Source organism: Saezia sanguinis, from assembly GCF_003991585.1.
Taxonomy (GTDB): Bacteria; Pseudomonadota; Gammaproteobacteria; order Burkholderiales; family Burkholderiaceae_C; genus Saezia; species Saezia sanguinis.
In genome coordinates this window covers 1-57,671 of record NZ_PQSP01000009.1, presented here as the reverse complement: position 1 = coordinate 57,671, position 57,671 = coordinate 1, and the positions used below count along the sequence as shown (strand labels likewise).

General features: G+C 54.3%; 53 protein-coding genes (1 of these 53 running past the window's edge). 19 read left to right on the top strand and 34 right to left on the bottom strand.

The window, feature by feature from the left end; translation table 11 throughout:
- A protein-coding gene (locus CUZ56_RS12740) for an autotransporter outer membrane beta-barrel domain-containing protein (RefSeq protein ID WP_126980787.1) crosses the window boundary here: on the bottom strand, positions 1-1,179 show its 5' portion. 1,383 nt of this gene lie to the left of the window's left edge; 1,179 of the gene's 2,562 nt are visible here — the first part of the coding sequence; it begins with the start codon at positions 1,177-1,179; its stop codon lies beyond the left edge, outside the window.
- 811 nt (positions 1,180-1,990) lie between these two features.
- On the opposite strand from CUZ56_RS12740, the gene CUZ56_RS12735 reads away from it, so the two are divergent.
- Positions 1,991-2,629, top strand: a complete 639-nt coding sequence (locus CUZ56_RS12735; protein WP_126980786.1) for a hypothetical protein — start codon at positions 1,991-1,993, stop codon at positions 2,627-2,629.
- 99 nt (positions 2,630-2,728) lie between these two features.
- On the opposite strand, the gene CUZ56_RS12730 is transcribed toward CUZ56_RS12735, so the two are convergent.
- From CUZ56_RS12730 to cysG, 11 genes are all read right to left on the bottom strand, one after another.
- A complete protein-coding gene (locus tag CUZ56_RS12730; RefSeq protein WP_126980785.1) occupies positions 2,729-3,502 on the bottom strand; it encodes a ferredoxin--NADP reductase in 774 nt (257 codons plus the stop codon).
- Between the two features lie 103 nt (positions 3,503-3,605).
- Entirely contained in the window at positions 3,606-5,045 is a 1,440-nt protein-coding gene (locus tag CUZ56_RS12725) for a sulfate adenylyltransferase subunit 1 (RefSeq protein ID WP_126980784.1), read from the bottom strand.
- Positions 5,045-6,064, bottom strand: a complete 1,020-nt coding sequence (cysD, locus tag CUZ56_RS12720) for a sulfate adenylyltransferase subunit CysD (protein WP_126980848.1) — start codon at positions 6,062-6,064, stop codon at positions 5,045-5,047. Before cysD ends, CUZ56_RS12725 begins: the two co-directional genes overlap by 1 nt.
- Before the next feature lie 28 nt (positions 6,065-6,092).
- A complete protein-coding gene (locus CUZ56_RS12715) occupies positions 6,093-6,881 on the bottom strand; it encodes a phosphoadenylyl-sulfate reductase (RefSeq protein WP_338056672.1) in 789 nt (262 codons plus the stop codon).
- Positions 6,881-7,366 (bottom strand): DUF934 domain-containing protein, encoded by a 486-nt coding sequence (locus tag CUZ56_RS12710; protein ID WP_126980783.1) that lies wholly within the window; start codon positions 7,364-7,366, stop codon positions 6,881-6,883. Before CUZ56_RS12710 ends, CUZ56_RS12715 begins: the two co-directional genes overlap by 1 nt.
- The gene (locus CUZ56_RS12705) at positions 7,363-9,102 is read right to left on the bottom strand and encodes a nitrite/sulfite reductase (protein ID WP_126980782.1); all 1,740 of its coding nucleotides are present in this window, start codon (positions 9,100-9,102) and stop codon (positions 7,363-7,365) included. The genes CUZ56_RS12710 and CUZ56_RS12705 overlap by 4 nt, the downstream gene beginning before the upstream one ends.
- 67 nt (positions 9,103-9,169) lie before the next feature.
- Complete coding sequence (locus tag CUZ56_RS12700; protein ID WP_126980781.1) at positions 9,170-10,153, bottom strand: sulfate/molybdate ABC transporter ATP-binding protein; 984 nt, start codon at positions 10,151-10,153, stop codon at positions 9,170-9,172.
- The gene (gene cysW / locus CUZ56_RS12695; RefSeq protein WP_126980780.1) at positions 10,150-11,145 is read right to left on the bottom strand and encodes a sulfate ABC transporter permease subunit CysW; all 996 of its coding nucleotides are present in this window, start codon (positions 11,143-11,145) and stop codon (positions 10,150-10,152) included. Before cysW ends, CUZ56_RS12700 begins: the two co-directional genes overlap by 4 nt.
- Positions 11,142-12,041 (bottom strand): sulfate ABC transporter permease subunit CysT, encoded by a 900-nt coding sequence (gene cysT / locus CUZ56_RS12690; RefSeq protein WP_126980779.1) that lies wholly within the window; start codon positions 12,039-12,041, stop codon positions 11,142-11,144. Before cysT ends, cysW begins: the two co-directional genes overlap by 4 nt.
- A 49-nt stretch (positions 12,042-12,090) precedes the next feature.
- Positions 12,091-13,158 carry a sulfate ABC transporter substrate-binding protein gene (locus CUZ56_RS12685; protein WP_126980778.1) on the bottom strand — a complete coding sequence of 356 codons (1,068 nt, stop codon included), beginning with the start codon at positions 13,156-13,158 and terminating at the stop codon, positions 12,091-12,093.
- Positions 13,159-13,604: 446 nt separating this feature from the next.
- Positions 13,605-15,050: a siroheme synthase CysG gene (gene cysG / locus CUZ56_RS12680; RefSeq protein ID WP_126980777.1), complete on the bottom strand. Its 1,446-nt coding sequence runs from the start codon at positions 15,048-15,050 to the stop codon at positions 13,605-13,607.
- A gap of 321 nt (positions 15,051-15,371) precedes the next feature.
- Here cysG and CUZ56_RS12675 point away from each other — a divergent pair, with 321 nt between their 5' ends.
- The gene (locus CUZ56_RS12675) at positions 15,372-16,157 is read left to right on the top strand and encodes an SDR family oxidoreductase (RefSeq protein WP_126980776.1); all 786 of its coding nucleotides are present in this window, start codon (positions 15,372-15,374) and stop codon (positions 16,155-16,157) included.
- 87 nt (positions 16,158-16,244) lie between these two features.
- On the opposite strand, the gene CUZ56_RS12670 is transcribed toward CUZ56_RS12675, so the two are convergent.
- Together CUZ56_RS12670 and CUZ56_RS12665 are read right to left on the bottom strand one after the other, a co-directional pair.
- On the bottom strand, positions 16,245-16,646 hold the full coding sequence (locus CUZ56_RS12670; RefSeq protein WP_126980775.1) for a hypothetical protein: 402 nt from the start codon (positions 16,644-16,646) through the stop codon (positions 16,245-16,247).
- A gap of 75 nt (positions 16,647-16,721) precedes the next feature.
- The gene (locus CUZ56_RS12665; RefSeq protein ID WP_126980774.1) at positions 16,722-17,078 is read right to left on the bottom strand and encodes a hypothetical protein; all 357 of its coding nucleotides are present in this window, start codon (positions 17,076-17,078) and stop codon (positions 16,722-16,724) included.
- A 255-nt stretch (positions 17,079-17,333) separates the two neighbouring features.
- On the opposite strand from CUZ56_RS12665, the gene CUZ56_RS12660 reads away from it, so the two are divergent.
- Both CUZ56_RS12660 and CUZ56_RS12655 read left to right on the top strand, forming a co-directional pair.
- Complete coding sequence (locus tag CUZ56_RS12660; protein WP_126980773.1) at positions 17,334-17,750, top strand: OsmC family protein; 417 nt, start codon at positions 17,334-17,336, stop codon at positions 17,748-17,750.
- Between the two features lie 593 nt (positions 17,751-18,343).
- Positions 18,344-22,156 carry an autotransporter outer membrane beta-barrel domain-containing protein gene (locus CUZ56_RS12655; RefSeq protein WP_126980772.1) on the top strand — a complete coding sequence of 1,271 codons (3,813 nt, stop codon included), beginning with the start codon at positions 18,344-18,346 and terminating at the stop codon, positions 22,154-22,156.
- Positions 22,157-22,275: 119 nt separating this feature from the next.
- Here CUZ56_RS12655 and CUZ56_RS12650 read toward each other — a convergent pair whose 3' ends face one another.
- A complete protein-coding gene (locus CUZ56_RS12650; RefSeq protein ID WP_126980771.1) occupies positions 22,276-22,737 on the bottom strand; it encodes a hypothetical protein in 462 nt (153 codons plus the stop codon).
- Positions 22,738-22,787: 50 nt separating this feature from the next.
- Here CUZ56_RS12650 and CUZ56_RS15820 point away from each other — a divergent pair, with 50 nt between their 5' ends.
- From CUZ56_RS15820 to CUZ56_RS12615, 7 genes are all read left to right on the top strand, one after another.
- Positions 22,788-23,327: a hypothetical protein gene (locus CUZ56_RS15820; RefSeq protein ID WP_162615352.1), complete on the top strand. Its 540-nt coding sequence runs from the start codon at positions 22,788-22,790 to the stop codon at positions 23,325-23,327.
- On the top strand, positions 23,269-24,069 hold the full coding sequence (locus tag CUZ56_RS12640) for an amino acid ABC transporter substrate-binding protein (RefSeq protein ID WP_126980846.1): 801 nt from the start codon (positions 23,269-23,271) through the stop codon (positions 24,067-24,069). The genes CUZ56_RS15820 and CUZ56_RS12640 overlap by 59 nt, the downstream gene beginning before the upstream one ends.
- Positions 24,070-24,209: 140 nt before the next feature.
- Positions 24,210-24,863, top strand: a complete 654-nt coding sequence (locus tag CUZ56_RS12635) for an amino acid ABC transporter permease (protein WP_126980769.1) — start codon at positions 24,210-24,212, stop codon at positions 24,861-24,863.
- The gene (locus tag CUZ56_RS12630; RefSeq protein ID WP_126980768.1) at positions 24,844-25,629 is read left to right on the top strand and encodes an amino acid ABC transporter ATP-binding protein; all 786 of its coding nucleotides are present in this window, start codon (positions 24,844-24,846) and stop codon (positions 25,627-25,629) included. Before CUZ56_RS12635 ends, CUZ56_RS12630 begins: the two co-directional genes overlap by 20 nt.
- A 182-nt stretch (positions 25,630-25,811) precedes the next feature.
- Positions 25,812-26,780 carry a HEAT repeat domain-containing protein gene (locus tag CUZ56_RS12625; RefSeq protein WP_126980767.1) on the top strand — a complete coding sequence of 323 codons (969 nt, stop codon included), beginning with the start codon at positions 25,812-25,814 and terminating at the stop codon, positions 26,778-26,780.
- Between the two features lie 686 nt (positions 26,781-27,466).
- Entirely contained in the window at positions 27,467-28,498 is a 1,032-nt protein-coding gene (locus CUZ56_RS12620; protein ID WP_126980766.1) for a hypothetical protein, read from the top strand.
- Positions 28,499-28,525: 27 nt separating this feature from the next.
- Positions 28,526-28,996 (top strand): hypothetical protein, encoded by a 471-nt coding sequence (locus tag CUZ56_RS12615; RefSeq protein WP_126980765.1) that lies wholly within the window; start codon positions 28,526-28,528, stop codon positions 28,994-28,996.
- Positions 28,997-29,184: 188 nt separating this feature from the next.
- Here CUZ56_RS12615 and CUZ56_RS12610 read toward each other — a convergent pair whose 3' ends face one another.
- A complete protein-coding gene (locus CUZ56_RS12610) occupies positions 29,185-30,081 on the bottom strand; it encodes a DUF4299 family protein (RefSeq protein WP_126980764.1) in 897 nt (298 codons plus the stop codon).
- A 194-nt stretch (positions 30,082-30,275) separates the two neighbouring features.
- Here CUZ56_RS12610 and CUZ56_RS12605 point away from each other — a divergent pair, with 194 nt between their 5' ends.
- A complete protein-coding gene (locus tag CUZ56_RS12605) occupies positions 30,276-30,842 on the top strand; it encodes a hypothetical protein (protein WP_126980763.1) in 567 nt (188 codons plus the stop codon).
- A gap of 186 nt (positions 30,843-31,028) precedes the next feature.
- On the opposite strand, the gene CUZ56_RS12600 is transcribed toward CUZ56_RS12605, so the two are convergent.
- Genes CUZ56_RS12600 through CUZ56_RS12585 form a run of 4 tightly spaced genes read right to left on the bottom strand, consistent with a single transcriptional unit; the run spans position 31,029 to position 32,634 of the window.
- On the bottom strand, positions 31,029-31,265 hold the full coding sequence (locus tag CUZ56_RS12600; RefSeq protein WP_162615351.1) for an RING finger domain-containing protein: 237 nt from the start codon (positions 31,263-31,265) through the stop codon (positions 31,029-31,031).
- Positions 31,256-31,432, bottom strand: a complete 177-nt coding sequence (locus CUZ56_RS16380) for a response regulator transcription factor (RefSeq protein ID WP_369126763.1) — start codon at positions 31,430-31,432, stop codon at positions 31,256-31,258. The genes CUZ56_RS12600 and CUZ56_RS16380 overlap by 10 nt, the downstream gene beginning before the upstream one ends.
- A gap of 17 nt (positions 31,433-31,449) precedes the next feature.
- Positions 31,450-31,692, bottom strand: coding sequence for a response regulator transcription factor (locus CUZ56_RS12590; protein WP_126980761.1), 243 nt, complete (start codon positions 31,690-31,692; stop codon positions 31,450-31,452).
- 33 nt (positions 31,693-31,725) lie between these two features.
- A complete protein-coding gene (locus CUZ56_RS12585) occupies positions 31,726-32,634 on the bottom strand; it encodes a hypothetical protein (RefSeq protein ID WP_126980760.1) in 909 nt (302 codons plus the stop codon).
- A 455-nt stretch (positions 32,635-33,089) separates the two neighbouring features.
- Between CUZ56_RS12585 and brnQ the strand changes: the two genes are divergently transcribed.
- Positions 33,090-34,412 (top strand): branched-chain amino acid transport system II carrier protein, encoded by a 1,323-nt coding sequence (gene brnQ / locus CUZ56_RS12580; RefSeq protein WP_126980759.1) that lies wholly within the window; start codon positions 33,090-33,092, stop codon positions 34,410-34,412.
- A 237-nt stretch (positions 34,413-34,649) separates the two neighbouring features.
- The gene (locus tag CUZ56_RS12575) at positions 34,650-35,708 is read left to right on the top strand and encodes a DUF1176 domain-containing protein (protein ID WP_126980758.1); all 1,059 of its coding nucleotides are present in this window, start codon (positions 34,650-34,652) and stop codon (positions 35,706-35,708) included.
- 146 nt (positions 35,709-35,854) lie between these two features.
- Here CUZ56_RS12575 and CUZ56_RS12570 read toward each other — a convergent pair whose 3' ends face one another.
- Both CUZ56_RS12570 and CUZ56_RS12565 read right to left on the bottom strand, forming a co-directional pair.
- On the bottom strand, positions 35,855-37,075 hold the full coding sequence (locus CUZ56_RS12570; RefSeq protein WP_126980757.1) for a DUF3142 domain-containing protein: 1,221 nt from the start codon (positions 37,073-37,075) through the stop codon (positions 35,855-35,857).
- Between the two features lie 47 nt (positions 37,076-37,122).
- Positions 37,123-39,477, bottom strand: coding sequence for a hypothetical protein (locus CUZ56_RS12565; RefSeq protein WP_148113758.1), 2,355 nt, complete (start codon positions 39,475-39,477; stop codon positions 37,123-37,125).
- 630 nt (positions 39,478-40,107) lie between these two features.
- On the opposite strand from CUZ56_RS12565, the gene CUZ56_RS12560 reads away from it, so the two are divergent.
- Entirely contained in the window at positions 40,108-41,112 is a 1,005-nt protein-coding gene (locus CUZ56_RS12560; RefSeq protein WP_126980755.1) for a reverse transcriptase family protein, read from the top strand.
- 57 nt (positions 41,113-41,169) lie between these two features.
- Here CUZ56_RS12560 and CUZ56_RS12555 read toward each other — a convergent pair whose 3' ends face one another.
- A complete protein-coding gene (locus CUZ56_RS12555) occupies positions 41,170-42,315 on the bottom strand; it encodes an alanine racemase (RefSeq protein ID WP_126980754.1) in 1,146 nt (381 codons plus the stop codon).
- A 105-nt stretch (positions 42,316-42,420) separates the two neighbouring features.
- On the opposite strand from CUZ56_RS12555, the gene CUZ56_RS12550 reads away from it, so the two are divergent.
- The 3 genes from CUZ56_RS12550 to CUZ56_RS12540 all read left to right on the top strand — a co-directional run bounded on the left by CUZ56_RS12550 (position 42,421) and on the right by CUZ56_RS12540 (position 44,613).
- A complete protein-coding gene (locus CUZ56_RS12550) occupies positions 42,421-43,347 on the top strand; it encodes a LysR family transcriptional regulator (protein ID WP_338056671.1) in 927 nt (308 codons plus the stop codon).
- A gap of 168 nt (positions 43,348-43,515) precedes the next feature.
- Entirely contained in the window at positions 43,516-43,896 is a 381-nt protein-coding gene (locus CUZ56_RS12545; RefSeq protein ID WP_126980753.1) for a RidA family protein, read from the top strand.
- Positions 43,897-43,929: 33 nt separating this feature from the next.
- Positions 43,930-44,613, top strand: coding sequence for an HAD-IA family hydrolase (locus CUZ56_RS12540; RefSeq protein WP_204250899.1), 684 nt, complete (start codon positions 43,930-43,932; stop codon positions 44,611-44,613).
- Positions 44,614-44,692: 79 nt separating this feature from the next.
- Here the strand turns inward: CUZ56_RS12540 and qseC are convergent, their stop codons facing one another.
- From qseC to CUZ56_RS12525, 3 genes are all read right to left on the bottom strand, one after another.
- Positions 44,693-46,066 (bottom strand): quorum sensing histidine kinase QseC, encoded by a 1,374-nt coding sequence (gene qseC, locus CUZ56_RS12535; protein ID WP_126980752.1) that lies wholly within the window; start codon positions 46,064-46,066, stop codon positions 44,693-44,695.
- Positions 46,066-46,728 carry a response regulator gene (locus CUZ56_RS12530; RefSeq protein WP_126980751.1) on the bottom strand — a complete coding sequence of 221 codons (663 nt, stop codon included), beginning with the start codon at positions 46,726-46,728 and terminating at the stop codon, positions 46,066-46,068. The genes qseC and CUZ56_RS12530 overlap by 1 nt, the downstream gene beginning before the upstream one ends.
- 72 nt (positions 46,729-46,800) lie before the next feature.
- Complete coding sequence (locus tag CUZ56_RS12525) at positions 46,801-47,235, bottom strand: YgiW/YdeI family stress tolerance OB fold protein (protein ID WP_126980750.1); 435 nt, start codon at positions 47,233-47,235, stop codon at positions 46,801-46,803.
- A 285-nt stretch (positions 47,236-47,520) separates the two neighbouring features.
- On the opposite strand from CUZ56_RS12525, the gene CUZ56_RS12520 reads away from it, so the two are divergent.
- A complete protein-coding gene (locus tag CUZ56_RS12520; RefSeq protein WP_126980749.1) occupies positions 47,521-48,306 on the top strand; it encodes a hypothetical protein in 786 nt (261 codons plus the stop codon).
- 128 nt (positions 48,307-48,434) lie between these two features.
- Here CUZ56_RS12520 and CUZ56_RS12515 read toward each other — a convergent pair whose 3' ends face one another.
- From CUZ56_RS12515 to CUZ56_RS16375, 8 genes are all read right to left on the bottom strand, one after another.
- Entirely contained in the window at positions 48,435-49,508 is a 1,074-nt protein-coding gene (locus CUZ56_RS12515; RefSeq protein WP_126980748.1) for a hypothetical protein, read from the bottom strand.
- A gap of 273 nt (positions 49,509-49,781) precedes the next feature.
- Positions 49,782-50,357 carry a DNA-3-methyladenine glycosylase I gene (locus CUZ56_RS12510; protein ID WP_126980747.1) on the bottom strand — a complete coding sequence of 192 codons (576 nt, stop codon included), beginning with the start codon at positions 50,355-50,357 and terminating at the stop codon, positions 49,782-49,784.
- A 205-nt stretch (positions 50,358-50,562) separates the two neighbouring features.
- The gene (locus tag CUZ56_RS12505; protein WP_162615350.1) at positions 50,563-52,257 is read right to left on the bottom strand and encodes a DKNYY domain-containing protein; all 1,695 of its coding nucleotides are present in this window, start codon (positions 52,255-52,257) and stop codon (positions 50,563-50,565) included.
- Positions 52,258-52,683: 426 nt separating this feature from the next.
- On the bottom strand, positions 52,684-55,557 hold the full coding sequence (locus tag CUZ56_RS12500; RefSeq protein ID WP_162615349.1) for an autotransporter family protein: 2,874 nt from the start codon (positions 55,555-55,557) through the stop codon (positions 52,684-52,686).
- Positions 55,558-55,754: 197 nt separating this feature from the next.
- Entirely contained in the window at positions 55,755-56,582 is an 828-nt protein-coding gene (locus CUZ56_RS12495; RefSeq protein ID WP_126980744.1) for a DUF1281 domain-containing protein, read from the bottom strand.
- 16 nt (positions 56,583-56,598) lie between these two features.
- Entirely contained in the window at positions 56,599-57,072 is a 474-nt protein-coding gene (locus tag CUZ56_RS12490; RefSeq protein ID WP_126980743.1) for a hypothetical protein, read from the bottom strand.
- Between the two features lie 62 nt (positions 57,073-57,134).
- The gene (locus tag CUZ56_RS12485; RefSeq protein ID WP_126980742.1) at positions 57,135-57,368 is read right to left on the bottom strand and encodes a hypothetical protein; all 234 of its coding nucleotides are present in this window, start codon (positions 57,366-57,368) and stop codon (positions 57,135-57,137) included.
- A 141-nt stretch (positions 57,369-57,509) separates the two neighbouring features.
- The gene (locus CUZ56_RS16375; RefSeq protein ID WP_369126762.1) at positions 57,510-57,656 is read right to left on the bottom strand and encodes an autotransporter outer membrane beta-barrel domain-containing protein; all 147 of its coding nucleotides are present in this window, start codon (positions 57,654-57,656) and stop codon (positions 57,510-57,512) included.
- Positions 57,657-57,671 lie beyond the last annotated feature (15 nt).

Here is a 57,671-nt window from a genome sequence, read left to right as displayed (position 1 = left end):
GTTGCCGGAAAGCTGCCCAATGCGTGCGCTGTCGGTATCATCGGTATTGGCAATCACCAGCAGTGCTGTATCTGTACCATTCAGATTAACCTGTTGCGCATAAGCACCGGTATCGCCCTGTGCGGCTGTCAGTTGCAACTGCCCCTGCCCGTTAACCTGTGTGGTTCCCAAAATCTGGGCACCTGTACCCAGCCACGATTTGGCGCTGTCGTTGACCGTTACATTGGTTGCCGAAGAACCGGCGCTGATCATCTGGATTGCGCGGTCATGCAGTTGCACCCCGATAGCGCTGGCACCGCCTGACTGGATAATCTGCTGCCCGTCTTCATACACCGACGTGTTGTTGGCAACACCTGCGCCATAGCTGGCACTGTTGTTCACAAATACCCACTGCTTGCCATACACCGTAGAGTTATTGGCAACCCCCTCGTCATACACGTATTGCTGTGCGCCGGCTTCCACCATGGTCGATTCAGCCACCCCGTTGCGCCCCACCTGTTGCAGGCCGTCAGACTTGATCGTTGTCGCCGTCGCCACGCCGCCGCTGTAAACCCCCTGGAAACCACCGGTGTTGACAATGGAACGATTTGAAAAACCGTTCTGCTGCACATATTCATAACCACCATTGTTGATGATGGTATCCTCGGACTTGCCGCCCAGATAGGCAAAAAGCTGGCCGCCGGAGTTGACCGTGTTGTTGATCGAAACACCCGGGTCATCCGCACGCCCGGTATTGCTGACGTACACCATGCCGCCGTTAAGGAAAGAATCCTTCAGCGTACCACCGTCCAGCACACGGATCAGCCCGCCGGACTTCACATCAATGTTGACCCCCAGCGCCGGCTCGTTTGCAATATAGCCATCCCAGGCAATGCGTGTGGTTTTCCCGATCCAGACCTCGGCCCCACCGTTCACGGTGGAATCCATCAGGTGCCCCAGCACATTCATTTTGCTGCCGTCAAGCAGGTTCACATTGATGCCCAGGCCAATGTATTCCCCTGCGGTACCAATGCCGCCGGCCCCGATCTCGTAGCACTGATGGCTAGCCAGGTCTCCGCTCAGGACAGAAGCGCCGCCATAGGTAACCTCTGTGCGGTCACCACAGAAAGTTTCAGCCCAGGCCTGCTGGCCCAGCCCTAAAACCAATGCACCGGTAAATAACGATAAGGTTGTTTTCATCTGAAAGTACACTTGCCCTTCGTCAGAAATCAGTTCATCAAGAGATTTCAATGAATGGCAGAAATGTGCTTGTGGGGGGAACCCCGTCACTTTCAGAAACAGTTGAAAACCAATTGATGGAAGCTGTGCGCTTCAAATGCATGTCAAGATTAAACCATGGCGTACACTAATTGATTCCAACTAAAAAAATTAAAGATTAAATGAATGTGGGGCTAGTTTAAAAAGTTCTGCGATGCGAAACAAGCCCGGCTTGTGACATATTTCACGCCCCTGAAAAATATAAACACCAAAATCAGAAAAGCGTCGCATGAATTGCACAGATGCCCCAAGAACATATTGTTTTATGTCTCTTGCAGTGGGAACAGAGGGAATGACACCCCGCCGCTTTGTGCTCAACGGGCGTGAGTGATTCCGCGGCATCCGGTGAGAGAAAAACAGGAGCCGAGAGCGCCTGGTCGATTAAAATGCATTTGACCTTTGTATAAACAGCCTCCAGAGAAAATAACGGGCAAAACCGCACAAGGCCCGGCCACAGGAAAAACGCATGCAAAACAAACAACAGCCCCAGCCTTGCTAAACCATCCGCGAGAACTGCCGCAGCATCTTTGGCAACCCGAAACCGCCTGCTGTCATCTGGCAGCAACAGTTTGACGGCTTAGACCTGACCCCGCTGATCTCCAAAGACTGCAATAAGCTGACCAATGCCGACCTGTACGACTACTGGGATGACCTGGCCTACGTCAAAGAACTACAGCCTGACCTGTTTCAATACCTGTTCCCCATCTGTCTGGCTGTATGGCATGAAGAACTCATGCAACACCGCCTGATCACACCGCCTTATTTTTATCAGACATTGCAGCGCTGCAAGGTAACAAAAGGCCTGATGAGCGAGCAGCAGCGGCAAGGCGTTTACCACTACATGTGCGATGCGCTGATCGGGCTGATAGAACAGGAGCATGATTTTGCATACGCCTATATGCATACCCCGGTATACACATGGACAGACACCTTCAACAACCTGGGGGCCCTGGCACCTGTGATAGAAAGCCTGTGGCTGCGCTGGTGGGCGCTGGATAACCACGGTAAAGCCATATCTGCGCTGAAATACGCCAGCGGTCTGGTATACGGCCTCAGAGAAAACCCGCTTTTTCCGCCATGGACACGCGAAGAAGGCGGCGGCCCGCCCAATCTGGCAGATATGGATACCACCTGCTTTAAACAAGGGTGGCTGCCCGAAAACCTGCAGTTCATGCGCGAAACACTGTCTGCCGGCTACATCTGCGACAAACTGGCGCAGGCTGCTGCCGTGCTGCGCGATACACCGGAAAGCGAAACTGCCACACGCATTGCCAGCGATGCGCAGCAGCGGCAGGACATCATCACCATCCGTATTGAAGAAGTCAGCTACGGGTTACAGTACCCTAGCATGTCGCTTGAATGGAATAACTGAGCACACCAGTTCGACCTCATGTCTTTATGGGGCCATATTGCGTTCTGACTGGAAACGAATAGCGCTGCAACCGCATACGCTCCAGAAAATCAGAAAACATCACTGCTCCACAAACGCCCGCTCAATCACAAAGTCGCCCGGCTGGGTTGTGCTGCCTTCATGGAAGCTGCGTGCGTGCAGCAGTGTTTTCAGGTCGCGCAGCAGCTCAGGGCTGCCGCATACCATCACGCGGTCATGCGCCGGATCAAGTGCGGGCAAACCCAGCTTTTGCGCCAGCACGCCGCTTTCAATGCCGGTGGTGATGCGCCCCTGGTTTTCAAAAGGCTCACGTGTCACTGTCGGGTAATACAACAGTTGTTTGCTGACCAGCTCGCCCAGAAATTCATGCTGTGGCAATTGCTGTTCAATATAGTCTTTGTAGGCCAGTTCCTTCACCTGCCGCACGCCATGCACCAGTATCACCTGTTCAAAGCGTTCATACGTCTGCGGGTCGCGGATCACCGGCATGAAGGCCGCGAGCCCGGTTCCGGTAGCCAGCAGATACAGCCGCTTGCCCGGCAGCAGGTAGTCCACCAGCAGTGTGCCGGTAGGCTTTTTGCCGACAATGATCGTATCGCCCGGCTGTATATGCTGCAAGCGTGAGGTAAAGCGGCCATCGGGCACTTTGATGCTCAGAAACTCCAGCGTGTCTTCATGATTCGGGCTGACAATGCTGTACGCACGCAGCAGCGGCTTGCCCTCCACCATCAGGCCGATCATGGTGAAATGCCCGTTGGAAAAACGCAGCCCCTGGTCGCGCGTGGTGGTGAATGAAAACAGGCGCTCTGTCCAGTGGTGTACGGACAAAACTGTTTCATGGTGAAAACTGCTCATATCATCTGGCCTTTATAAATCAATCGGGAACGCCCGCACACCCCGTACGCAGGCAGGCGGCATGCATCGCACATGCCATCACAAAAATCCGTCAGCGTTGACATCAGGCTGCCTTGGCAACCGTCTTGACCATGGCCGCCCCGGCGGTGCGGTTGCTGGCCGGGTCCACCACAATCAGCGCGCCCAGTTGGCGTGATTGCGCATAAGGCAGCAGCGGCAACAGCTGTTGCAATTGCAGCGTGACTTCACCAATGCTGTTGGCCTGCAACTGCTGCGCAGGCTCGGGCTGCAGGGTCTGAATATTCAGGCTGTGTTCAATGGCAGCCACTTTGGCCTTGACCCAGCGGTGCCCGTGTTTCACCCAGTACAGCCGCCCGACCACCAGCGGCTCGTCATCCAGCCAGGCCAGCGTCACCCGGGGCTGCTGCACCAGCGGCGCGGCGGCCTGCGCAACCAGCCAGTCACCGCGTGAAATATCCACCTCACGGTCCAGCACCACCCCCACCGAAGCGCCTGCGGCAGCCTCATCCAGCTCAGGCCCTGACTCTAATGCACTGGCCAGCAGGCGCACCACCTGTACCGGCTGCCCCGAAGGCTGTACCCGCAGCGTATCGCCCACGCGTACCTGCCCGGTGGCAATGCGGCCCCAAAAAACGCGCCGCCCGGCCTGGGCCGGCGGTTGCGCACCGGCACCGGCTGATTCAGCGGCGGCCTGCCTGCCCGGTTTTTCGACCCACTGTACCGGAAAGGAAAACGGCAACTGTGTTTCGGCAGATGCGCACGGCAGCCCGGTGAGCAATTGCAGCAGGGTCGGGCCGTCGTAAATACCGTAAAACTCTCTGGCACCTTCACCCTTGCCTTTGCCGTCATGGGTCACATTAAAACCCTTGAGCGCAGAGATCGGCACGATACCGGCTACCGCAATACCGGCCTGTTCAGCAAACGCGAGCAATGCAGCCTTGACGTTACGGAACGCCTGCGCCGGGTTGTTGACCGCGTCCAGCTTGTTAATGGCAAACACCAGCGAAGGTACCCGCAGCAGGTGTGCCAGCAGGGCATGGCGGCGCGTCTGCGCGAGCAATTGCACCGGTTGCTGCTGCCAGGTCAGTTTGGTGACATCCACCAGCACCACGGCAGCGTCGCTGCTGCTGGCCGCAGTCACCATGTTGCGTGTGTACTGCTCGTGCCCCGGCGCATCGGCAATGATGAATTTGCGCTGCGGCGTGGCAAAGTAACGGTACGCCACATCAATGGTAATGCCCTGCTCGCGCTCGGCCTGCAGGCCGTCGGTAAGCCGCGCCAGGTCCATTTCTGCCGCGCCGTGGCTGCTGTTTTTCAGGCCCGCAAGCTGGTCGGCCAGAATGGATTTGCTGTCCAGCAGCAGGCGGCCGATCAGTGTGCTTTTGCCGTCGTCCACACTGCCTGCGGTCAGAAAACGCAGCGCCGGCACAGCAACCGGTATGCTCTGCCCCAGGGTTTGCGGGCTTAGGGCCGCTACTATCCCCGTAGCGGTATGGGTGACTGTACTGGTGGCTGTACTCATCAGAAATATCCTTCTTTTTTACGTTTTTCCATTGACGCTTCCGAGGTCTGGTCGTCCATACGCGTGGCGCCGCGCTCGCTGACGGTCACCGCCGCTGTTTCCACCACAATCTGCTGCGCGGTGGCGGCCCGGCTCTCCACCGGGCAGGTGCAGGTCATGTCGCCCACGGTGCGAAAACGCACGGTTCTCACCTCTACCTGCTCGCCCTGCACCACCGGTGTAACTGGTGTCACCGGCACCAGCAGCCCCTTGCGCGGCACCACTTCGCGCTGGTGCGCGTAATACAGGCCAGGCAGCGGTATTTCCTCTTGCGCGATATAGCGCCACACATCCAGCTCGGTCCAGTTGGAAATGGGAAACACCCGGAAGTGCTCGCCCGGCAGCAGCCGGGTATTGAACAGCGACCACAGTTCGGGCCGCTGCGACTTGGGCTGCCACTGGCCGAAGCCGTCGCGGTGCGAGAAAATGCGTTCCTTGGCGCGTGCTTTTTCCTCGTCACGGCGTGCGCCGCCCATCAGCGCGTCAAAGCCGAATTCCTCAATCGCCTCCAGCAGCGTGACCGACTGGTGCGCGTTACGGCTTTCCAGCGGGTGCGCCAGCCGCACGGTGCCACGGCGCATTGAATCCTCCACGCTGCGCACGATCAGATCGGCCTGCAACTGTGCCGCGCGCTGGTCGCGGAATTCGACCACCTCAGGAAAGTTGTGGCCGGTGTCAATCATCAGCAGCGGAAACGGGAACCGCCCGGCACCAAATGCTTTTTCAGCCAGCCGCAGCATCACGCATGAATCTTTCCCACCGGAAAACAGCAGCGCAGGCCGTTCGAAAGCACCGGCAACTTCGCGCATGATGAAAATGGCCTCCTCTTCCAGATCGCTCAGGTGCAGACCCTGCTGCGAAGCCTGGTGCGGGCTCTGCTGCAAGTCCCCGCGCAGATGCTGCGGCACGGGTGCTGTCACAGAAGCAGGGGCAGGAACAGCGGTTTCGGAATTTAAACGGGGTTGTATGGCAATGGGCATATCCATAATGTGCTCTTTACTCTATGATTCAGACAGGTTGTTTTTTTAAAACTGATACAGGAACGGCCACCACATCGGGCAAGGCCTGCGCTGCATGTGCATGCAGGCCGCACTCTTTGCTGCCCTCAAGTTCCCACCACCAGCGCCCGGCGCGGAAATCTTCACCCGGCGTGATGGCCCGGGTGCATGGCTCGCAGCCGATACTGGGGTAAAACGCGTCATGCAGCGGGTTGTAAGGCACGCCGTGCAGTTGCACATAGTGCCAAACGTCGCCCAGGTTCCAGTCTTTGAGAGGGCTGATTTTGACGCGCGGCTGAACATGTGGCTGCGTATCGTCCTGCACCGCATCGACATGCGCGCGCGCATCCGACTGTTCCTGCCGCAGCCCGGTAATCCAGCCGGCCTGCCCGGCCAGCATCTGCTGCAGCGGCTCCAGCTTGCGCACCTGGCAGCAGGCCTTGCGCAGCGCTACACTCTGGTACATGGCTTTGGTACCGTTGTGTTCCACAAACTGCGCCAGGTGCGCGGCATCAGGGCGGTACACCTTCACTTCGCGCTGGTAGTGCTGTTCCAGCGTGTCTTTCAGTGCCAGCGTCTGCACATGCAGCGCGCCGGTATCCAGCATGGCAAGCTGCACCGGCAGGTTCAGCCGGCAGACCAGGTCGGTAATCACCATGTCTTCCACGCCCAGGCTGGTGGCCTGCACCAGCGGCGTGTAGCGGGCGCAGACGTCCTGCAGAAACTGCTCGGTCGTTTGCACCAGTTGCTCAAAACCGGCGTGGTGGCGGTGCGCGTAAAGGTCAATCGCTTTCATCATCAGCCGCCTTTTTTCGCTGAGAAAGTGCCGTGCGCAGTGCCCCGTGCAAAACCACGGGAAAAAGCCGGGCGGGTTTCGTGCACATCGCCCTGGTAAAAATCGGTGAACAGGCCAAACAGGCGCTGCACATCGGCCCGGCTCTGGCCCGCCGGTAAAATTGCCTGGTCAATGCCGCAGCGCCACATCAGCGGCAGCTCGTCAATCATGTAACTGCCCGCAGCCAGCAGGTGCCCGGCAAAACCCAGCCGCTGGCGCAGCAGCCTGGCCTGGCTGAAAGCGCGCCCATCGGTGGCTTTCGGGAACTGCAGCACCACCGTCTGCACGCCAGCAAGGTGCCCCTGCAGTTGCAGCACGTCATCTTCGGGTACCAGCAGTACCGTACCGCCGCCCTGCTCCCCGGCGAGCCACGCGCTGAGCGTGGCGCCTTCGTCTGGCGCTTTATCCAGCAAATCAATCGGAAGCGGTTCCTGCGCAATTGAACTCATGCGTAGGCCTCCTCTTTGCCGGCACTGGCAGCCCCGGTCGTTTGGCGCACTGCGTTGGCAGCATCTTTAAACGGCTGGGCACCCACGCGCCGGAGCGTATCAATAAAGTATTCGCGCCCTTCGCGCAGGCCAAGGTAGGTCATGATCATTGCACCGATGGCGGGTGTGACTTCATCTCCGGCAAACGAGGGGCCAATCACCTTGCCCGGTGTGGGCGCGCCGCTGAGTTCACTGCCATCAGAGCCGCCCACGCTGATCTGGTACCACTCCTGCCCGTCCTTGTCCACCCCCAGAATACCGATATGCCCGCTGTGGTGGTGTCCGCATGAATTGATGCAGCCCGATATGTGCAGCCCCAGCGGGCCAATGTCGTAGAGTTCGTCCAGGTCTTCAAAGCGTTCCATCAGCGCCTGCGCAATGGGGATGGAGCGCGCATTGGCCAGCGCGCAAAAGTCGCCGCCCGGGCAGGTGATCATGTCGGTCAGCAGGCCGATGGTGGGCGCGGCAAAGCCGTGCTTTTTCGCCAGCCGCCACACTGCGGGCAAGTCTTGCTCATGCACCCATGGCAGCACCAGGTTCTGCTCGTGCGTGGTGCGCAGTTCACCGGCAGAAAACGCATCAGCCAGCTCAGCCGCAGCCAGCATCTGTGCGCTGGTGATATCGCCCGGCGCCTGCCCCACACGTTTGAGCGAAAGGTTTACCGCACGCAGCCCCGGTACCCGGTGGCCTTTCACGTTGCGCTCCAGCCAGCGTTGGTAAGCCACGGCTTCAGCTTCGGTAACAGGCCCTGTACTGACTCCCACGCTGCCCGCTTCTTCACCCGCAGCTTTCAGCCCCGGCGGCGTGGCCGGAAAACCGGCCTGCACGCGCTCCAGCTCTGCCTGTGCAATGGTGTGCGGCCCGCCTTCGTGCGTGATGATGGCGTCATACTCACGCTCCACATCGTCAATGAACTGCTGCCCCAGCGTTTTCACCAGCATCTTGATGCGCGCCTTGTGCATGTTGTCGCGCCGGCCATGCAGGTTGTACACGCGCACAATCGCCTGCAAATAGTTCAGCACCTGGTGCCATGGCAAAAAGTCGCGTATCTGCGTGGCAATGATGGGCGTGCGCCCCATGCCGCCGCCCGCATACACGGTAAAGCCGACTTCGCCCTGTGCGTTGCGCAGCAGTTGCAGCCCCACGTCGTACCAGCGCAGCGCCACACGGTCTTCAGCCGCACCGGTTACGGCAATTTTGAACTTGCGCGGCAAAAAGGTGAATTCCGGCTCCATCGTGCTCCACTGGCGCAGCAGTTCGCAGTAGGGGCGCGGGTCTACCGCTTCGTCTACCGAGATGCCGGCATAGGCATCGGTCGATATATTGCGGATGCAGTTGCCGCTGGTCTGTATGCCGTGCATATTCACGTCAGCCAGCAGGTCCATCACATCGGCCGCCTGGTCCAGCGGTATCCAGTTGAACTGGAAGTTCAGCCGTGTCGTCACATGGGCGTAACCCCGGTCATAGCTTAGGCCAATGTGCGCCAGCTGGCGCAACTGCTTTGAAGATAATTCGCCGTAAGGCACCGCCACACGCAGCATGGGGGCATGGCGTTGCACGTACCAGCCGTTTTGCAGCCGCAGCGGGCGGAATTCGTCTTCGCTGAGCAGGCCGCTTTGCCAGCGCCCGAGCTGGTCGCGGAACTGGGCCGCACGCTGGCGGATCATCTGTTTGTCAAAGTCGGTATAGGTGTACATCGTTTCACTCTTCTTGTCGTGATTTTTCTTGTGGGAACAGTTACAGGTTGGACATCAGGAAAAGCCATCAGGAAAAATTAACCGCCTGCGGAAATGGCTTGAAATACACCCGCTGCCCCTGTTGCAGCAGGCTCAGGCTGGGGTCGTCCCGGGCAAGCTGCGCCTGCACCGTATCGGCCTGGCTCGCAGGTTGCAGCGTAACGCGCGTGACCGCGCCCAGCGGGCGAATGTCCAGCGCCACCGCCTCATAAAACCCGGCCTGGTTGGCTGCGGAAAGCAGCACCTCGTGCGGGCGGAAGAACACCGCCTCACCGGCCAGCACGCAGCGGTTCGCATCGCCCAGAAAGTGGTAGACAAAGTCGCTTGCGGGCTGGTTGTAGATTTGCGCCGGGGAGCCGATCTGCTCGATTTTTCCCTGGTTCATCACCACAATGCGGTCAGCCACTTCCATTGCTTCTTCCTGGTCGTGTGTCACAAACACGCTGGTCAGGTGAATTTCGTCATGCAGCCGGGCCAGCCAGCGCCGCAGTTCCTTGCGCACCTTGGCGTCCAGCGCGCCAAACGGCTCATCAAGCAGCAGCACTTTGGGCTCCACCGCCAGCGCGCGGGCCAGTGCAATGCGCTGGCGTTGCCCGCCGGAGAGTTCATCGGGGTAATGCTTGCCAAGCCACTCCAGTTGCACCATTTGCAGCAGGTGCTGCACGCGTTCGCGAATCTGCGCTTCGGGCAGGCGCACGCGCCGCGGCTTCATGCGCAGGCCAAAGGCCACATTGTCAAACACCGTCATGTGGCGAAACAGCGCATAGTGCTGAAAGACAAAGCCCACATGGCGCTCGCGTGCATCGTGTCCGCTGACGTCTTCGCCATGAAAATCAATCTGCCCTTCGTCGGGCTGCTCCAACCCGGCAATGATGCGCAGCAGGCTGGTTTTGCCGCAGCCCGAAGGCCCGAGCAGCGCCACCAGTTCGCCGCTGTTGATCTGCAGGTCAATGCCCTTGAGTACCTGAAAGTCGCCAAACCACTTGCTGACCTGATGAATGCCTATGCTCATAATTGCACCTCTTTGTATTGACTCTTCTTTCTGCGCCGGGCACGCTGAATGCGCGCTTCGCTGTACTGGCGCACCAGCAGCACCACCATGGCCATGCCCAGCAGCAGCACGGCCACGCTGAAAGCGGCCACCATGTTGTATTCGTTGTATAAAATTTCAATGTGCAGCGGCAGCGTATTGGTCTGCCCGCGAATGTGGCCCGATACCACCGACACCGCGCCAAACTCACCCATGGCTCTGGCGGTGCACAGCACCACGCCGTAAAACAGCGCCCAGCGGATGTTGGGCAGTGTGACATGCCAGAAAATGCGCCAGCCGCTTGCGCCCAGCACGCGGGCGGCCTCTTCCTCCTGCGAGCCCTGCTCCTGCATCAGCGGAATCAGCGCACGCGCCACAAACGGAAACGTGACAAAAATGGTGGCCAGCACAATGCCGGGCACGGCGTACACAATTTGCAGGTTATGCGTGGTGAGAAAACCGGCAAACAGGCTTTGCGAACCGAACAGCAGCACATAGATAAGGCCTGCCACCACCGGCGAGACGGAAAACGGCAAGTCGATCAGCGTGACCAGAACGCTTTTGCCGCGAAATTCGTACTTGCTCACGCACCAGGCTGCCGCCACACCAAACACCATGTTCAGCGGCACCGAAATCAGTACCACCAGCAGCGTGAGTTTGAATGCGGCAATGGCGTCAGGCTCGCTGATGGCCGCCACAAAAGCACCCAGCCCTTTTGAAAAGCCCTGCAACAACACCACCAGCAGCGGGCTGATGAACACCAGTGCAAACACCAGCCACGCGAGCGTAATCAGCACACCAGCGCTCAGGCGCTGTTTGGTGAATACTGCGGAAAATTTTTCGGAAGACCTTCCGGATAATTTATCGGAGAACCTGCCGGGAACTTTGCCAGAGACTTTGCCAGAGACTTTGCCGGGAATATGCCCGGCAGATTGTCCGGCGGTATTTTGAGACAGTGCGGCCTGCTGTTTCATGCAGCCTCCTTATTCGCCAAACCTTTATCCGCCAAGCCTTTACCTGCCAGCGCAGGCAGACGCAGGCGGCGCAGCATCCACAGCAGGCTGGCCGGTTTGATGTAACGCTGTATCAGGTTGGTGGCAAACAGCAGCACAAACGAAATCAGCAGTATCAGCACCCCAACCACGGTGCCGCCCACGTAGTCAAACTGGTCAAGCTTGGAAACAATCAGCAGTGGCAGTATCTCGGTTTTATACGGAATGTTGGCGGCAATGAACACCACCGAGCCGTATTCGCCAATGCCGCGCGCCAGCGCCAGTGAAAAGCCGGTGAGCCAGGCCGGGAACAGCGCCGGGAACAGCACATAGACAAACGTCTGCCACGGTTTGGTGCCCAGGCAGCGCGCAGCCTCTTCGGTTTCGCGCGGAATATCACGTATCACCGGCTGCAACGTGCGCACCGAAAACGGAATGGTGACAAACACCAGCGCCACAATAATGCCCAGCGGTGTATACGCCACCTTGAACGGCAGTACCGAACCAATCGGCCCCTGCGGTGCATACAGCGCGGTCAGCGCAATACCTGCCACCGCGGTAGGCAGTGCAAAAGGCAGATCAATCATTGAATCCATCAGCTTTTTGCCGGGGAACTGGTAGCGCACCAGCACCCACGCCAGCAACCCGCCCAGCATGGAAGCGGCAAACGCTGCCACCAGCGCGGTGTAAAGCGAGAGCTTGAGTGCTGCGAGCAGTTGCCTGTGCGTGAGCAGCTTCCATAACTGCGCCATGTCAATCTGGCTGGCATAGATAAACATGCCCGCCAGCGGAATCAGCACGATCAGCGACAGCCAGGTCAGCGTGCAGCCCAGCGTCAGGCCGTAGCCGGGCAAAATGGAAGTGCGACGCGAAGACATGGGGGCTGATTCCTTTCTCTGTTATGCGCTGTTATGCTGTGTGCGCGTGTCAGTGGTTGATCTTTTCAAAGATCTGGTCGAACACGCCGCCATCGTTGAAGAAGTACGGCTGTGCCTTGTCCCAGCCGCCGAATTCCTGGTCAATCGTCACCAGTTTCAGCTCGGCAAAACGGCTCTTGAATTCGGCAGCAATTTTTTCATCACGTGGGCGATAGAAGTTCTGTGCGGCAATGCGCTGCCCTTCGTCGCTGTACAGATAGTTCAGATAAGCGGTTGCCACTTCACGCGTGCCTTTGCGATCCACCACGCTGTCCACCACCGCGACCGGTGGCTCGGCCAGAATGGAGAGCGACGGTGTGACAATTTCAAACTGGTCGCCACCCTGTTCGGCCAGTGCCAGGTAGGCCTCGTTTTCCCATGCAATCAGCACATCGCCCAGGTTGCGCTGTACAAAGCTGATGGTAGAGCCCCTGGCGCCGGTATCGAGCACCGGTGCATGGCGATACAGCTCGGTCACAAATTCCAGTGCACGTTCATCGCTGCCGTAGCGGTGTTTGGCATAGGCCCAGGCCGCCAGAAAGTTCCAGCGTGCTCCGCCCGATGTTTTGGGGTTGGGCGTAATCACTTCCACGCCGTCTTTCACCAGGTCATCCCAGTCATGAATCCCTTGCGGGTTGCCCTTGCGCACCAGAAAAACAATGGTTGATGTATATGGCGTGCTGTTGTGCGGCAGCCGGGCCTGCCAGTCTTTGGCAATCAGCGGCTGTTGCAGGTTCAGCGCGTCAATGTCGCCGGCCAGCGCCAGCGTCACCACATCGGCTTGCAGCCCGTCAATCACCGCACGTGCCTGTTTGCCAGAGCCGCCGTGCGATGCCTGTACCGTGATTGTCTGCCCGGTGGTCTCTTTCCAGTGTGCGGCAAATGCCTTGTTATACGCCTGATACAGCTCACGCGTGGGGTCGTACGACACATTGAGCAGCGTCACCGCCCCGCCCTGTGTTCCCTGCGTACCTTGCGTTCCCTGTGCGTGGGCGCTTGTCAATGCGCCAGCAGACAAGGCAGTGACACCAGCGGCCAGTAAAGTGGTAATGGTTTTGGCAATACGTTTGAAATTCATGATCAGTCCTGTTTTTTGTTGGGCGCAGCATGGCACGTCCACATAGCACGTCCATGCACCATGCGTGGAAAAGTTTTTAATGAAACAAATGTGAATCTTGCGATTCAGTAATACATATGCTGATATCAGCAACAACACATGCCGGCAGGACATGCATGCATTCGCCGCCGGAAAATCGCAACCCGGTCATGCACATGCTCATCCATATTGCCATTTATAGGACGGCGGCCCGCATCGCATGCACGCGGAAAATCGGCTGTGGATGCGGCTGCAAGTAAAAAGGCTGTGGCATTCATGGGATGATGTTCATGCAAAATTTCTATGAGTACGATTGTTCATTCTTTTGCTCCAAATTCAAACTATCTTTTTTAAATGCCGTTATAACAAATTGATCTATAGCATCAGTTATCCAACCCGGTGCATCCGCCTCTTCAGCATGGACACGCTCAGTAACTGAACGACACATCCACACCACTGTTATGGCCTTCAAACCAGTTCAGCCGCTGATGCAGTGTGACGACCGAGCCGACAATGATCAGCGTGGGCGCATGCACATCATGCTGTGAAATGGTGTCGGGCAGGTCATGGAGCGTGCCGGTAAACACACGCTGGTTTGCGGTAGTGCCCTGCTCAATCAGCGCCACCGGCGTGGTGGCCTGCATGCCGTGCAGCACCAGTTGCCGGCAGATTTCACCCAGGCCCACCAGCCCCATGTAAAACACCAGCGTCTGCCCCGGCGCAATCAACTCAGCCCAGGGCAGGTCAACCGTACCGTCTTTCAAATGCCCGGTGACAAAACGCACCGATTGCGCATGGTCGCGGTGCGTCAGCGGAATGCCGGCATACGCGGCACAACCACTGGCCGCGGTAATACCCGGCACCACCTGAAACGGGATATGGTGTTCGGAAAGCCGTTCAATCTCCTCTCCGCCGCGGCCAAAAATGAACGGGTCGCCTCCTTTCAAGCGCAACACGCGTTTGCCCTGCAGGGCCAGGTCAATCAGCAACTGGTTAATCTCCTGCTGTGCTAGCGCATGGTAAGCGCGGCGTTTGCCCACATAAATGCGCTCGGCGTCGCGCCGGCACATATCGACAATGGCAGGCGCCACCAGCCGGTCATACAGCACCACATCGGCCTGCTGCATCAGGCGCAGCGCGCGAAAGGTCAGCAGCTCCGGGTCGCCAGGGCCGGCCCCCACCAGATACACCTCGCCCTGCGGCGGTTGCAGCGGTGTGTGCAAAGCCTGCTCAAACAAACGGAAAGCGCGGCGCTCACGCCCGGCCAGCACCTCCTGTGCAATAGGGCCTTGCAGCGCCTGCTCCCAGAAGCGGCGGCGGCTTGTGATATCGGGCAGCCACTGCCTGACCTTTTCACGCAGGCGGCCGGCCAGCAGTGCCAGGCGGCCATAGCCAGCCGGAATCCAGCTTTCCAGCCGGGCACGCAGCAAACGCGTCAGCACCGGGGAATGCCCCCCGCTGGATACCGCCACCATCAGCGGCGAGCGGTCCACAATGGCCGGAAAAATCACGCTGCACAGATCAGGCTGATCCACCACATTGACCGGAATGCCGCGCGCATTGGCATCGTGCGCAACCTGTTCATTGAGCTGCCGGTCATCGGTGGCGGCAACCACCAGAAAACACCCCTGCATATCATCCGGCTGGTAAGTACGCTCCACCACCTCATGCAGGCTGTCATGCGGATTTCCATGCAGATGGTTATGCGGGGTGGCAAGCATTTCCTGCAACGCGGCATTTACCTGCGGGCTGACCACACGCACCTGCGCCCCAGCATCCAGCAGCAGGCGCACCTTGCGCGAAGCCACCTCGCCGCCACCCACCACCAGCACGCGGCGTTGTTTAAGGTTATGAAAAAGCGGCAGGTAGTCCATGACTTACACCTGAACTGCCTGAAAGTGACCCATGGCCCGAGAAAACATGATTGCCCCACAATACGAAGAAGGAGAACAATTGTTCACCTTCTTTGTGCAATCTCAAACCATCATTTTTTTATTTTTTTATAACCAATATGTCTATAGACAGCAGCGGCACTGGCAAGTCCTGCCCATAACCATCGGCAGTGCGATAAACATCCGGTCATTACGGACATACGCTCCCGCATAAAATAGGCTGGTGTCAATAACAAGCAAACGCACATCGCCCATGAATTCATGCGGCCGATGCATGTAACAACAAAAACGGGATCAATATTCATGGAACTTGGAATCAAAAACAAAGTGGCCCTGGTACTGGGCGGCGGTGGCGGTCTGGGCGGCGCCATTGCGCAGGCGCTGGCCGGTGAAGGCGCGAAAGTGGCAGTGGCCGATATCCAGCAGGCCAACGCACAGGCTACCGTTGACAAAATTACCCAGGCCGGGCAAAAAGCCATGGCGCTGCAATGGGACCTGGGCGACCTGAACTGTATTGACGACAAAGTGCGCCAGATTGAAGCCGAACTGGGGCCGGTTGATATTCTGGTGAACAACACCGGCGGCCCACCGCCCACACCCGCCCACGGGCAAAAAGCCGAACTCTGGCGGACACACTTTGACAGCATGGTGCTTTCGGTGATTGCCATTACCGACCGGGTACTGCCCGGTATGCGTGAGCGCAAATGGGGCCGCATCATCACCAGCACATCGTCCGGCGTGATTGCTCCCATTGCCAATCTGGGGCTGTCCAACGCGCTGCGCCTGTCGCTGGTGGGGTGGTCTAAAACACTGGCGCGTGAAGTGGGGCGTGATGGCATTACTGCCAACATCGTGCTGCCCGGACGCATTGCCACCGGACGCATTACCTATCTGGACGAAGCCAAGGCGCAGCGCGAAGGCCGTCCGGTTGCTGAAGTGGCAGCAGAAAGCACTGCCTCCATTCCAGTGGGCCGCTACGGCAAACCACAGGAATACGGCGATATGGTGACATTTCTGGCCAGCGAACGCGCCAGCTATATTACAGGCTCTGTGATCCGGGTGGATGGCGGGCTGATCGCCAGTATTTAGCCACGCCTGTATAGATTTGAAATGCATACCCGGCACCTGGCGGCTGTTCATACTGAATAGCCAAACGGGTGCTGGCGTTGCGCTCTGTCAGTCCAGATACCGCGTATGTGCCCGTGCTACCTGGTTTTCAGTGACCTCAATGCTGCAAACACACCTGCTGCTTAAAAGCGTTTTCCACACCATGATGACCTTACCGGTTTGCGGCCCTTTCAGCGCATCCAATGATTGTTGATTTTCATATACTGCGCTTTTTTGATCTGACATGAAGTGTGCCTGGCGCGGATCAGCCCCTGCCTGTACAGCACTATGCATAACCTGCGTAACATCAACGGGTGCCCCCAAAAGATACTGAGCGCAGAACTGCTCCGCTTTGCGATGGGCCTGGTGATATTGAAACGTATCCACACCGATAAGCAGTATGCCCAGCAAAATAATGCCCCCTAAAATATAAACTGCACTCTTAAATATACGACCCCATACCCTGGACATATGGCCTTTCTAATATAAGGTATATGAAAAAATAATCCTGCCACAATACAAACCAAGGCTTTCATCACAAGCCCCTCACGAATCCGGCATATTCACCACTTCTGTTTCAATGACTGTGCCGGCATCCATACGAATTTCGCAAATACAGCCCCCCATCCTGAATACTTCCCATCCTTGACTGATGACCCCCGTCTGCATCAGCCGCAGAGCTTCTGAGGCATTGATACCCGGATAGATGGTTGTATATTGAACCCCGTCCCACTGGTGCACCCACAGTAAATCGGCCCCGGCCTGCATCGCATGCTGCACAACATCGCGTGCATTCACCGGCATCCCCACAGGATATTCACGGCAAAGCGCAGATGCTTTGTCATGCATTCTATGGTACTTCATCGCATACCAGCCCAGAAATAAAGCATAGAACACAGCCATACCGATTCCTGAGTAAATAAGAACCTTCAGCATCATTCTAAGCATGATTTTCAGCATGTGTTCATCCTGTTGGCACAATACGGTTTTAACGGACAGCATATCATTTTCTGTTTTAGCACATCCCAAACCGGCAGCACATCATTCCATCAGTGATATATGCGGTCACTGGCTGATAACCATGCCCCCGACATGATCCGCCCTGCCGCCTATACTCTTTGCACGATCATCACTCACACAAACACTGGAGGTTTAAATATGAAACGCAGCGCAACCGCAGTTTGGCAAGGCACCATCAAAGAAGGCCAAGGCACGCTTTCCACCCAAAGCAAAACCCTGAGCAGCACACCTTATTCTTTTGTATCCCGTTTTGAAAACGGTGCTGGCACCAACCCTGAAGAACTGCTGGCAGCGGCGCATGCGGGCTGTTTTACCATGATGCTCAGCAGCCTGCTGACCAAAGAGGGCTTTACGCCCAAACAGATTGACACCCAGGCCGATATCACGCTGGACCCCGCCAGCGGCACCATCACCACTTCCCAATTAACGGTTAAGGTACAGGTGCCCGGTATTGAGCAAGCCAAATTTGCTGAGATTGCGAAAAACGCCGAGCAGAACTGCCCGGTGAGCAAGCTGTTCAAAGCAGAAATCAAACTGTCATTCACGCTGAACTGATTTCGCCCTGCCGCCCGCTTCACCAGTCAACAGGCCAGGGGCCCCTGTATGCAACAGCAACATATACAACACTGGTGAAGCCCTCCCGGCCTGAGCTTGCAGGCCGCAAAGCATCTATCCAGTCCTCTATCAAACCCATCTCAATCTCATACCCAGCCGGGCCTGACACCATGATGATGTCCTAAACCCCGCAGCGGTGTTCTTGCCATTGGGCTGCCTTATTGCCTTATCTATCGCCTTACATACTCATACTCTTCTCAGGTACATTCCCAGGCACGTATTCTGTATCGCTGTGCAGTATGGCACCAACAGCGCCGGACAGGTTTTTCTAAAACCACGGGTTATACCTTTTAAACCCGAAAGTTATACCGAATTTGGTTTTGTTCAAACCGCTGCTGTCAATAGGTATGCCAACAGAAAAACAACGAAAAAGCGTGACTTATTTCACGCATTTCTGTGTGCATGTTGTTCTGTTTATACCTGATCAATCAAAACCTCTGTACTATTTTCTTAGGAAAGACTAACTGCTTTTCTAAAAAATAAAGAACCGTAGAGTTCGTTCCTTCATCTATTTTTACAGGGCAAGCAGTATCATGAATACGACCTATCGCATCGTATGGAGCCGCTCTCAGAACCAACTGGTTGTTGCATCCGAGCTGGCTAAAAACCACAAGGCTCAAAGCAGCACAGCCGTGCGCCATACCTCCCCCAAGTCTGCTCACCACAAACATGTTGCACACTGGCGCAAAGCCCTTGTGCATAAGGCCTGCCTGGCTGCGTTAGGCCTGTTTGCCGCAGGCGCGGCTTACGGGCAGGCCAGCATCACCGGCCCGATAAGCGGCAACCAGAGCTTTGCCACAGATACCACCATCACACTGCCTAATACAAACGACAATACAAACGCGCTGACGGCGAACAACGGGCAAACCGCCACTGCCAGCAGCGGCACGGTCATCACGGTCATCGTTCAGGGTGAAGCCACCGACCCGGCAAGTGGCAACTACGGCCTGCGCACTTTCACAGGCGGCCTCATTGATTTCAGCGGCAGCAAGGTCGTTGTGAGCAACTCGGCTGACCCGGCCTCAAAAATGGCAGTGGGTGTTTATGCCAACGGGGGCACCATTCTGCTGGGCGATGATGCCGAGGTCTATGCCTTAAAAGCAGCAAGCGGCATGGCAATTGTTTCTTACCTGGGCGGAAACGTCACAGTGGGCAATAACGCTATTTTGCGAAACAATGCATCCGGTAGCGGCACCATTCAGGCGGCCTGGGACTATAGCAGCATCGTGATCGGGTCTGGCGCGAGCATCACCAATGATGGCTCAGGCGACAGTTATGGCGCGCACTATGGTGTGTTTGCCGGTGGTAGCAGCCGCATTGAAATTGGTTCGGGCAGCACAATCCAGACCCTTGCGGGCAGTACCACAACCAACAACATTGGTATTTACGCGTCCGGCGGTACTGTGGTCATGGGGGAAGATGTCAGCATCAGCACCCAGGGAACATATTCGTACGGCATCACAGCGCTTGCCAGCTCTAACATCAGCGGGGGCAAAATAACGGTCACCACGACCGGTAACAACAGCTACGCAATCAGTGCCCTCAACAGTTCTGTGGTGAATCTGGGCGCAGACAGCCTCATCACCACCAGCGGCACCTCGGGCCACGGCATCAATGCACAAAGCAATTCACAGGTCACATTGGATGACGACTCCACAATTGTGACCAGCGGCAATTCCACGCTGGGGGTCAGCTCGCACAGCGGCGCCATCGTGACACTGGGCGACCACGTCACCATCAATACATCGGGCCAGATTTCCTACGGCATGCAGTCCGACGGTGACGGCGGCCCGTCTGAAATTCATGTGGGCGATTTTTTTGTATTTGAAAGTTCGGGCCTGCGTTCGCGCGGCGCTCAGACACGCCGCGGCGGTACCATCATCATTGGCGATGATGCTTACTTCTCCACCACCGGAGACGAAGCCACTCTCGTTTATTCCAATGAGGCCAACTCGGTTCTGACCATTGGTGACCGTGCGGTTCTGACTGCAACAGGTGCTTCTGCCAACGGCGGCGGTGCCGGCTCAGGCGCCAAACTGACCATTGGTGAAGATGCCAGCATCACCATTTCCGGTGACCTGGCCATCGCTCTTTATGCCACGGGTGCCGGCTCCGAAACCAGGGTCGGGCACGATGCCACCATCACCACCAGTGGCGACCAGAGCGAAGGCGTTTATGCCACCAGTAGCGGTTACGTCTTCATTGGTGACGAAAGCGATGTCATCACCAGCGGCACACAATCTACCGGGCTGTATGCATACAGCAATGCCGCCGTCATTGAAACCGGCACCGGCGTCACCATTGACACCACCGGCGATGGCTCCTACGGCGTACGGGCCCAGCCCAATACAACCGTCAATTTAGGCAACGCCAACATGGTCAGCACCGCTGGCCAACAGGCGTATGGCCTGGTTGCCAATGGCAGCGGCGCACAGGTTAACACAGGCGATCAGTTGCAGGTAACGGCCACAGGCAGCGACGCTCATGCCGTATTTGCCCTCAGCGGCGGTTATACATCCATAGGTGAAAGAAGTAGCGTCACCACCACCGGCACGCAATCCACCGGGCTTTACGCGCTGGGTGATGCCTCCATCATCACGGCCGGCAACAGCGCCACGGTCAGCACCACAGGAGACGCCTCGCACGCGGTACAGGCCGAAGGCGGCCAGGTATCACTGGGGGCAAACGCTGCCATCAGCGCCCAGGGACAAAATGCCTATGGCCTCACCGCTTTGGACGGCGGGCATATCTACCTGCATGGCGCCACCATTTCGGTTGACGCTTCCAAAACCTCCGACCCCATCTATGCCAGTGGACAGAATGGCGCAGGCAACAACGCTGCGGTCACTGGTGATGGCGTCTTCAACATCAGTGGCGGGGCCATCGTGGCCGATGACAACAGCACCATCGACCTCACCCTGCGCGACACCTCGCTCTTTACCGGCTATACCCAGACCTCTGCCACCAATGCCACCAATACCCTGGCGCTGGAAGGCCTGAACTCCCGCTGGTACATCACCCAGGATTCTGCGCTCACGACGCTGAACCTGCACCAGGGCTTTGTCGACTATACCGCAGCCCCCCTGGGCACCCGTTTGAGCGTGACCAACCTCGGGCAGATGGCCGGTGGCCTGGGCGGCTTCTTTGTCATGAAAACCGACCTATTGGCCGCTCAGGCCGATACGCTGGAAGTCAGCGGCACCACTTCCGGCACCCATGGCCTGTTTGTTGTTAACAGCGGTGCCACCAACACCACCGGCAGTGAAACCCTGCCGCTGGTTTATACCGCCAATACCGGCGGCAGCTTCTACCTGGTTGAGCCGGTTGATATTGGCGCCTGGCGCTACGGCCTGCGTCAGGCAGACACCACCGGTAGCCCCTGGGCCCAAAGCTGGGAGCTGTACGCCACCGGCGAGATATCAGATGCGGTATCCGGCCAGGTCAACACCTTCTCGGGTGCATACCTGCTTTCCATGATGGAAAACCACACCCTGATGCAACGCCTGGGCGACCTCAGAGCCAACCCGCGTGCTGCGGGCCTGTGGGTACGAGGTTATGGCGGCAAGTTTGAATCAGGCGCCAGACGCTACGTCCGTGGCTTTGACATGGACTACCAGGGCATACAGATCGGGGCTGATTACCAATGGGATCAGCTTGAAGGCTGGAGCATTTACACCGGCGGCATGTTCGGCTACAGCAAGGGCGACCTGGACTATGGCAACACCGGCAATGGTGACGTAGATCTCAAAACCCTGGGCCTGTATGCCACCTTTGTGGAAGACGGCGGCTTTTATGTGGACGCGGTGGTCAAGTACTCGTGGATGAAAAACGAATACAGCCAGCTTGACAGCAGCCTGGGCTATGTGACCGGCAGCGATGTCAGCACCAATGGCGCCAGCTTATCGCTGGAGGTGGGCAAACGCTTCCACTTTGACCAGGCCAGCCGCGAAGGGTTTTACCTGGAACCGCAACTGCAGCTCAGCTACAGCCACCAGGGCAGCGGCAGCTTCTACGGCTCGCACGGGGTGGTGGTGCATGTGGACAGCATCGCCACAACGCAGGGGCGTATTGGCACACTGGCGGGCTATGAGGTCAAATCCGGCAACACGCCGTTTAATGTCTACGGCAAGGTGTCCTATATCAAGGAGTTTGACGGGGACATCGGGTTTACCGCCAATAACAGTTTCCTCACAGACAGCTTTGGCGGCACACGCTGGGTATATGGTGCCGGGGTGACGGCCCGCTTGAATGAGCAGCACAGTGTCTATGTGGACTTTGAGCGCTCCAGCGGGGGGAACTTCAAGCAGCCATGGGCTCTTAATGCCGGGTGGCGGTTCTCGTTCTGATAAGAAGCAGCGTAGACAAAGGCCTGGGGGTATGCATTGTTATCAGTGCATATGCCCTGCGGCCTCTTTGCTGACTTTCCGATCGGCTTAAGGAGGCTGCGCCAGTCCGCGGCTTATGCTTATTCAGGCACTCTGAGCAAGCGAAGCCCATCCCCCGTTTCCTCCACCCGATAGGTGCCCAGAGCAACATCCACTGTTTTACTGTAATTGCCGCACATGCCGTGCTGCTCCATGCGCAGCAAGTGCAGCCGGATATGGCGGGCATCCACCATTTCATACCTTCCCTGTGTCGAAGGAAAACAGTCATTGCCACAGGGTGCGGCGTAATAACTTCTGAACGTCAGATCCGGTTCAAACCGCACCTGGTTGCCATAGAGGAATTCACCGCGCATTCTGCCTGAAAAACGCATGGCTGCAATATCCGTCAGTTGATAAGATTCCCCTTGCGGCATTCCGATTAACTCACCTGCCATGGCCCAGTGCCCTTCAACAAGGCTGGCCGTATTTCTGCTGCCAGCATCCTGCGCCAAGGCAGGTATGGCGGCCATCAGCAACGCTATCCAGATCCATACTTTTTTCACTTGACACCCCACTTGGCATACCCTCCCGCTTTTTTCCATTCACCGGCATTGTGATTGATATTCATCTGAATTCACCTGAAATACCACTGATCAGTGCCAGCAGCAACGCGGTGATTCTTCTCATTGCCTTCGCCTTTTGGCAAACCTTGAACAGGTTTTTAACTGATTCATGCCAGACGTATACCAGATATATACCAGATGTATGCCCCTGCACATTGCAGGGGACTGTGATGCTTATACGCCGCAACCGGCCGTCAGGGGTTAAATGGATTGTTTATGCGTTTTATTCCCCTTTTGCCCGCTTTTTTACCCTTGGCCCGCAGTATTCATATAATGAGAAGTTATGCCGTTGGCATTGCAGGCGGGACGCCTGCGGGTACAACGGTATTAAGGGCCGTCTGCCCATGCAGGTTGAAGGCAAATTGTGCAGCAATATCAAGAGTTTCGCCGACAATACGTGCTTTTTGCGAGCGTTGTCCAGAAACCGCTTTTTGAAAACCATTGAACCATTTGAAGGACCATTTGATCATGATGAAAAAGTTAGTTTTAGGATTGCTCACGGCCTCTGCCATGCTGTTATCGGCCTGTGACAAAGGCAGCGAAAGCAGCCAGAGCGCACCCGCCCCGGCTCCTGCTCCGGCACCAGCCAAAATTGTGATCGGGCTGGATGACAATTTCCCGCCCATGGGGTTCCGTGACGACAGGGGTGAACTGGTCGGCTTTGATATTGACATGGCGCGCGAAGCCGCCAAACGCATGGGTTTGCAAGCTGAGTTCAAACCGATTGACTGGAGCACCAAGGAAGCCGAACTGGCCGGCAAGCGTGTTGACCTGCTGTGGAACGGCATGACGATTACCGAAACGCGCAAACAGGTTATGAACTTTTCCAATCCCTACATGGAAAACCACCAGATCATCATCGTCAAGGCCGGCTCTGAAATCACCGACAAGGCTGGCCTGACCGGCCGGGTGGTTGGCGTGCAGGACGGCAGCAGCGCGGTGGACGCAGTCGAAGCTGACACCGAAACCGCCGATGCGATTGGCGAGCTGAAAAAATATGCCGATAACGTGACCGCCCTGATGGATCTGGCCATTGGCCGCGTGGACGCCGTGGTGGTGGACGAAGTGGTGGGCCGTTATTACGTGGCTCAAAAGCCTGGTGAATACACCGTGCTGGAAGACAATTTCGGCACTGAAGAATATGGCGTGGGCCTGCGCAAGGAAGATACCGAGCTGCAAGCCAAGCTGCAAGCAGCGCTGGATGCCATGAAGGCTGACGGCACCTCGGCCAAAATTGCCCAACAATGGTTTGGCGCTGATATCGTTAAATGAATGTGACGGTTCTGTAATTAAAAAGCTGCAGGCCAAAGGCTTCATCAGAAGAAGACCTGATCCTGTAGCTTTTTCAGCGTCAATGCATTGCTGGCGCAAGCATGGCTGACCGACTTTCTTGCATGACTGTCTGCTTTTAAATGGACTACATATTCCAAATCATCGGGCCTTTGTGGCAAGGTACCCTTGTCACGCTCAAGCTGTTTTGCATCACGCTGGTGCTGTCCATTCCGTTGGGCCTGGCGCTGGCGCTGATGCGCCTGTCCAAAATCCGCGCGCTGAGCTATGCGGTCAACATTTACATCTGGCTGATGCGCGGCACGCCGCTGCTGCTGCAAATGCTGTTCATCTGCTATGCATTGCCGCTGATGCCGGTGATCGGTATCACGCTGCCGCATTTTGAAGCCGCCGTGGTGGCTTTTGCGCTGAACTACGCCGCCTATTTTGCCGAAATTTTCCGTGGCGGCATTCTGGGCGTGAACAAAGGCCAGTACGAAGCCGCCCAGACGCTGGGCTTTACCTATGCCCAGACCATGCGCCGCATTGTGCTGCCGCAGATGATCAAACGCATTCTGCCGCCGCTGAGCAATGAAACCATCACGCTGGTGAAAGACACCTCGCTGATTTACGCGCTGGCGATCAACGACCTGCTGCGCGTGGCACGTGGTTTTGTCAACCGCGACGCCAACTTCACACCGTTCCTGGTGGCGGCGGTTTTTTACCTGTGCATGACACTGGTGCTGACCTGGTTCTTCCAACGACTGGAGAAACGCTATGCCGTCTACGACGACTGATCTGCAAGCGCTCATTACCGCCAGCGATATTGCCAAGCGCTTCGGTCACCTTGAGGTGCTTAAAGGCGTTGACCTGCGCATCAGCAAGGGTGAAGTGGTCGCCATCATCGGGCCGTCGGGCTCGGGTAAAAGCACGCTGCTGCGCTGCCTGAACCACCTGGAAACGATTGACCGCGGACAGATTGTAATTGAAGGGCAAACGCTGGTCAGCACCCCGGCAGGCAGTGCACGCGCGGTGTATGCGCCCGATGCCCAGGTACGGCTCATCTGCGCCAAAATGGGCATGGTGTTTCAGCAGTTCAACCTGTTTCCGCACATGACCGTGCTGCAAAACATCATCGAGGCACCGATGACGGTCAAGGGCATGAAACGTGAAGCCATTGTGCCCAAAGCACAGGAGCTGCTGGAGAAGGTCGGGCTGCTGGCCAAGCAGGACAGCTACCCCTCACAGCTATCCGGCGGGCAGAAACAGCGGGTAGCCATAGCCCGCGCCCTGGCGATGGACCCGGACATCATGCTGTTTGACGAGCCAACCTCGGCGCTGGACCCCGAGCTCACCGGCGAAGTGCTGCGCACGATCCAGAGGCTGGCCGAAGAAAACATGACCATGGTCATTGTCACGCACGAAATGGCTTTTGCGCGTGAGGTGGCCGATGCCGTTTACTTTATGGACCAGGGCAAAATCATCGAAGGTGGTGAGGCCAGGGCTTTTTTCGCCAACCCCACGCACGAACGGACCCGCACCTTTTTGCAAACCATGCTGTAAAAAGCAGCACAGGCTTTTTTTAGGCACCCGCCGCTGGTCAACAGCGCGGTGGCCTGCCTGTCGCCAGAAACCACCCTGCCGGTAATGCCCATGGCGCACTGGCCTTACTTTATGTATGATGCGACTTATTGTCTGCAAAATGGCAAAACGCCCTAAAATGAGCGCTCAAAGGAGACTCCCACATGCCTAAAGCCCTATCCAAAGAACAGTTACGCATGCACCGCAATGACTACATGCGCAGATACTTCAGCCAGTGTACGGTTACCCAGTTGATGGATGAGGTCAACCGCATTGCGCTCGATTCGCGCGAATTTGACGAAGACGAGCTCTACGCAGCCGCAGCAGAACTGCAGACCAGGGGCGGCAAAGAAGCCGTTGAATTTGCACTGGAAGCCAGCCAGGGTAAAAAGCGGCAGCGTGATATCAGCGCCTACATACTGGGCCAGATCAAGCTGCCGACCCCTGCGCTCAGGAAAAAAACGCTGGCCTGCTTAACAGACATGGCGCTCAATGACCGCGCAGCCCTGGTGCGCAGCGGTGCCCTCTCGGCCCTGGGGCACTTTGATTTTGGCAAAAAACCGCAGTACACCCAGGAACTGCTCGACGCGATCAGCCACGCCGTGCAGTCCCCGGAATTTGACCTGCGCTTTTCAGCCATATTTGCGCTGATGAATATCAGGCACCCCGAAACGCAAGCCCTGCTGCTCAAACTGCTGCGCGACAAAGACAAATCTATTCGCGATTGGGCAGCGTTTGCCGTGCATTGTCATGGTGATGAGTCTGCAGACATCTATACACCGGCCATCCGCAATGCGCTGGTCAAGCTGCTCAATGACAAAGACGAAATGGTCAGGGCCGAAGCCATCTACGCACTGGCGCAGGCAAAAGACCTGCGCGTGATTCCCGCACTGAAAAAAGCGCTGCGCAGCCTGGATGCCTTAGACATCTGCATCGAAGCCGCCGGCACGCTGGGCAGGGCAGAACTGCTGCCTGCGCTGGAGCGCCTGCAGAAAAAATGCGACCAGTACGCCAAGAAAAACAAGATGACAAAGCAGGAAACGTCTGACGAAGACAATGATGACCCGCTGTTTCAGGCAATTGCCGCCATTCGGGTGGCACAGCAACATCAGGAAAACCAGCCGGCCGCATAACAGGCACAATGCAATGCCCTCAAACAAAAGCCACCTGCGGGTGGCTTTGTTAATGGTGCAATCAATTCAGTGCGCGTCGGGCGGTTTCCCTCAACCGCTGCCGGGTGGTCGATTTTACGGCCCTTCATTGCCACCGATACTGTTTATTTTTTCGCGCGCCCCCTGTTTATATCACATTTATGCCACATGCCCGCGCATTGTATACAGCGGCACCCACCGTGCCGGCAGCACTTTGTATGCGTATGGCAACACACCGTTTAACATATTGATACCCACCGCATCAATAATTTATACCTTGCATTTTTTGGGTCGTTTATCGATACACGGCTTTTACACTAGGACGTGTGAATACAAAACTAGAGGAGCGCGAAAACATGTACAGGCAGATGACCAGCAAGGCAAACCGAGTGCCGTGTAGTTCATCTACACAAACGAGGGCTAACACCGCTGGGCGCTGCCTGAGCATCTTTCCCTTCGGGCTGCCATCAGACAATAGCGTATGCTTTGTCACACCCTGCAATGAATAGCACCACTATTCATCTGGGCTGCTTCGCGCATCTGTCTATGTCTGATGTGCAGCGCACTTCCTGTATTTTGTATTCACACGCCCTAGCCCAATCAAGCTTGAACACAAGTTATTGAGACGCTATTCATTTGTCGACCCTTCACTTTAAGGAGAGCCCACAATGTCCATAACGTTGTGCCGCCATTGCAACTATATCCGCCAGCCCTCAGATACGGCCCCGGCCTATGAGTGCCCGCGCTGTGGCGAGTTTTATGAACTCTCACTGGAGCCGCTGGAAAACAGCACAACACCTGCTCCCGGGCCGGTCTCATCCCCTGTGGCTGCAACACCTGCCACCGGTGCACTGTCGCTGGAACCGCTGCACCAGGAAGTCGCCGCACCTGCACCCGCTGCACGAGCGCCGCTTTCAGTGCCCGCAGCCAGCCACGCTGCCCGTAAACCGCTGGCGGATGACGCCACCGCTACCCGCTCTGCAGCCAGAAAACCGTCTTCGGCTGCGGCGGCACCTGCTGCAGCAGCAGTTTTGGCCCACGGCAACAGCACAAAGGAGAAAAACCCCACTGCCTCCAGACCCAAAGGCAAAGTGTGCCCCAAATGCCGCTACGAACGTAAGCGTGCTGATACGGCACCCGATTATGAGTGCCCGAAATGCGGCGTTATCTACGACAAGTACATTGCGCCTGAAGCACGAGCGGACACACCTGGCCGCAAAGGCAAAGTCAAAATACCGGCCCTGCCGATGACAAGCAAAATCGCCGTGCTGTTTGCGCTGGCCATCACCATATCGGTGCTGTTTGCTTTGCCTAAGCTGGTTGATGATGTGGCATTTCTCAGCCGGCTTGACTACTGGCTGACAGGCAAAATTTTCCCCATGAGAAACGAGATTTTTGCCGTGGTGCTGGCCCTGATTCCGGCCTGGCTGTTTATCTTCCTGACACAACTGTGGGACCATGTGCAACACGTTGCACGGCGAACACAACTGCTAATGGGCTGCATCGGCGCGTACCTGATTGGCACCACCGGTTGGCTGGAAATGCTGTCGTATCAAAGCAAAAGCCCGATCTTTGCAGCGCTTCAGCACCTGCTGACCATCTGCGGCGCATTCGGCTCACTGGTCCTGCTGGTGGCCATTTTGATCTCGCTGCGTGACCGCAACCTGAATGCCCACGGCAAACCCAAACTGCTGCGCTGACCACCCTATTTTGACGAGGTAACAAATATGAAACGGATTTTTCTTGGACTGCTTATCCTGCTGGTTCAGTTTATTGACAACCTGCCATGGGACAGTTTACGCCGTGCGCTCGGCATGCCATACTGGGACAGCGAGCTTGCCTCTTTGATCCCGATTGTTGCGGCCATCATCATTACAATCGTGTTTTTGCGGACAACGCGGCTGCGTGAGCGCCTGGATATGCCTGCACCGGGGTTGATGCTGATCACGGTTGGCATTGTACTCAATATCGGCGTCTGGATCACCATCATCGGTGTCGTCATTGCCATTATGAGCATCATTACACCCGAACAGATTTTTATCGGTCTGGTGGCCCTTGGCGTATTTGCCACCAAGTTTGGCGCGCTCATTCAGGCATGTGTTGTCTTTGCCAATATCCTGCTGCTGATCGGCTTTTACCGCCTGTTCATCCACCTTGAACCTGATGAGACCACCGCACTGCGCCATATACACGATTAATACAGCGTCCAGTTCATCACCACAAAGCCGGGTTATCCCCGGTTTTTTCATTTGTCAGATCGGATCAGCATCCATCTGCATGATGCAGGCATGTCTTAACAACACTGCCCGGTTTTCTCCGTCACTAGCTCAACGCCAGTTGCCAACATTACACCAGACAGCAGCCATCTGCCTGCACACGGGGCGAGTTACTGAACTGCGCCTTGGGCCAGCAGCTCCTGAATCTGCTGATGCGAAAGCTGCACCATGATATGGCTTTTGTCGTACACCTCATGCGGCAGCTTCTGCAAATAGGCAATGCCCTGGTCAAAGCCGACCCACCCCATCATGCCCAGGCTGCCGTTCACTTCTCCTACCAGTGCCAGCCGCCACTCGCTCACTTCCACATTCCCTGTCTGGTTCGCATCGGTCACGGGTTGGACCGGAAACACCGACAACGCACCTTCTGTCAGTGTATATACTCCCAGCACTGCATCCTGATCGCCTTTACGATACAGCGTGGCCTTGGCATAGTAGTAGTCCTGGCGCTGCTTTTGGTCAAGGTAATCCGCATAGATGCGCATCGCCTCTTCATCGGTAGCTGCTGTTCTGATCTGCATGATCATCTGCTCTTGCAGGTCAATGGGATTGATAGCCCCAAAGATGGTCATGTTGTCGAACTTACCGAAAATGCCTTTCAAAAAGCTCCGGGTCGACGCGATTTTCTGCTCTTTCTCATCGGCCAGCTTACTGAGAAACGAATGCCCCTCATGGTCCTGGTTATAGTAATGTTTGGCCTTTAAAAACCGGGCAATCCGAAACACCGCATCATAGTAGTCGCTGATGTCACCATCGGTAGACGGGTCATTCAGGTAAAGCGACACCGTGCGCCCGCCATTTTTCAACTCCACACCAAAGCCCCGGCCAATACGCGCCGGCCGATAAACTGTAAAGTAACTGCCCTCCTGCCCATCGGTTTCTTCAAATACGTTGGCGTGGTTTTTGATTCCCACCTTCATATCTGCACCCAACAGCTTTGGCAGCTCTGCAAACGTCACTTTCTTTTTAAACAGCCCTGCGCTTTTGATCTCAATTGTTACCGACATAGGCCCCCTGACTCCATCATGATCGCTTCATTATGCCCAAAATACAATTTAATTTATTGTATTTTTCCTTCGATATGTCTACTAATTCACCATTGTGGTGCATATTGGGGCTGAACTTTTTTTCGCGGACAAACTCCTTAAACGTATCAATGCATTTTTTATGCATCTTTTGACAAAGGGAAATGAAAATTCTTATGTCCGACCATGATGACTCCTTCTTTGAAGAACTGCTATTTGAGTACTCAACAGATGAGACGCATACCCCTTCCAGCAACGCTGGTACTGGCGCCAGCGCGGGCACTCGCACAGGCACGCCGCCTTCAGCTCCTGCCAAAAAAGTGCTGTCTTCGTTGAAAAAACCCACCATTGAACGTGTGCAACTGCGGTTCGATATCCCGATTGATCTGGCGATCCAACTGCAGGACGCCGCTTTTGAAAGCGACCACTCCGTCAATACTGAAATTGCCTGCCGGTTGAAAAAAAGTTTTTGCAAACGCCAGGACACCAACAAACACCCGGACGCCAAATCCAACCCGCTGGAAGATATACCGGCACAGATCGCGGAAGTGAAAACCATGCTGCGCAAAGAAGAGCGGCGCGCCAAAAGGCTGAAAGACAAGGATAAGATTTCAAATACCCATTTGAGAATCACCATCTACACCTGCCTGATTAAAAGCCTGGAGCAAAAACTCAAACACATTGATGAGATCGACCGCCAGACCAAACATCTGGTTGCAACGCTGGTTGGGCACAAAATCTGATATTTTGAACACAGACATGCATTTACAGCCGCCGCATATACCGGTCATGAGCAGTACCTGTCAGGTGTTTTTTCCCTAGGCATATCCGTATGCCGCATCAGCAAACGTGTTTTACCACACGCATCAAACCAAAAAACCACCTGAATAATCAGGTGGTTTTTATCATGCACGTTACCGCTCACGCACTCAGTAGGGATCATCCCACCAGTGCCCGCCTCTGAGGTTAAACCAGTTACGGATGCGTGTCCGGCAGTTCGGGCACAGGCTGTTTGTCGGGGGCGGTGCCTGCATCAGCCCCACAAGGCATGTCCAGTGGAATACATGCCCGCAATCTTCCAGCTTGGCGTCGCAACCGCCTTCCAGACAGATTGTGCAGTTTGTACCCAGTTCTCCTTGTGTTGCCGCACCTTTATCTATCGGCATATGATTTCTCCTTTGTTCACCAGCAGACATACGGTCAGTTCACATGCAGACCGGATACCCATCTTGCGGTAAATATTCTCGCGGTGTTTATACACCGTATGCATGCTGATCGAAAGTGTTTTAGCAATCTCCTTGCTGAACTTACCCTTGGCAATCAACAGGGCCACCTCTTTTTCCCGCGGTGTCAGCAAATAAATTTTTTTTGCACCATGGGTTTGATCCCCTTAAGCAAATTCAAATTTTCAGCCAACTGCAGCAACTGCATGCCATTGTGGGCACTGAACTTGAACATCAGACCGGCACGCTGCTTGCGCACAGTCAGTTCCTTAACGCCCAAAGCATCGGCAATCTGTTTACAGCGCATGCCTTTCATCATCAAACACAGTATCTGCTTTTCCCGCCAGGTCAAATGCTTTTTTGTGTGCATCACTGAAGCTCCCAGTTTGACTCAGCAGCCGGATCAAAGAGACCTTCGGTAACTGGCAAGCGCAGCATCACGTTTACTGGTGATACGCTGTACGATGGCGTCACCCTCTGTATCATGAACCAGGGCATCACTCCTGCCGGCCCTGAGCATGTTTGAGGAGGACAGTTGCGCAATTTTCTCATTAATTGCCACCAGCCTTTTGTTCAAAGTTTCAGAAATAGCCGTGAGCTTTTGCAAGTCGGTCATGAAATTGTCGCTGGTAACGTCCAGCGAGGCCACCTTCTCATCGTTTTGCTTGAGCAGTGAGCGAAATGCCGCTTTCTGGTTTTCATACGCCTGCAAATCACTGAGCTTGGATACGCTTTCCCCCTCTTTAATGGAGTAATAGACACGAAACACAAACATATTTTGCACGATGGTTTCACCGGCAAAAAAATCTTTCCGGTTGTAGGAATTTTCCATCACACAGATAAAAAGCATCATGCCAGGCGCAATGGCTTTGGCGTCTGTCTTGGTGGTAATGGATGTGCTGGAGCTGCTGCCTATCGTACTCAGTGTGCTTTGCACCACATCAAATGCGGCATTGGCAATCAAAAGCTCGCGGCTTTTCAGCTCCGCAATGGAGGCATCCACCTTTTTATCATCAGTCCCTTTTTGGGTGCCGTCGGGCGCCTGTGCCCCAAAAATGGCATTGCGGCATGCATCAAGGATCTTGTTGACCGAGCCTAACGACCATTCACTCACCGTTGCCAAATGGCTGTATTCACCGACAATCAACTCTGCTTTGTCAGGGTAAGGCTTGTAGTGGTTGGTAATCAGGGCATCTATGGCGCTTTTTGCCTCTGCCAGATGCTTATTCATCTCGTTATTCATACTGTTAACGTATTCCTGAAATGCCTGGTTGGATTTTTGTTGCTGCTCAATTGAATTGGACTTTCCCATAAAGATCTCCTCTGCATTTTTTGATTAGACTTACAGCTGTCGCATCAAACAACCTCATGTGGCCTGGCGCTTGATACGACCTCATCATCGGGGATTCGTCAAATCAAAAAAATACCACCTTTATCTTATTGACAGCACCGGGATCGCGCATTTCCCTGGTGCGGCCAATTTTTGTCAGGCCGCCATTGTCTCTATTCGCCCAGGCACGCCAAAAACCGGCACAGGCCACCTGCCGCACTACACGAAAAAATTCAGTTACTGCTGGCAGCCCTGATGGTACCTCAGTAGTTTCAGCATCTTTAGCAGCCGCCGGGCCCCTTATTGGGCAACATCCGTTATCCTTCCAGACTGAACATTTTGCGTATCCGCACTATCAGGTACACTTCAGCCCGCTTTTTAGGGCGTGCTTCCTGCGGCCCATCGCAAGAATGTGCAGTTACGTTTTACAGTCTGTCATGAATAAAAAAACCATTGCCATCGGATTTATGCTGTTTGCCCTGTTTTTCGGGGCTGGTAACCTGATTTTCCCACCCAGCCTGGGCTGGAGAAGCGGAGATACTTTTCACTGGATGATTCTGGGCTTTATCATGACGGGCGTCGGCCTGCCGCTGATCGGGGTGGTGGCCGGCCTGTTTTCTGAGCACGGCTTTAACAGCGAAGCCAGGCGTGTGCATCCGGTTTTTGCCGTTTTGTTCATGGTCACCATCTATCTGACCATCGGGCCTTTTTTCGCCATTCCGCGAACAGCGGCCACGGCATTTGAAATGGGAGCGGCCAGCTTTTTAGACCCCGCTTTAATGGACTGGCGCATTGGCGGCTTCAAGCCGCCCTTGCTGATATTCAGCTCGCTTTATTTTCTGCTTGTGTTTGCGCTGAGCGTTAAACCCAACCGCATTGTCGATGTGGTGGGAAAAGTGTTAACCCCCCTGCTGCTCTTATCCATCATTGCGCTGGTCGTCAAAGCATTTTTTGTACTGGATGAGCCGGTTACCAACATTGCCAGCGACTTCAACGCCAATGCACCGTTCATGAACGGCTTTCTGGATGGCTACGAAACCATGGATACCATCGCGGCGGTGGCATTCAGCATCATCGTACTGAAAGCCGTGCGTGCCACCGGCTTAAACACACACAAGGAAGTATTCAGCAACGCGTTCAAAGCCGCGCTGATTGCAGGTGGCTTTCTGGCGCTGATTTACCTGGCTCTGGGCTGGATTGGCAACCATTACCCCATCAGCGGGCAGGAACAGGCAGCGCTGGCTGCCAGCAAGCAGCACTATGGCACCTATATTCTGACCCAGGTGGCCGCCGCAACCTATGGCAGTGGCGGAAAACTGCTGCTGGCCATTGTGGTGACTCTGGCCTGCCTGACCACAGCCATCGGGCTGATCGTATCGGTCAGCAGTTACTTTTATGAGCTGTGGCCAAAACACTCCTATAAGACCTATGCCATCATTTTCACGCTGATCAGTTTTGTGCTGGCCAACCAGGGGCTCAGCCAGGTGATCCAGGGCTCCATCCCCGTGCTGCGGGTGATCTACCCGATTACCATCGTGATGATTGCCCTGATTTTTATTGACCGGCTGTTCAAAGGCATTCCTGACCTGTGCTTCCAGCTTGCCATTGGTGTGACCGTGCTGGTCAGTCTGTTGTCGCAGGTCTATCCGGCATCGATCAACTGGCTGCCGTTTGCAGGCGTTTCGATGCAGTGGGTGCTGCCCGCAATCGCAGGGCTTGTCATTGGCACACTGGGTATGTTCAGGAAAAAGAACGCCTAACAATACCGCATACGGGTTGCATTATTTTCCCAATTCCCGCAGTACCGCTGCTGTATGTATATAGCCGTCTGCACAACCGCCTTATGAAACCGTAGGGCCGGTTCAGTCGTATTTCCGATCAAATTCAGTGTTTTTCCCTTTACGACCCAGTGCTGGCTAGAATGCGGCATTACGGCACCACAGTATGCATACTGGCCTTTTACATTCAAATGGACTGACAAGCGACAAATCTGCAACATGAATCAACCATTGCTCACAACCATCAAACACATCGGCCTGATTTTTACTGCGGCCATTTTCAATATATTTGCAGCAGCCGTGCATGCGCAGCCAATACAGGGCATTGCTTTTTCGCATCATGACTGGGAGCTGGCGTGCGACAACACCGGCACCTGCCGTGCTGCCGGTTATGAGGCTTTTGGTGAAGAGGGCGATCTGGGCATCTCAGTTTTGCTGACCCGTGCAGCCGGTGCCAACCAGGCGGTCAGTGGTGAGTTATATGTGCGCGACTTTGATGATGAAAACATACTGCCCCTGACAATTCAATTCCAAATTGGCAACAAAAGCCACGGCACCATTGATTACCAGAGCGCCCCGACTGCCCTCAGTGCAGCACAGGTGCAGGCGTTGCTCAATGCAGCCAGAACCGATCAGCCCATAGTGTTTTCAGATGGCAATGAACAGGGCATACTCTCCGGTCAGGGCATGAGCGCTGTTTTCTTGAAAATGGATGAATTCCAGAATCGGGTTGGCACCACAGGTGCCATGATCCGGCCAGGCAGCAAACCGGAAACTGGCGTACTTCAGCCCCGGCCCGTGCCTGAACTGCTCATCCCGCCCACACGTGATGAAGATGAAACATTAAAGCAATACTACCTGAACCAGCAGGAAAAACTCATTGCCTTAACCCAGGACACTTATGCAGAAGAATGTTTTCTCCGGGAAGACCAGGCGCAGACCTTGGATATTTACCCCCTGAATGACCAGCACGCTTTGTTATCACGTTCCTGCTGGTCTGCCGCCTACAATACCGGCGATGCTTTCTGGCTGATTGACCGCGATTTGAATTCTGCCCAACTCATTACCAGCATGGCAACAGGCTATGAAAACGGGCAAATCTTTGTAGGCCAAAAAGGGCGTGGCATCGGCGACTGTTGGTATGTGGAAACCCACTCGTGGAACGGCAAGCAGTTGGTTGCCACGCAAATGGCCTCCACCGGCATGTGCAAAGGCCAGCCGGGTGGTTTTTGGCTACTGCCAACGGTTGTGTATGACGTGAAACACGCAAACCCGTAAAAACCGCACCCATATTATTGTGGAATGCTGCACGCACCTGTCAGGCAGCATTCTAAAAATCAGGAAACAGCCGCTTCTTCCACGAAGTGATCACCCTTTGGTATATTTCTTTCACACGTGAATTGCTGCACGGCAGGCTGCATGCGCTATTTTTCAACACCCAGTTGTAAACCGCTTACCCCTGAGCAGCGGGCCCAGCCTATTTCCCGCGTTTGTTGCGCACGCAGCATACCGGGGTGTTGCCGCACCAGCGGCATGGCACCGGTTTCAGATGCCAGGCTGTAGCCGGTCAAACCATCTGCATAAAGGCACTCTGCTGGCAGTAACACTTTCAATGGCAGCGGTGCATCCACCTCACCTTTGTTTTCAAGCATCACCCGGTACAGCCCCGGTTGCTCCTGCGAAGGCAAAAGGAAAGCATGAACGTCTGTCTGCAAAGCGTCACCTCGGACCACGGCCAGCCAGGTGTTCAGGCTCCAGGCCCGCCTGTCCTGCGCCGTCGGCAGCCGGAACCAGACAATGCCTTTGAGATGCGGCACCGCCTTGCTTTGCAGGGTGGCGATAAATTCGGCCATCTGCTGCGGCTCCACCAGCAGTTCGCGGGCATGTTGTGACAGCACGTGTGAAGGCGCTTCACTGGTGACGGCAACAACGTTGTCTTTTTCATCCCAAGTGACGCGCGAGCCGTAGTTCGGCAACGCCACCATAAACGGGTGTGGTGTTTGCAGCGAATAAGCCTGCACCCACTTCAATGCATCATCGGCATTAAACAGGCCCTGTTGCAGGCTGGACACGGCATGCACCTGCAAAACGGAGGTATCAACCGCAGACAGCAGTTCCACAAGATCGGCAGCGTTCAACCAGTCAGGCAATGCGGTGATGGACAGTGTGGCATCAGGCGGCAGTTTGGACCTGAGCAGGCGCAGGAATTGCGTATATTCGCCCAGGCGCTGCGTGCCACAGTCATAGTCAATTTCCAGCCCCACCACCAAAGGGCTTGCGCTGCGCCATGTTTGCCACACATCAGCAATCTGCCCGGCCCACAGGGTTGCATCTGCCATGCCAAGGTGCCCGTCAATACGCACCACGGCCACCACGCTTTTACCGCTGGCCGTTAAAGCGGCCCAGTCAGGCGCTACCTGATAAAGGCCACGTTCGGAATGGGCCTGGGCGGCCAAAACACGCCATTGCCCAATTGCCGGGGTGGCCTGGTGCACGGCATTCACCACAGCGGTATTCCACAGGCGCTGCCAGATATAGGCCTCGTGCACCATCTGCACAGGTTCCTGCCTGCACGCTGTGCCCAGCAAGGCCAGCAACAGCATGGCAAAGCCCAATACGCCATGCCTCCATCTTGTTTTATGCATGCGGCCACCCGGCTGAAAAAATTACGGAATACATTGTTAAAACCAGATCAACCGCTGTTGCCCGCTTTGGGTTCTGCGCGCTTTCTCCTGTAACGGATGCCGGCCCACACAGGCAATAACAAACAGGCAAGCAAACACGCCCCTGCCACGCCCCATACCCAAGGCGCACCAAACCGGCGGACCTGCGCCTGATAGGTCAGTTGCCAGTAATCACGGCGGGCTTTGTCAAAGTCTGGCTCAGGGCAATAGTCGGGGTTAAATCCCCAGTCCACCATCGCCCCCTCACGCACATAGCGTGCATACAGGCGTTTTTTGCTCTCGTCATCTCCCCAGCCGGTTGCATGGCACAGCATGGCGGCAAAGGCCTGCGAGCGGGCCGGCACCTTGCCTGCCGCCTGTTCCACCAGACCAATGGCCACATAGCGGTAATACCAGCGCTTTTCAGGCTGCGAAACGGTTGCGTTGTAGCGGGCAAGCTCGTCCGCCCCCTCCCAGTCAGAAGCGGCAAAAGTCTGACGCATATACGAAATGGGGGGCCCCTTGTGTACCCCTGCCCAATTGTCATTACCCAGATGCCCCTGGTAGCCGATGAGCTCTTTGCCATACAGCCGCAAAAGCATGGCCGCGTTGAACAGATGCTGCGCCTTTGTGATATCCGTCTGCCAGAAACGCCCGCTGTCACTCAACGCCTGAGCATAGCCCTGCGCCTGCGCGGGCAGGTTTACATGCTCGCCAGACATGTTGGCATATAACGCCGGAAAATAGGAAGCGGCCTCGTCATAACGGGCATCGCGCATCAGCCTTCTGGCCAGCAGCCAGCGCAGGCAGTCATTGCCGCTGGCAGGCCGATAGGCACATGCGCCGCTCGTTAGTTCGACACCGGCTGTTGCAGGCACATGCGTATCTACAAACAGTTTGAGTTCATCGGTGGTCAGGATACGCTCGGCCAGATAAGTGGCATCCCCATAGTAAAAAAACTTTCTGTCACTGTCCCGATTGAAATACCACGCATCCGGATTGTCTGCCTCCAATTCAGCATTTCTTTGGTATGCTGTCCATAAAAGCTGCATGGCCTGCATATAGTCACTGCGTGCCAGCGCCAGCACACCGGACTCGGCATACACAAGCGCTTCATTGCCGGGGGCAATGCTGGGGGTAGGTAAATCGTTTTGCGCAAATGACTGCAACGCCAGTGCATAGGCATCTGCTGCGGCATTCAGGTCGCCTTTTTGCAAGGCCAGCTTGGCGCCCACCCAGGCAGCCAGCGGCGAATCGGATATCTGCACAAACCTAGCCGCCAGATCGTAGCGGCCGGTGCGGTAAGCCAAAGCCGCCAACCGGTCCGCATCTTCATGAGGCCCGGTATCGGGCAAGGCAGCCATCGCATCTGCCAGCGTGCTCAGATACCCGTCCCGAAATGCATCGGCCTCCTGCGGATAGGAGCCATCCCTGCGGTCGATTGTGCGCCGCATGCCGTCAGTCACCAGCACACGCCTTGCCACAGGGTCGTTTAACAGATGTGCAAACAACTGCGGATGGTGATACACAAACCCTGAAACGAATATCAATGACGTGTAGCCACCGCCATCTCCATCACTGCTGCCCTGATCATGCGCCAGTACCTGCCTGGCATACAAAGAGAAGGCCTGCCGGAAATCCTCTGCCTGCAATGAGTCAGAGCACCCGGTTGTTGGAGGTGTTTCAAAAGAGCTACTGTATATTTCAGGCCAGCTGCAATACCAGATGTGTGCCCTGGCCTCTTCCCCCAGGCTGGTTACCGCCAGCCCTTCTGCATCATTGGCGCCTGAGCGCACCAGTTCGCGCGTGAGCTGAAAATACTGCTGCGCTTTTGTACTTTGTGCCTGCTGGTAAGTCTGTAATGAAGCACCTATCGGCTGTGCCTGCGGCATGGTGATTTGCCGCAGATACATGCGGCCCAGCATGAAAGCCGCCCAGGCTGCGCGCAGTTGCGCCTCTTGCGGATTCAACGCCAGCACAGCTTCAAACCTTTTGCGCGCCCGCTCCCAGGCCAGGTAACCTGCATTCCCCGATGTATAAAGGTGATAATCCACTGCCGCGGCTGTATACAGCCGAACATCCTCGGGCAACCCAGCGCCTAGCTGATACGCCTGGTCGCCATCAGCCGCCTGGCGCATCTGTAAAATCTGCTGCTTTTGCTCAGCGCTGACATCCGGGCGCTGCACGACTTCGCTTCTCAGTGGCAGGTCTTCCGCTGTCAGTTGTCCAATCTGTTTTAATTCATAAGACAGGCTGTTGTAAGGCGCTGCGCGCAGTGTCCAGTCCCTGTTGCTAAGCGTCTGGGGCGGCCAGCCCCCGCCGCCGCAAGCCCAGACAATACCAATCATGCCCATCAGCACAGATGCCCACAACAGCACGGCCACCAAACGATGCTTCAGATATATACCCAAAAGAAATCCCGCCCCTACACTCTAAATGGTTCAACAACGCGTTTCTGACGATTCACCGGCTCTGCCCCATACGCGATACCGGTATGTGTACCGGCATTGGCATGGCCCGGTACACAGCACATCAACCGCCTGGCGCAGGGTAATTTGACCCTATGGCCCGGCTTTGTTGCATTCTACAATGTCACGGTAATTAAACGCCTGTTTTTGCACCCATCTGCCTGAGTATGCCGGATGTGATGTTACCGCATCGTTCCCGCCCTGCTTTGCGTGCCCGCGTTTTTTACGAATCCATGCAGGAGTGCATTAACACACCCTCGGCGTACCGGCGGTTTGATTGTTCAGGTGCTCTTGCATATAATCTGCCGCAGAGGCAATAGCTTATCCGGATGAGTCAACCTCATCTGGGCCGGCAGCGAGTCGTTGCCGGTAAATGGTTACCTGGAAAACTCAGACCATCATATGCTCCAATGTACCGCTGCACATTGCATGTGCGCATAGCCTTCGGCTTTTCGGTACACCTCCACATATGATGGAATCACTTTAGCGTATTGCCTCTGCCCTTTTTCTCCAGGGTTTTTCACGGTCCGTGTGATAGGAGCCAAAGTGCCAGACAACGATTTATGGAAGTACTGCACCGCTGAGCACTGCAAGGAACTGTTGCTGTCTTTCAGGCTGTTTGGCAACACAGCATGGACGGGTGAAAAACAGATTGCCTGCCTGTATGCGCTCAGCAGGCACATCGGCAAGCACTATGCCCGTGCCGTCATTCCCAAGCGTGATGGCTCTGCGCGCCACCTGCTGGTACCTGACCCTTTGCTCAAGCAGGTACAGAAAAACATCCTGCACCATGTTCTGGCGGAAATGCCTGTCTCCCCACATGCCACAGCCTACCATCCCAAAGCCAATGTCTTTGCCAATGCAACGCCCCACCTCAGGCAACCGCAGGTGCTCAGGCTGGATATTGAGGATTTTTTCGGTACCATCACGTTCCCGATGGTTTATAGCCAGGCCTTTCCTTATGTCTACTTTCCGCCCTCGGTCAGAACACTGCTCACACACCTGTGCTGTTATCGCGACTATCTGCCACAGGGCGCACCGACCTCTGCGGACATATCCAACCTGGTGCTGAAACCGTTTGACGACCATATGGGGCGCTGGTGCAGCGAACGCGGTATTACCTACACCCGCTATTGTGACGACATGGTGTTTTCCGGCGACCTGGATGCCCGCGCGGTTAAAAACAAGGTGCAGAATTTTTTGCAGGCCATGGGGTTTAGCCTTAACCTGAAGAAAACCAGGCTCTCCACCCGGCACCAGCAACAGGTGGTGACCGGCCTGGTTGTCAATGAAAAAGTGCAGGCGCCAGTCCAGTACCGCAAAGCGTTAAGAAAAGAGATTTACTTCTGCCAGAAATACGGCGTGCAGTCCCATTTAACCCAAACCGCAGATCAAACCTACCTCCCGCACGGACACAATGGTGTAATGCGGTACCTTGCCAGCCTGTTGGGAAAGGTGAATTTCGTATTACAGGCCAACCCGCAAGACGCCTATTTTCAGCAGGCCAAATCCGCCATTCAGCACATGCGGGCGCAATTAAAACTCGCCTGACCTGATCCTGCACTGCCCGCCTCTTTGCCGCACAGTGTATCAGCACAATGCCGGCCTTTATGCCCACCCGTTGATTCTGGGCCAGTAAGCAGCTCCTTCATCTTCGCCATGCAGCAGGTGGTAGCCGCCATACTGTGCCGCCGTGGAGCAGGCATGGTTGGGCAGAATGCGCAGTGGTGTGCCCACCGGCAGCAGGTTTACAGGGCCGCCGCTTCTGGAACTGATAATGCCGTGCTCCTGGTTGGCGGCAACCACAATCAAATCATCTATCGGTTCACCCTGCATGTTGCACACCACGCCATAACCCTGGTCGACTTTCTGGCTGGCAGTGCCACGGTCACGCGACAAGGCCATCCAGCCCGCATCGGTAATGATCCAGCCTTTTTCTTTCTGATGCCCGATCACCGTGGTAGCAACAGAAAGCGCAATGTCATTCAACCCGCACACACCAAGGCCAGCCATGACCAGGTCAAAAAACGCAAACACCCCGGCCCTGACTTCGGTCACCCCCTTCAGGTCTTTACTGAACAATGCGGTGGGGGTGGAGCCCACGCTCACCATGCGCACGTGCGCGCCCAGGGCCCTGAGCATGTCGGCGCTGGCAACCACGGCATCGCGCTCCTGGTCGGCGTAGCGCTCAATTTCTGCCATTGAGCGGCTGTTGTACGAATTGCCCGCGTGCGTCATCACGCCAACAATGTCCACCGGGCTGCCTTTCAGCAGTTTCACAATCTCTTCAATTTCCGGCGCGCACGGCGGCAGGCCTGAGCGGTGGCCATCACTGTCAATTTCAAGCAGCACTTTAAGCGGCAGCCGGTGCAGCAAGGCAAAGTCCAGCAAAAGCCGGGCGGTCTGCGTATTATCCAAAATCAGCTTGAGATCGGCCCCGGCCAGCAGCAACTCTCTGACATGCCCGAACTTGTTGGGGACAATTGCCACGCCGTACAAAATATCCGTAAACCCGTGCTGAAAGAAAAAGTCTGCTTCATGCAGCGTTGAAACCGTAATGGGCTTTGCCGCTGTATCAAAAAAACGGCTTGCCACCGGGATTGATTTATTCGTTTTGACATGGGGCCGCAACGTCACCTTCAACGGCGCCAGGTGTGCTTTCATGCGCCGGATATTGGCATCGAGCTTACGCACGTCCAGCAAAAGATAAGGCGTCTCGGGGCCGGCCGGTATTTGAGTTGCTTGCGTGGGCATTATGACCTCCATCATGTTGTGCCCAGTATAAACAGAGTATCTTTAAGTATAAATTAATACTTTTTAACTCTATGGTTTAGTTTTTCTAAACTTAAATCAGGTTGCATGATGATTGATACACTGGATCTTCAATTTCTGCTTGCCATCAAAACACACGGCACACTGATCGGCGCAGCGCGGTTACTTAACGTCACCCCTTCTGCGGTCACGCAAAGGCTCAAGCAACTGGAAGCACGGCTGGGCATTCACCTGGTTGACCGCACCGCCCGGCGGCTGCACTTTACACAAGAGGGGGAACTGCTGTGCCACAAAGGCGCGCATTTGCTGCAACAGCACAAGGCACTTTGGGAAGAGGTGATGCAACAGCACGGCAAGCTGGTAGGCAGCTTAAAAATCAATGCCCCTTTTGGCTTTGGCAGGAAATACCTGACGACCATTGTTGCGCAGTTTCACCACCTGTACCCGGATGTTGAAGTGCTGCTGAAACTCTCAGAGCAGCCCTTGCTGGAAGAGCAGGACCGGTTTGACCTTGTTTTGCACATCGGGGAGCTTTCCAGCTCCAACCTCATTGCACATACCATTGCACCGAACCAGCGCTTTATCTGTGCGGCGCCAGCACTGCTGGAGCGCTGCAGCACACCGTCAACACCGCAGGACTTGTTGAACCTGCCCTGCATTGCCCTGCTGGAAAACAACGAAGACAACACGTTGTGGAGTTTTGAGCAGAAAAACAAAAAACAGACCATCCGCATCGCGCCCACACTGACCAGCAACGACGGCGACGTGGTGCGCACATGGGCACAAGCAGGGCTGGGCATTGTCATGCGCTCGCAGTGGGATGTTGAGCAGGCCATTTCACAAGGCCTTCTGGTGCGCCTGCTGCCCAGATGGAAGCTGCCCGATGCGCCGGTCATTGCGCTGACTCACCAGCGCAAAGGCATCCCGGAACGGGTGCGCGCTTTCATGGTTATGCTAAAGCAGCAGTTTGCACCTGTGCCGCCCTGGCAAAGCCATGCCAAAAAGCGCGGCTGAATGCATGGCCACTCTGCACAGCCACATTTCAAACGGTATATGTGCATGGCCGATTTCATTTCAATTTTGCTTAATAAAACAGTTACCAATACTTAATTTACTCTTAACCATCCGCTGGCTATACTGGCTGGGACGTGTTAACACACCCTCGTAACACCAAAGGTTCATATGAAAACAATCAACAGCCCCCAGGTCACATTGCCCGCAGGCCACTACAGCCATGCCACAGTGGCAGGCAATCTTGTGTTTGTATCAGGGCAACTGCCTTTTCCGCTGGATTCCAAAGTACTGCCCGAAGGCATTGAGGCCCAGACCCTGCAGGCGCTGAAAAATGTGGAATCGGTATTAATCAGCGCCGGGTCATCGCTTCCAAACCTGCTGAACGTGCAGATTTTTATTTCCGACATCGCGCTGTGGCCCGTGGTCAATCAGGTCTACAGCGAATTTTTGAAAGATGCCAAACCTGCCCGAACCATTGTGCCCTGCAACACGCTGCATTACGGCGCCCTGATTGAAATCAACGCTGTCGCACAGGTGGCTGAGGTTTAACCCAAGCCATCATTTCATTTGGAGGAAAGAGTCATGAGCCAGCCCCAAGCCAACCCATTGTCACCAAGCCATCCACCTGCCAGCACCACCCGCATCATTTTGTTTGACCTGCTCACCGCACTGCTTGACTCGTGGCAGGTCTGGAACGAAACCGCCGGCTCAGAAGCACTGGGAAAAAAGTGGCGCATGACTTACCTGAAACTCACCTACGGCTGCGGCGCGTACCGCCCGTACGAAACGCTGGTGCGAGAAGCCGCGCTGGAAGCCGGCCTGGATGGCCGCCTGGCGCAGCAACTTGACGACAACTGGAAAAACCTTCGCCCCTGGCCTGAAGCAGCCGCTGTGCTGCATGCATTAAAACAGCAGTACCGGCTGGGCGTGGTTACCAACTGTTCCGACCGCCTGGGGCACATGGCCGCAGAGCTTGTCGGGGTGCCTTTTGATGTGGTGGTTACATCAGACCAGGCCGGATTTTATAAACCCGACCCGCGCCCTTACCAACTGGCGCTGGAACTTGCCGGCACCAAAGCGGATAAAGCGGTTTTTGTCGCGGGTTCTGCTTACGACCTGTTTGGCACCGCGAAAGTCGGTATTCCAACATTCTGGCATAACCGCATTGGTCTACAGGCGCCCGAAGGCGCGCCCGCACCCATTGCAGAAATGCCCACATTGGCAGAGCTGCCTGCTGCCATTACACAATGGCAGCAACTGCGTTAATAGCGCACTGACACCACACTGATGGCACGCTGATAACGCACTGATTGCGCAGCATCGGCGGCCTGTCAACCTCAGACGCTCAGGCGGGGGGAAACGCCACCGTGACCGTAAACCGCCCCTGGCTGGCGCTGATATCCATGTTCAACCCATGCAGTTGTGCAATACGCTGTGCAATGGAAAGCCCGAGCCCGCTGCCGGATTCGGCCTGCCCCGGAGGCCTGAAAAAGCGCTCGCCCAGCCGTGCCACCGTGGCCGCATCCATCCCGGTGCTGGTATTGCTCACTGTCAGCCCCGTGGTGTTCAGGCAGACGGCAATCTCTCCTGCCTCGGGCGTGTATTTGACTGCATTGCCAATGATGTTGCGCAGTAAAATTTCCAGCAGTTCAGGTTGCCCCAGCACGGTGCGTTCCTGAGATTCATCGCAGACAGACAGTGTGATGCCTTTGGCCTCTGCCTGTGCTTCAAAATCTGCTACTGCCGTTTGCACAAGCTGGTCCCATCTCAACAGCGCCTGGCCCAGATGTTGTTGGGAATCGGCCTGTTTTTTTCCGGCATCCAAGGACTCAAGCCGGAACAGCGTCAGCAACTGCTCCACCAGACGGCTGGCGCGGCCAATGCCTTTTTGCATCTGTGCGAGCGCATGGTCGCGGGTTTCAGGCTGTTTGGCATTGCGCGCAACCTGCGCCTGCACACTCAGCCCTGCCAGGGGGGTGCGCAGTTCGTGCGCTGCGTCAGAAATGAATACCCGCTCGCGCCGGAGCATGGCGTCAATGCGCACAAACAGGTTGTTGAGCGCATTCACCAGTGGCCGCACTTCAGATTGAACGTCCATCTCAATGGGGGAAGTGTCTTCGGGCGGGCGCTTTTCCAGATTGCCTGCCACACCGCGCAACGGTGCCAGTTCGCGCGTCAGCATCCAGACCAGCCCAAACAGCAGCACCGGCAGCAGCAGCGCCCAGGGCAGCATCTGGCCGGCGAGCATGGCAAAGGCCATATCGTCGCGGTATTCAAGCTCCTGCCCGACAGCAACAACCACCTGCCCATCCAGCGAGGTCAGCCAGACAATGCGCCACGGGTCGCCATCCACATGCATGTTGATAAACCCGCTGGCATGCGGCATGAACGGAAAGTGTTTGCCCTCTTCCCCGTCGTTGAGCAACAGCGTGCCATCGGCACGGAACACGGCAAACGCCAGGGCGTCATCCTCCTGATCGCCTTCATCGCCATGGTCAGACAGCATGTCGTCTGTATCAGGAAGATGGCCTGCCACGGACACATATTCTGCGGAAGCCAGTTGCTTGGCAAACAGCATCTGCTGCGTGTCAAAGAACGTATCAATATGCCGCTTGCTTTGCCACCAGGAAAATACCGCCGCCACCGACCATGCCACAAACAGCAGCACGGCAAAAAAAAGGCTGAGCCTTAAACGCAGGCTCCAGGTGCGCTTTGCCATTATTCAGGTGCTCCCAGGGTATAGCCAAGGCCATAAACAGTCTGGATAAAGCCCTCACCCAGTTTACGGCGGATGTGATGGATATGCACGCCAACCGCGTTGCTGGCAATCTCATCGCCCCATGGGTAAAGCTTTTCTTCAATCTGCTCCTTGGACAGCACCTTGTCTTTGCGCAGCAAAAACAGCTCCACCAGCATCATCTCTTTCGGGCTGAGTGCAACCTCTTTGCCCTGCTTGCATATTAGGCGCCGCTCGGGGTCGAAGGTGATATCTCCATGCACCAGAACCGCCGCCGCCGTCCCGTTGCTGCGGCGGATCAGCGCACGCAACCTTGCATTGAGTTCTTCAAGCGCAAAAGGCTTGCCCAGGTAATCATCAGCCCCCAGGTTCAGCCCGTCCACCCGGTTTTCCAGGCTGCTGCGCGCGGTTAATACCAGCACCGGAAACGTTTGCCCGCCGGCGCGCCACGCCTGCAAAATGTCCAGCCCGTCCACAGAAGGCAGGCTCAAATCCAGCACAACCGCATCGTAGTCGGCGCTCTTGCCCGCCTGCAGGCCGATGCGGCCATCGGTAAACCAGTCCACCGCATAATCAAGATCTGTCAGCCCGGCCTTGATACCGTCGCCAATAATCGGATCGTCTTCAATCAGAAGAATACGCATGCGGCCCCCTGGTTAACCGCCTCTGCCGGTTTTCGCAAACAAAATACCCCGGCACAAGCCTGTGTTGCGCTGTTACGGTTTGACCACCGAAGAAACATCGATAGACACGTGATTCCATTCCCTGTCCACTTCACCGGAGATAACCACCACATCCTGCGGCGTAATCTGCTGCCCGCGCCAGACACGGTGATCAATCTCCACCTCAATGCTGCCGGTTGCGTCAACAAACATGTAGGTTTCATCGCCCAGGCTGCGGGTAATGCTGCCTTGCAGGGAAACCCGGGCGTCGTCCCGCATGGCCAAAGCCTGCTGCACGGTCACCAGGTCAGGCCCGGGCCCGCTGAACCCGCCCACGTTATTGACACGGTTCACCTCATTGGCCATGACATCAGCCGCAGGCACCAGCATCGCCAGCGACGCCACCAGCGCCATGATAAAACCATATTTTCTCACGCCGGGTTGAACACGCTTGCCCGATTGACTTGGAACCACAGAATTTTTCAACATATTTTACCTCTCTATCAGTAGATAACGGCACACGTCCAACAGACATGTCCGGCTTAGCTTGGCATTTCTTCCCACAGAGGAAAAATGCGTCCATGTATGAAAGGATATCGGTCAAATATTAAAAACTGGTTAAGAACAATAAAAAAACAGGCCGGCAGCCCTGCCGACATACATATCATCAAAATAGGGATGGCAACTGCATCTTGCGAATGATGGCAGAATACAGCACAGTAAGACCATGCATCCCTGTGGTCAGATTGTTCCATTTTGAAGTTTGAGTTCGATATGCGTTTTTCTTTGAGCCAGCCCGGCATCTGGGCCTGCGCACTTTTCTTTGTTTTATTGACCGGGTCGGCCCATGCCAGAGCAGAAACGCCGCAGACCTGTGTGGCAACAGCACAAACACCGCTGGCTAAAATGGAATGTTTCAGAGGACTGCCTTACCGGGCTGACGGCGCACTGGACGAGCATGGTCGCTGGACAACCTGGGCCGATCAAAGCCTGGAGTTTGCATCTGCCGGACTCAACTGCAGCGGCCTGACGACCGCCATCAGCCGCGCCATCTGGGACCAGGCCTTGCCACTCAATGAAGCCAAACGCGACCGGCTGGGTGACTCCGGCCCGACAGCCCCCATGGGAGAAGACTGGGATTTTGGCCTTGACCTGATTTTGAACCTGACGGACGGACTGCCCCGGCAGCTGATCCCCAACCCGTATGCAAACCAAAACGTGGATAGCCATTTATGGAATGCGCTTGATTTAAGAGGCGTTGACGTTGACAGCAGCGACTTCGCTGCCATACTGGCACAGTTGCAAACTGACCGCATTTATTATTTCGCCATCTCCAAACCAGACGGCAGATTCAAAGGCGGCATTTCGTTTTACCATGTCGGCCTGATTTTGAAAGACGACCAGAATATCTGGATGTACCACGCCACCGAGAAAGGCGGCGTTTACCGCGTTAATCTGGCAGGAGAAAGCGGACTCGCCTGGTTCAGGCGCTACTACGGCGCTTCACCCAGGGGCCCCAGGCATATACAACTGGTGGAAGTGCCACTGACCGCTGGCTGATCGCTGATGGCTGATGGCTGATGACTGCGCGGCAGTTAAACAACCGGACATTCTGAAAGCACTCTGCCGGCATTCCCTCTCTGCCTCTCTGGGGTTACCTTTGAGGTTACGTCTGGCAGGCACACCAGTCAATGGCTGGTTTCAGGGAGTGCATCCAAATAGGCATTCGCTATTTTTGTGAGCCATGGCCTTTCGCCATTGTCATCGATGAGAAATTCCAGGAAAAACTGGGATACCTCTGCGGATGGATGCTGGCTGAGCTGTGTAAACAGATCTTGCCAGGATTCTTTATATAACCCGCTCTGATAGATCTGCATGGCAAATGGAGCCGCCATCTGGGATTGGGTTATAAAAAGGGCATTCGTGATGTAGCCTACTGTAGAAGCGTAGACCGTTTCCCTGTCCGCCAGAATATCATGCAGGCGTTTTTCCGATAAGTCTCCTGCAAACTCCAATGCGGCAAGTACCGTTGCATCGTGATAGTGGGCTGATGTGGCCAGTATGTCATCACTCCACGGATAGGAGTCAAATGCGGCATTCTGAAAGTTCAGGACGGTCTGCGTTTCCTCGTCTGTCATCCGCTTGTGATCATTGTGTTGCGCAAACCGTTTAAAGCTGGTGATGCATTCTTTTTCTGTTAAGGTGAAGTGGGAAAACTGAAAATACTTGGGTTTGTCATGCGGGTAGACGATGCTTTGCGGACCTGAAATGACAAGGGTATTGACCGGCTTTGCCTGAAGGGCGGCTGCGGTGGCCTTATGGTGCCCGTCAAGCAATGTACACAGGTAGCTGCCACAGTGGTAATAAGCAACCGCACGGCAACTGTCCTGCTGCTGGTAGTGCTGCACCCTGTGCATATTGAACCGCCCAGGCACCTGGCTTGGCAGCAGATAGTGCGGTTTAGGCGAGCTGTATCTGTCAGCATCCCAGGCTGGGGCTGTAGCCGGATTTACCGATGGTGTGTTATTGATCGCCCAGAAAAAACGACCGTTTCCATCCGTAGGGAAAAGTGCCTCATCTGAGAGCTGGTAGTACCCTGTTTGCAAAAGCCCCAACAGGGGTTTTAAGTGATTAAATGAGGTTTCAATATCGGTATAGGGCGCGTTTAATTTTTCACCCAGTTGGCCAAGCAGTAACTTGCTTTGTTCTGTGCTGTCCAGCCCATACCCTGCGCAAACCAGTTGTTCACAAGTAGGGCACATGTGCTCATCGCCATGAAATTTAATCAGCGGAACCGCACCCCAAAAAAGGCAGCATAAACCATGATTTTGGTAGGATCCGCATTTTTCATAGAGCAGGCCCTTACCATTTTTTACATAAAAAACGATTGCTTTTGTGCTTTGCTTAAGCAGAAGTATTTCTGTATCACTTTTTTTAAACAGCGATCGTAACTTCATCAAACCAGCCACCTGCAAAAGATTGAACGATGAAGGGCACTGAGAAAGTTATTTCCTCTTAAATGAACACCAGTGGTTTTATTTTCTGCAAAAGCAACCCACCAGATGGTCATTCACAAACCCTGCGGCCTGCAAATAAGCATAACAGATTGTTGAGCCAAAGAATTTAAAGCCCCGCTTTTTCATGTCGCTGCTCATGGCGTCTGACTCAGGCGTGGATGCCTGTGCGTCTTTGAGCGATTTGAGCTGATTGATGATCGGCTTTTGCCCCGGCAGGAAAGACAGGGTGTAATTGTAAAAACTGCCAAATTCTTTCTGGACGGCTATAAAAAGCCTGGCATTGGTGATAGCGGCTTTGAGTTTGAGCCGGTTCCTGACAATGCCCTCGTCCTGCATGAGCCGTTCCACATCCTGCTCGGTCATTTGCGCCACTTTGTGCACGTCAAAATCATAGTAGGCTTTCCGATAGCCTTCTCGTTTGCGCAAAATGGTAATCCAGCTCAAACCGGCCTGGGCGCTTTCCAGCATGAAGAATTCAAAAAGTGCCTTGTCATCTGTGACAAGCCGGCCCCATTCTTCATCGTGGTATTGAATGTACAGGCTGTCCGTCCCGCACCAGCCGCATCGCCCATTGATTAAATCTTCCGCTGCCATCAGGTAACTCACTGTCAATAAAAAATTGCTGAAAATGAATTATACAGTGGCCTTGCAAGCCACTGACCGATACAAACCGGGCGAATGGCGTTGGCGTGATCCATGTTATAAAAAAACAGGTTAGATGCATATGCATACATCTAACCTGTTCTTTAATCTGGTGAGCCTATATTACTCACAAATTCGTTACATTTTGATTCATGCCTTAGTCTAAAAACGGCTGACGTTCAATATGTAGTCTCTCCAAAGAACGCAGCCTGATCTTTTCAAGCTCATCTTCCGTTACGGCATATTGTAAAGAGTAATCATGTGCGTTATACCACTCATTATTTCTATCTAAACGATAGGAGCCATTTGAAAACACCTGCTTCTGCCCATTTGGCTGATAGTACTGTTTATCATCAAAACATACTCCATTCTCGCTATAGGCAGTTAAAGGCCCGCTATATAAACGCCCTCCTTCAACACAATGCAACTTGGTAGTATTAACTTGTGTTTGATTCACCCTACCATCGTCAGAGACAAAATAGAGCGTATTTCCTTTCAGTAAACACAAGTGGCTTTTTTCCAAGCATACCAATTTTGCATCGGAAGGCGCTAATGTTATGAGTTCTGTAGAGCCTTTGCTGGCAGCCCGAAGATAAAACATATTGTTATCTTTAAAAATAACTGCACTCAATAAGGTCGCATAAGTATCAAAGGTTTTTACGTCTATTCCCAGCTCTTCTCCCATGTTCTGGATTTTCCATGTAGAAAATATATCCTCGTCGCGATATATCGACTGCCCATCTTTATAATAAGTATCAATGACCCGTTCATCTAAAAAAAGCTTTTCTTGATTTGTCTTTTGAGGGGTTAAGCTCAAGATATGCAAAACCATGGAACGCCCCTCCCTATTATTGGTCTTGTAACTCCAGTAATAATACATCTGATGCTGGTCAACCGCCCACTGCATTGCTATCCATCGTTTGTCCGGGAACCGCTCTTTTGGTATTAATTGGAATGTTGCAGCGTCAATTGCTGACTGGTGCTCTAGCCTGCCGTCAGCGTGTAATATATAGACCCCATTGCGATCTTTTAGCAAACTACCTGCATAAGTACCACCCCCACAGGTAACATAATCGGGACCAGAGAATATGTCCAGTACTTCAAAAGAGTCAGCATCCAATGGCAGTTGATCGCCTCTGTAAAAGACCCGCTTATTTGAAACAATAAAAACAGACGGCCAGCCATGACCACCTGGGACCGTTAATTGTTCAAATGCATCAGGAGATGCACCTTCCAGTATTTTTCCACGAAAATAGATATGCTGTGCATCCAGATAATACCCATGGTGTAAAGCAAATGCCGTTTTCGGATCTCCTGCTACTTTTTGTCCATAAAAGTAAATATGATACTGGTCTCGAACATAAGACAACGAATTAGGGTTGCGTTGATACATAGGCATCCAGCCTAAGCTCCCACCATCAGCGCCTTCTAACAATCGCCCTCGATAGTAAACTAATTCATTGTCCTTCAAATAGCCGTCATAGTCTGAAAACTGTTCCATTCCTTCTGTAATATATACATCCAGTAAATTCTCTTCTAGCAATACAGCCTGTTCGGAATTAACGCCTTCCAATACACGCCCCCTGTAATATACATGGTTTGTATCTGAAGCATAGTGCGTAAAATTCCACCTCTTTTCAAACTCTGTGAGATTATTGGAATACATCCTATTACTGATGAATGTTGCAACATCAGCCCCCTCAACAAGCACTGGCTCACTTTGATAGTCTTGCTGATAATAAACTTGCCCATCTTTAACTTCATAACGAACACTAGGGCCTGCAACACTGCAAGCCCAAACAGGTGCTGCATATCCAATAAGGCAACAAATCAATATCAGTATTTTTTTCATGTGTCCTCCCTTTGGTTGCAAAGACATTCAATAATTAATCTTTAGCTTTCTGTTTTTTTGTTTTGCTTGAAACGAACATATTAACGCAATTGAACTTTCATTTTCCCAACCTCCCATCAATCCACTCAACTGCTAGAAGCAGAACTGTTGAATCTGGATTATGTGTATGAGCCATACCATACACATGGCTAACAAGATGGTTTAAGCCCTGAACACAAACGCAGGCAACGGAATAAGTAGAGCTTGATAAGCTAGAAAGCAAAAGCGATGACAGCTAAATAACCATCACCGCTTCTGCGCACATAGATAATACACTTGAATGCGCCTTACTTGAATCTGTCGGCACATCCTCCATACCAAAGACTAATCATGAGCGACTAACCTCCGGGGCTCAACACTTTATTAACTTTTGAGAAGTATTGAACATCAGAAGTTATATTTCACACCAACCATGCCTCCATAGCTGCTATAACCGTTATTCCCCCAGCGCCCATTGACATGGCCCCATACCTGCCAGCCGTCGGCAATCTCTCCTTGCAGGCCGACCTTCAGTTCATAGGTGTTCTGGGGTGTATCATCACTGAGAGCCACGCCGTTGAACGATAGTGAGTTCTGCTGGTCGCTGTACCACCAGTTAGCCTCAACAAACGGTTGGATGGCGTTTTCGTTCAATTTGTCGCGACTGTAAAAACGGGCACCCACGCGGGCAATCATACTGTCTTCATCCCCATTGCTCACCCAAGTGCCGTTGATCTCCCGGTGATCATCTGCGCTGTAGCTGTTGAAGGCGATTTGTACCTGTGGTTCAATCATCCATTGCCGGGTTTGTCCATCTATGGCGATAAAGGCATAACCACCTTCCGCAGAAACAGTCCAGCCGCTGCTGTCATAGCTTTCTTTGGCGAGTCCGCTGCCTTTGACTTCATTGTTAAACCAGTTATATTGTCCCCACAGATCAATATAGGGGCCTGTTGGTTTATTTTCATTGCCATACCATGTGAAGTAGGCGCCAACGCTATAGCCATCCACCTTACCACTGGCTGTCCCACTAAATCCGCTGTTTGTATAGAGCTGTCTGGTATCTGCGTTGATATCACTGCGTCCATATGCTCCCATCAAACCAAAATGCATGCGGTCATTACCGTTACTGCTCCACCGGGCCAGGTCGCCGCCCAGATGCACCACGTAAGTGTCTGTATCCAAATCAATCTGCCCATTTGCAGCCCTGCTGTCAGTCTGGTTGCCCGATATGCGCACCCAGACTGCCGGCGCCTGTTCTCCCTCCCGGTACTTATCGGTAAACTGGGGTTCCCCTAAGCGGTCATGCAAGGTATGAACAAACATGGTGCTGGCCGCAGCCATGTTGCGCAAATAGACACCGGTTTCTGAGCGGACCTGCCCGGTCGAGCGCAAATACCAATTCCCATTGTCTGAATTGGCCCCGACACCGCCCTGATAAAGCGAATATTCATAGACCCCGGCAACAACCCGGTTGCCCAGTCTAAATGAGCCGTCCGACTGGCCTGCAACACTGACCAGCTCAATACCATCTGCTGCGGTGAGTGCACCAGCACCATTTGCGTTGACAACTTGCAGTATGGTCTGGCCTGCCGTATTGCCTTCAACCACCAGTCGATCTGTTGGCGAAGCGTCTGCGCCCAGTTCTGTATTTAAAACAACGGTGCCGTTGTTGCCGGTATATTGATTATGCACGGTCAATGTATTGAAATTTCTGCCGACAGGGCTGGCATAACGGATCACGCCGGCATGATTTAACGACGCCACATCTGAACTGGCAGTCATATTCCACATACTGCCACCGTCCAGATCAAAAGCGGTGCCATTTGTGGCTTTGCCGCTCCAGGCCGCACTGCGCAAATTCAGGTTGGCAATACTTGTCGCATCTGCCTGAATGTCTCCGCCCATCGTCAGGTTACTGGCGGTCAGGTCAACCGTGCCCGCCTGATTGCTAGCGTCTGCACGGGCATCAATCAATATACCGTTATTTTGTACCGTGCTGCCATCAAGCACCACGGTAATCTGCCCACCTTCAGCATATAAGCTATTGCCTTGCGTACTGGTTAGCTGCCCATTACTTTGATTAAGCTGGATTTGCCCGCCGCTCTCAGCCACCACAGCATGTGCATTGCTGCCTGTTGTCACAACGCTGGTATTGTCGGCCACAATAGAAGAGCCTGCTGTGCTGCTGTACAGCGCATATGAATCCTGACCTGATGTTGTGACCAGGGTGCCATTGCCGATCTGGACAATACCTCCCGTACGGGCACTGACCCCCATGGTTCCATCGGCAGCAACCTGAACCGAACCGCCGACCATTGTGACTTGTGAACCGGCATCGCGTGACTCAATACCATCACTGCCTGTACCGCTCGTAATAATATCTGTATTGATAACAGTTGCCGAACCACCATTGTAGGCACGCACGCCAACCGCTCCGGCACCGGCATCACCAACAACGTCAGACCCGCCTGAAGTGGTAATCGACGAGTCTCTGATGGTGCCAAAAGCACCGGTAGATACTGCAATGCCTTCCCCACTATCTGTGCTTGTATTAATCGCAATACCTGTCAGATCAAACTCCGCACCCTGTTCTACAGCCAGTGCGGCACCGGCTGTCGTATTCAGTTTTGTCGTGACTGAACCCCCATTCATAATCAGTTTGCTGCCTGCACCTGATAGCTGAACCGTATTTGAACTGCCTGTATTGATGAGTGCCACATTGGTCAAATCCACAGATGAACCACTGACAATATAAGCAGCCGCAGTGGTGCCAATGGTTTCAATGGTCATGTCTTTTGCTGTCACGTTGGCTGCGTTTGCAGCATACAGGCCATAGTAATAGCTTGTAATACTGCCACCGCCGTTCATTTCAGCCTTGCCCTGAGAAACATAAACACCATAAGAACTTGACGAGGTACTATTGATGTGTAAAGCACCATTCGAAATGAAAAGAGAGGTGGTTCCGGAAACTTCAACCCCTCTGCTGGAAGTACCTGTCTGGGTAATGGTTGTATCATGGTCAAGCGTAACTTGCCCGCCAGTACCCACATAAACGCCACGTACACTGCTTCCGCCAGTCACGATATTAACCGTTCCGGTACTGGTTACCACACCGTTATTGAGCGTATAGATACCATAGCCGGCAGTACCTGTGGTCGTGCCCGTATCATACGTCCCCGATGCAGTCTCAGAAGTGCCGTTGGCGACCACTTGTGCCGCCTGCGCCTGCTCTGCGACAGTGGTTAATGCAATTGCAATGGCAGAAGTTAGAATCCCCAAATTTTTATATTGTCTTGATTGAGAATATGGTTGATTTGCCCTTAATTTCATTTGTAAAGTTACTCCTTTGTACCTTGCATTTTTAGAAATTCATAATGCGTGGCATTTATGCATGGAACGATAACGGTTTCGATGTGCAACGTAAAGCCTGAATTCTGTTGTCTTCTTGAAATAGATAATAGAAATATGTGAAATTTTTAACATTTCCTTATTTTTTGAATCCCTCCCGAAAAAGTATGCAAGACGTCACAACTGTACATTTCTGATAAAGAGGAAATAACCCGCTCTCCAGGCGGGCTCCATAAAGTATCAAAGTCAATTTCCATCTCTGCTTTAGTCTGCTGACTGATCTTTACATTCAGGCCATGAGGCCATCTGGTTTCATAGAGGTCATGGTATAAGTGAAAAGTCGACTGATAATCGAACAGGTTTCCAGATGTTCCATTTATTTCCGCAAACAACTGCGTGGGAATGAGGAAGCGCATATCAAATCCAAACGATATGGGCATTTCATCAAGCATCTGCCAGCATTGCTGTGCGGTTATCTCTTTTTCTGTGAACGGAAGGTCAAACCAGTCACCGCTTTTTTGAGAAAAAAGCGTACTGGCAATGTTTTGCTCGGTATGACTCAGCGTCTGCCAGCTGCGAAAATCCAATCCGCTTTCTTCATAGAGAAGGCATATCTCTTTGGATATGCTGGTATTTAAATCCGGCTCTGTTTTCAGCAGAATCAGCCAATCTGTAAACGCTTTGTTTTGGGGTGTATTGGCACCGATTCCTGCCTGCACCAATTGAGGATATATCTGGAATCCGACAGGTTTTATGGTTTTGAGCAGCCCCGCGCATCCTGCAACAAACAGCTTTCTACTTTTCTGAATCGCTTCTTGGTGAATTGGACGCAAATTGGCACTAAAGAGCTTTTTCATTTCAGTGACATGCTCTTGAGCACCATTGATAACAAGCCGATTTGAAAACCAATCCTGCATTTTATTTTCTCCAAAACGAGCTTTTCGAATAAAACCCATCACAAAAGTTCTGTTGCTACTCGGCCCTTCGGAGTCTGGCCTGTTTCTTTTTTCGCATTGAATCTCTGGGAAAGCGCCTGACCAACTCCATCACGTCCTCGAAAATCTTGATGTTGTGCACATTCACATCGGTACGCATATCAAGACCATTCTTCATTGCAAGTTTGTTGGCAGTCCTAAAAGACTCTTCAAACATTGACTTCGGTATGCCCGTAATAATGTGCGCCCCATTGCCGTAGATTTCTTCCAATACTCTTTTTATCTCAAGAAGCAGTGCTTCAAGCTTGTTGTTATCAATATACTTTGCCAAACTGAATACCGATGAAAGAGCAGACTGGTAGTGCATTAATGCCTGGCTGAAATCCTTACGGCCCAATTCATTTCTTGCCTGGCTTAAATCCCAAAGGATAGAAAGCTCTCTGCCCTGTACCAGTGACAAATCAGTAACCTGTTCTTTAATTGCTCTTTTCTCATCTGCACTTTCAGTCATATTCAGCTCTTTCTTTTAGCACATTGCCATGTTGATGCTATGGTTCCCAAGGTGAGATCAAACTATTCATCTGTCAAAAATCGTACGGTCTTTTTGCGCACACCTCGCGGCTTATGCTCCTGGCAATAACATGTATCGCACCAAATCACTTTTCTTACTGCTGTATGCACTGTGGCTCCTGTGCTGATGACTTTCCCGTCTCTATCGATAACCAGCGCCTTAAGGCCTGGGCCCTGTACATCTACGATAAAACCATTTCGATCAAGATACTTCTGCAGCTCTTTGGCAAGCTTCATTTTGTCTCCTCCCAAACGCGCATCCATCTATTTAAAAGATAGACGTGTGCTGTCCGTTTGTTGCCTGATCTCAAAACTTCTATTTTCTTTGTAAGGGTAGTGAGATATTTCCCACTTCCTTTGCACAGAACTGCAACCTCCTTACCACTGCCATCCCAGGCCGAGCTGGATCTCATAGCGCTTGAAGCTCTCACTGCCATGCTGCAACCCGATGTGCCCCCAGGTGCTCAGGCGCTCGGTAAGCTCTCCCTGCACCCCGATCTTGACTTCCCCGACGTTCCTGCCGATGTCACTGCTCAGTGC

Bases quoted from the DNA above. Each gene is read 5' to 3' on its own strand.
- CUZ56_RS12735 (WP_126980786.1), top strand. From the start codon at position 1,991: ATGCAACACCGCCTGATCACACCGCCTTATTTTTATCAGACATTGCAG.
- CUZ56_RS12730 (WP_126980785.1), bottom strand. From the start codon at position 3,502: ATGAGCAGTTTTCACCATGAAACAGTTTTGTCCGTACACCACTGGACA.
- CUZ56_RS12725 (WP_126980784.1), bottom strand. From the start codon at position 5,045: ATGAGTACAGCCACCAGTACAGTCACCCATACCGCTACGGGGATAGTA.
- cysD (WP_126980848.1), bottom strand. From the start codon at position 6,064: ATGCCCATTGCCATACAACCCCGTTTAAATTCCGAAACCGCTGTTCCT.
- CUZ56_RS12715 (WP_338056672.1), bottom strand. From the start codon at position 6,881: ATGATGAAAGCGATTGACCTTTACGCGCACCGCCACCACGCCGGTTTT.
- CUZ56_RS12710 (WP_126980783.1), bottom strand. From the start codon at position 7,366: ATGAGTTCAATTGCGCAGGAACCGCTTCCGATTGATTTGCTGGATAAA.
- CUZ56_RS12705 (WP_126980782.1), bottom strand. From the start codon at position 9,102: ATGTACACCTATACCGACTTTGACAAACAGATGATCCGCCAGCGTGCG.
- CUZ56_RS12700 (WP_126980781.1), bottom strand. From the start codon at position 10,153: ATGAGCATAGGCATTCATCAGGTCAGCAAGTGGTTTGGCGACTTTCAG.
- cysW (WP_126980780.1), bottom strand. From the start codon at position 11,145: ATGAAACAGCAGGCCGCACTGTCTCAAAATACCGCCGGACAATCTGCC.
- cysT (WP_126980779.1), bottom strand. From the start codon at position 12,041: ATGTCTTCGCGTCGCACTTCCATTTTGCCCGGCTACGGCCTGACGCTG.
- CUZ56_RS12685 (WP_126980778.1), bottom strand. From the start codon at position 13,158: ATGAATTTCAAACGTATTGCCAAAACCATTACCACTTTACTGGCCGCT.
- cysG (WP_126980777.1), bottom strand. From the start codon at position 15,050: ATGGACTACCTGCCGCTTTTTCATAACCTTAAACAACGCCGCGTGCTG.
- CUZ56_RS12675 (WP_126980776.1), top strand. From the start codon at position 15,372: ATGGAACTTGGAATCAAAAACAAAGTGGCCCTGGTACTGGGCGGCGGT.
- CUZ56_RS12670 (WP_126980775.1), bottom strand. From the start codon at position 16,646: ATGTCCAGGGTATGGGGTCGTATATTTAAGAGTGCAGTTTATATTTTA.
- CUZ56_RS12665 (WP_126980774.1), bottom strand. From the start codon at position 17,078: ATGGCTGTGTTCTATGCTTTATTTCTGGGCTGGTATGCGATGAAGTAC.
- CUZ56_RS12660 (WP_126980773.1), top strand. From the start codon at position 17,334: ATGAAACGCAGCGCAACCGCAGTTTGGCAAGGCACCATCAAAGAAGGC.
- CUZ56_RS12655 (WP_126980772.1), top strand. From the start codon at position 18,344: ATGAATACGACCTATCGCATCGTATGGAGCCGCTCTCAGAACCAACTG.
- CUZ56_RS12640 (WP_126980846.1), top strand. From the start codon at position 23,269: ATGAAAAAGTTAGTTTTAGGATTGCTCACGGCCTCTGCCATGCTGTTA.
- CUZ56_RS12635 (WP_126980769.1), top strand. From the start codon at position 24,210: ATGGACTACATATTCCAAATCATCGGGCCTTTGTGGCAAGGTACCCTT.
- CUZ56_RS12630 (WP_126980768.1), top strand. From the start codon at position 24,844: ATGCCGTCTACGACGACTGATCTGCAAGCGCTCATTACCGCCAGCGAT.
- CUZ56_RS12625 (WP_126980767.1), top strand. From the start codon at position 25,812: ATGCCTAAAGCCCTATCCAAAGAACAGTTACGCATGCACCGCAATGAC.
- CUZ56_RS12620 (WP_126980766.1), top strand. From the start codon at position 27,467: ATGTCCATAACGTTGTGCCGCCATTGCAACTATATCCGCCAGCCCTCA.
- CUZ56_RS12615 (WP_126980765.1), top strand. From the start codon at position 28,526: ATGAAACGGATTTTTCTTGGACTGCTTATCCTGCTGGTTCAGTTTATT.
- CUZ56_RS12610 (WP_126980764.1), bottom strand. From the start codon at position 30,081: ATGTCGGTAACAATTGAGATCAAAAGCGCAGGGCTGTTTAAAAAGAAA.
- CUZ56_RS12605 (WP_126980763.1), top strand. From the start codon at position 30,276: ATGTCCGACCATGATGACTCCTTCTTTGAAGAACTGCTATTTGAGTAC.
- CUZ56_RS12600 (WP_162615351.1), bottom strand. From the start codon at position 31,265: ATGCCGATAGATAAAGGTGCGGCAACACAAGGAGAACTGGGTACAAAC.
- CUZ56_RS12590 (WP_126980761.1), bottom strand. From the start codon at position 31,692: ATGCACACAAAAAAGCATTTGACCTGGCGGGAAAAGCAGATACTGTGT.
- CUZ56_RS12585 (WP_126980760.1), bottom strand. From the start codon at position 32,634: ATGGGAAAGTCCAATTCAATTGAGCAGCAACAAAAATCCAACCAGGCA.
- brnQ (WP_126980759.1), top strand. From the start codon at position 33,090: ATGAATAAAAAAACCATTGCCATCGGATTTATGCTGTTTGCCCTGTTT.
- CUZ56_RS12575 (WP_126980758.1), top strand. From the start codon at position 34,650: ATGAATCAACCATTGCTCACAACCATCAAACACATCGGCCTGATTTTT.
- CUZ56_RS12570 (WP_126980757.1), bottom strand. From the start codon at position 37,075: ATGCATAAAACAAGATGGAGGCATGGCGTATTGGGCTTTGCCATGCTG.
- CUZ56_RS12555 (WP_126980754.1), bottom strand. From the start codon at position 42,315: ATGCCCACGCAAGCAACTCAAATACCGGCCGGCCCCGAGACGCCTTAT.
- CUZ56_RS12550 (WP_338056671.1), top strand. From the start codon at position 42,421: ATGATGATTGATACACTGGATCTTCAATTTCTGCTTGCCATCAAAACA.
- CUZ56_RS12545 (WP_126980753.1), top strand. From the start codon at position 43,516: ATGAAAACAATCAACAGCCCCCAGGTCACATTGCCCGCAGGCCACTAC.
- CUZ56_RS12540 (WP_204250899.1), top strand. From the start codon at position 43,930: ATGAGCCAGCCCCAAGCCAACCCATTGTCACCAAGCCATCCACCTGCC.
- qseC (WP_126980752.1), bottom strand. From the start codon at position 46,066: ATGGCAAAGCGCACCTGGAGCCTGCGTTTAAGGCTCAGCCTTTTTTTT.
- CUZ56_RS12530 (WP_126980751.1), bottom strand. From the start codon at position 46,728: ATGCGTATTCTTCTGATTGAAGACGATCCGATTATTGGCGACGGTATC.
- CUZ56_RS12525 (WP_126980750.1), bottom strand. From the start codon at position 47,235: ATGTTGAAAAATTCTGTGGTTCCAAGTCAATCGGGCAAGCGTGTTCAA.
- CUZ56_RS12520 (WP_126980749.1), top strand. From the start codon at position 47,521: ATGCGTTTTTCTTTGAGCCAGCCCGGCATCTGGGCCTGCGCACTTTTC.
- CUZ56_RS12515 (WP_126980748.1), bottom strand. From the start codon at position 49,508: ATGTGCCCTACTTGTGAACAACTGGTTTGCGCAGGGTATGGGCTGGAC.
- CUZ56_RS12510 (WP_126980747.1), bottom strand. From the start codon at position 50,357: ATGGCAGCGGAAGATTTAATCAATGGGCGATGCGGCTGGTGCGGGACG.
- CUZ56_RS12505 (WP_162615350.1), bottom strand. From the start codon at position 52,257: ATGAAAAAAATACTGATATTGATTTGTTGCCTTATTGGATATGCAGCA.
- CUZ56_RS12495 (WP_126980744.1), bottom strand. From the start codon at position 56,582: ATGGGTTTTATTCGAAAAGCTCGTTTTGGAGAAAATAAAATGCAGGAT.
- CUZ56_RS12490 (WP_126980743.1), bottom strand. From the start codon at position 57,072: ATGACTGAAAGTGCAGATGAGAAAAGAGCAATTAAAGAACAGGTTACT.
- CUZ56_RS12485 (WP_126980742.1), bottom strand. From the start codon at position 57,368: ATGAAGCTTGCCAAAGAGCTGCAGAAGTATCTTGATCGAAATGGTTTT.